Annotated in this window: 44 protein-coding genes and 1 pseudogene; 30 read left to right on the top strand and 15 right to left on the bottom strand. The window is 63.6% G+C overall.

Annotation, left to right across the window (positions count from 1 at the left end):
• The first annotated feature begins 722 nt into the window (after nucleotides 1–722).
• Nucleotides 723–3,005: a caspase family protein gene (locus RM190_RS21640; RefSeq protein ID WP_311761557.1), complete on the top strand. Its 2,283-nt coding sequence runs from the start codon at nucleotides 723–725 to the stop codon at nucleotides 3,003–3,005.
• A gap of 269 nt (nucleotides 3,006–3,274) precedes the next feature.
• Here the strand turns inward: RM190_RS21640 and RM190_RS21635 are convergent.
• Nucleotides 3,275–3,598: pseudogene (locus RM190_RS21635) on the bottom strand (ATP-binding protein); the annotation flags it as partial.
• A gap of 331 nt (nucleotides 3,599–3,929) precedes the next feature.
• Here RM190_RS21635 and RM190_RS21630 point away from each other — a divergent pair.
• The 9 genes from RM190_RS21630 (at nucleotide 3,930) to RM190_RS21590 (ending at nucleotide 13,779) form a co-directional block, all read left to right on the top strand.
• Complete coding sequence (locus tag RM190_RS21630) at nucleotides 3,930–4,982, top strand: AI-2E family transporter (RefSeq protein WP_311761556.1); 1,053 nt, start codon at nucleotides 3,930–3,932, stop codon at nucleotides 4,980–4,982.
• 183 nt (nucleotides 4,983–5,165) lie between these two features.
• A complete protein-coding gene (locus RM190_RS21625) occupies nucleotides 5,166–6,071 on the top strand; it encodes a dihydrodipicolinate synthase family protein (RefSeq protein WP_311761559.1) in 906 nt (301 codons plus the stop codon).
• 1 nt (nucleotide 6,072) lies between these two features.
• Nucleotides 6,073–7,578, top strand: coding sequence for an aldehyde dehydrogenase (locus RM190_RS21620; protein WP_311761555.1), 1,506 nt, complete (start codon nucleotides 6,073–6,075; stop codon nucleotides 7,576–7,578).
• A gap of 1 nt (nucleotide 7,579) precedes the next feature.
• The gene (locus tag RM190_RS21615) at nucleotides 7,580–8,926 is read left to right on the top strand and encodes an NAD(P)/FAD-dependent oxidoreductase (RefSeq protein ID WP_311761554.1); all 1,347 of its coding nucleotides are present in this window, start codon (nucleotides 7,580–7,582) and stop codon (nucleotides 8,924–8,926) included.
• Between the two features lie 28 nt (nucleotides 8,927–8,954).
• Nucleotides 8,955–9,896 carry a LysR substrate-binding domain-containing protein gene (locus tag RM190_RS21610; protein ID WP_311761553.1) on the top strand — a complete coding sequence of 314 codons (942 nt, stop codon included), beginning with the start codon at nucleotides 8,955–8,957 and terminating at the stop codon, nucleotides 9,894–9,896.
• Nucleotides 9,897–10,117: 221 nt separating this feature from the next.
• Nucleotides 10,118–10,969 (top strand): glycine betaine ABC transporter substrate-binding protein, encoded by an 852-nt coding sequence (locus tag RM190_RS21605; RefSeq protein ID WP_311761552.1) that lies wholly within the window; start codon nucleotides 10,118–10,120, stop codon nucleotides 10,967–10,969.
• Nucleotides 10,970–11,028: 59 nt separating this feature from the next.
• Complete coding sequence (locus RM190_RS21600; protein ID WP_311761551.1) at nucleotides 11,029–12,102, top strand: quaternary amine ABC transporter ATP-binding protein; 1,074 nt, start codon at nucleotides 11,029–11,031, stop codon at nucleotides 12,100–12,102.
• Nucleotides 12,103–12,112: 10 nt separating this feature from the next.
• The gene (locus tag RM190_RS21595) at nucleotides 12,113–12,940 is read left to right on the top strand and encodes an ABC transporter permease (protein ID WP_311761550.1); all 828 of its coding nucleotides are present in this window, start codon (nucleotides 12,113–12,115) and stop codon (nucleotides 12,938–12,940) included.
• Entirely contained in the window at nucleotides 12,940–13,779 is an 840-nt protein-coding gene (locus RM190_RS21590) for an ABC transporter permease (protein ID WP_311761549.1), read from the top strand. The genes RM190_RS21595 and RM190_RS21590 overlap by 1 nt, the downstream gene beginning before the upstream one ends.
• A gap of 510 nt (nucleotides 13,780–14,289) precedes the next feature.
• Here the strand turns inward: RM190_RS21590 and RM190_RS21585 are convergent.
• Nucleotides 14,290–14,427, bottom strand: a complete 138-nt coding sequence (locus RM190_RS21585; RefSeq protein ID WP_311761548.1) for a hypothetical protein — start codon at nucleotides 14,425–14,427, stop codon at nucleotides 14,290–14,292.
• A gap of 42 nt (nucleotides 14,428–14,469) precedes the next feature.
• Nucleotides 14,470–15,375: a LysR family transcriptional regulator gene (locus RM190_RS21580; protein ID WP_311761547.1), complete on the bottom strand. Its 906-nt coding sequence runs from the start codon at nucleotides 15,373–15,375 to the stop codon at nucleotides 14,470–14,472.
• Nucleotides 15,376–15,571: 196 nt separating this feature from the next.
• Between RM190_RS21580 and RM190_RS21575 the strand changes: the two genes are divergently transcribed.
• The 8 genes from RM190_RS21575 to RM190_RS21540 all read left to right on the top strand — a co-directional run bounded on the left by RM190_RS21575 (nucleotide 15,572) and on the right by RM190_RS21540 (nucleotide 23,245).
• Nucleotides 15,572–17,095: an ABC transporter substrate-binding protein gene (locus tag RM190_RS21575; RefSeq protein WP_311761546.1), complete on the top strand. Its 1,524-nt coding sequence runs from the start codon at nucleotides 15,572–15,574 to the stop codon at nucleotides 17,093–17,095.
• A gap of 81 nt (nucleotides 17,096–17,176) precedes the next feature.
• Nucleotides 17,177–18,094, top strand: coding sequence for an ABC transporter permease (locus tag RM190_RS21570; protein WP_142664996.1), 918 nt, complete (start codon nucleotides 17,177–17,179; stop codon nucleotides 18,092–18,094).
• Between the two features lies 1 nt (nucleotide 18,095).
• Entirely contained in the window at nucleotides 18,096–19,019 is a 924-nt protein-coding gene (locus RM190_RS21565; RefSeq protein WP_246098826.1) for an ABC transporter permease, read from the top strand.
• Nucleotides 19,016–20,650 (top strand): ABC transporter ATP-binding protein, encoded by a 1,635-nt coding sequence (locus RM190_RS21560; protein ID WP_311761545.1) that lies wholly within the window; start codon nucleotides 19,016–19,018, stop codon nucleotides 20,648–20,650. Before RM190_RS21565 ends, RM190_RS21560 begins: the two co-directional genes overlap by 4 nt.
• Complete coding sequence (locus tag RM190_RS21555; RefSeq protein WP_311761544.1) at nucleotides 20,647–21,405, top strand: 2-keto-4-pentenoate hydratase; 759 nt, start codon at nucleotides 20,647–20,649, stop codon at nucleotides 21,403–21,405. The genes RM190_RS21560 and RM190_RS21555 overlap by 4 nt, the downstream gene beginning before the upstream one ends.
• Nucleotides 21,406–21,440: 35 nt before the next feature.
• A complete protein-coding gene (locus RM190_RS21550) occupies nucleotides 21,441–22,139 on the top strand; it encodes an RraA family protein (protein WP_311761543.1) in 699 nt (232 codons plus the stop codon).
• Nucleotides 22,140–22,163: 24 nt separating this feature from the next.
• Complete coding sequence (locus RM190_RS21545; protein WP_311761542.1) at nucleotides 22,164–22,718, top strand: chromate transporter; 555 nt, start codon at nucleotides 22,164–22,166, stop codon at nucleotides 22,716–22,718.
• Nucleotides 22,715–23,245: a chromate transporter gene (locus RM190_RS21540; protein WP_142665002.1), complete on the top strand. Its 531-nt coding sequence runs from the start codon at nucleotides 22,715–22,717 to the stop codon at nucleotides 23,243–23,245. The genes RM190_RS21545 and RM190_RS21540 overlap by 4 nt, the downstream gene beginning before the upstream one ends.
• Here RM190_RS21540 and RM190_RS21535 read toward each other — a convergent pair whose 3' ends face one another.
• Genes RM190_RS21535 through RM190_RS21525 form a run of 3 tightly spaced genes read right to left on the bottom strand, consistent with a single transcriptional unit; the run spans nucleotide 23,246 to nucleotide 25,664 of the window.
• Nucleotides 23,246–24,172: a dihydrodipicolinate synthase family protein gene (locus RM190_RS21535; RefSeq protein WP_311761541.1), complete on the bottom strand. Its 927-nt coding sequence runs from the start codon at nucleotides 24,170–24,172 to the stop codon at nucleotides 23,246–23,248.
• Complete coding sequence (locus RM190_RS21530; RefSeq protein WP_311761540.1) at nucleotides 24,169–24,867, bottom strand: ribonuclease activity regulator RraA; 699 nt, start codon at nucleotides 24,865–24,867, stop codon at nucleotides 24,169–24,171. Before RM190_RS21530 ends, RM190_RS21535 begins: the two co-directional genes overlap by 4 nt.
• A gap of 11 nt (nucleotides 24,868–24,878) precedes the next feature.
• The gene (locus RM190_RS21525) at nucleotides 24,879–25,664 is read right to left on the bottom strand and encodes an SDR family oxidoreductase (RefSeq protein WP_311761539.1); all 786 of its coding nucleotides are present in this window, start codon (nucleotides 25,662–25,664) and stop codon (nucleotides 24,879–24,881) included.
• 92 nt (nucleotides 25,665–25,756) lie between these two features.
• On the opposite strand from RM190_RS21525, the gene RM190_RS21520 reads away from it, so the two are divergent.
• Nucleotides 25,757–26,635, top strand: a complete 879-nt coding sequence (locus RM190_RS21520) for a LysR family transcriptional regulator (RefSeq protein ID WP_311761538.1) — start codon at nucleotides 25,757–25,759, stop codon at nucleotides 26,633–26,635.
• A gap of 468 nt (nucleotides 26,636–27,103) precedes the next feature.
• On the opposite strand, the gene RM190_RS21515 is transcribed toward RM190_RS21520, so the two are convergent.
• On the bottom strand, nucleotides 27,104–28,270 hold the full coding sequence (locus tag RM190_RS21515; protein WP_311761537.1) for an ABC transporter substrate-binding protein: 1,167 nt from the start codon (nucleotides 28,268–28,270) through the stop codon (nucleotides 27,104–27,106).
• Nucleotides 28,263–29,291: a GntR family transcriptional regulator gene (locus tag RM190_RS21510; RefSeq protein ID WP_311761536.1), complete on the bottom strand. Its 1,029-nt coding sequence runs from the start codon at nucleotides 29,289–29,291 to the stop codon at nucleotides 28,263–28,265. Before RM190_RS21510 ends, RM190_RS21515 begins: the two co-directional genes overlap by 8 nt.
• A 245-nt stretch (nucleotides 29,292–29,536) precedes the next feature.
• Between RM190_RS21510 and RM190_RS21505 the strand changes: the two genes are divergently transcribed.
• The 8 genes from RM190_RS21505 to RM190_RS21470 all read left to right on the top strand — a co-directional run bounded on the left by RM190_RS21505 (nucleotide 29,537) and on the right by RM190_RS21470 (nucleotide 36,964).
• Nucleotides 29,537–30,835 (top strand): ABC transporter substrate-binding protein, encoded by a 1,299-nt coding sequence (locus RM190_RS21505; protein WP_311761535.1) that lies wholly within the window; start codon nucleotides 29,537–29,539, stop codon nucleotides 30,833–30,835.
• 71 nt (nucleotides 30,836–30,906) lie between these two features.
• Complete coding sequence (locus tag RM190_RS21500; RefSeq protein WP_390908823.1) at nucleotides 30,907–31,782, top strand: ABC transporter permease; 876 nt, start codon at nucleotides 30,907–30,909, stop codon at nucleotides 31,780–31,782.
• 10 nt (nucleotides 31,783–31,792) lie between these two features.
• On the top strand, nucleotides 31,793–32,635 hold the full coding sequence (locus RM190_RS21495) for an ABC transporter permease (protein ID WP_311761533.1): 843 nt from the start codon (nucleotides 31,793–31,795) through the stop codon (nucleotides 32,633–32,635).
• A complete protein-coding gene (locus RM190_RS21490) occupies nucleotides 32,636–33,751 on the top strand; it encodes an ABC transporter ATP-binding protein (RefSeq protein WP_311761532.1) in 1,116 nt (371 codons plus the stop codon). It abuts the gene before it with no gap.
• 1 nt (nucleotide 33,752) lies between these two features.
• Nucleotides 33,753–34,739, top strand: a complete 987-nt coding sequence (locus RM190_RS21485; protein WP_311761531.1) for an asparaginase — start codon at nucleotides 33,753–33,755, stop codon at nucleotides 34,737–34,739.
• A gap of 55 nt (nucleotides 34,740–34,794) precedes the next feature.
• On the top strand, nucleotides 34,795–35,697 hold the full coding sequence (locus RM190_RS21480; RefSeq protein ID WP_311761530.1) for a polysaccharide deacetylase family protein: 903 nt from the start codon (nucleotides 34,795–34,797) through the stop codon (nucleotides 35,695–35,697).
• Nucleotides 35,698–35,712: 15 nt separating this feature from the next.
• Entirely contained in the window at nucleotides 35,713–36,006 is a 294-nt protein-coding gene (locus RM190_RS21475; RefSeq protein WP_311761529.1) for a hypothetical protein, read from the top strand.
• Nucleotides 35,999–36,964, top strand: a complete 966-nt coding sequence (locus tag RM190_RS21470; RefSeq protein WP_311761528.1) for a CobW family GTP-binding protein — start codon at nucleotides 35,999–36,001, stop codon at nucleotides 36,962–36,964. The genes RM190_RS21475 and RM190_RS21470 overlap by 8 nt, the downstream gene beginning before the upstream one ends.
• A gap of 15 nt (nucleotides 36,965–36,979) precedes the next feature.
• Here RM190_RS21470 and hydA read toward each other — a convergent pair whose 3' ends face one another.
• The 7 genes from hydA to RM190_RS21435 all read right to left on the bottom strand — a co-directional run bounded on the left by hydA (nucleotide 36,980) and on the right by RM190_RS21435 (nucleotide 45,285).
• A complete protein-coding gene (hydA, locus tag RM190_RS21465) occupies nucleotides 36,980–38,413 on the bottom strand; it encodes a dihydropyrimidinase (protein WP_311761527.1) in 1,434 nt (477 codons plus the stop codon).
• A gap of 11 nt (nucleotides 38,414–38,424) precedes the next feature.
• A complete protein-coding gene (locus RM190_RS21460; RefSeq protein ID WP_311761526.1) occupies nucleotides 38,425–39,198 on the bottom strand; it encodes an SDR family NAD(P)-dependent oxidoreductase in 774 nt (257 codons plus the stop codon).
• Nucleotides 39,195–40,115, bottom strand: coding sequence for an NAD-dependent epimerase/dehydratase family protein (locus RM190_RS21455; protein ID WP_311761525.1), 921 nt, complete (start codon nucleotides 40,113–40,115; stop codon nucleotides 39,195–39,197). Before RM190_RS21455 ends, RM190_RS21460 begins: the two co-directional genes overlap by 4 nt.
• Before the next feature lie 16 nt (nucleotides 40,116–40,131).
• Nucleotides 40,132–41,745, bottom strand: a complete 1,614-nt coding sequence (locus RM190_RS21450) for an ABC transporter ATP-binding protein (RefSeq protein ID WP_311761524.1) — start codon at nucleotides 41,743–41,745, stop codon at nucleotides 40,132–40,134.
• Entirely contained in the window at nucleotides 41,745–42,590 is an 846-nt protein-coding gene (locus RM190_RS21445) for an ABC transporter permease (RefSeq protein WP_311761523.1), read from the bottom strand. The genes RM190_RS21450 and RM190_RS21445 overlap by 1 nt, the downstream gene beginning before the upstream one ends.
• 10 nt (nucleotides 42,591–42,600) lie before the next feature.
• A complete protein-coding gene (locus RM190_RS21440) occupies nucleotides 42,601–43,641 on the bottom strand; it encodes an ABC transporter permease (protein ID WP_311761522.1) in 1,041 nt (346 codons plus the stop codon).
• A gap of 66 nt (nucleotides 43,642–43,707) precedes the next feature.
• Complete coding sequence (locus RM190_RS21435; protein ID WP_311761558.1) at nucleotides 43,708–45,285, bottom strand: ABC transporter substrate-binding protein; 1,578 nt, start codon at nucleotides 45,283–45,285, stop codon at nucleotides 43,708–43,710.
• A 275-nt stretch (nucleotides 45,286–45,560) separates the two neighbouring features.
• Between RM190_RS21435 and RM190_RS21430 the strand changes: the two genes are divergently transcribed.
• From RM190_RS21430 to RM190_RS21420, 3 genes are all read left to right on the top strand, one after another.
• A complete protein-coding gene (locus RM190_RS21430) occupies nucleotides 45,561–46,295 on the top strand; it encodes a GntR family transcriptional regulator (protein ID WP_311761521.1) in 735 nt (244 codons plus the stop codon).
• Between the two features lie 835 nt (nucleotides 46,296–47,130).
• Nucleotides 47,131–48,531: a selenium-binding protein SBP56-related protein gene (locus RM190_RS21425; protein ID WP_311761520.1), complete on the top strand. Its 1,401-nt coding sequence runs from the start codon at nucleotides 47,131–47,133 to the stop codon at nucleotides 48,529–48,531.
• 1 nt (nucleotide 48,532) lies between these two features.
• Nucleotides 48,533–49,177 carry a hypothetical protein gene (locus tag RM190_RS21420; protein WP_311761519.1) on the top strand — a complete coding sequence of 215 codons (645 nt, stop codon included), beginning with the start codon at nucleotides 48,533–48,535 and terminating at the stop codon, nucleotides 49,175–49,177.
• The last annotated feature ends 669 nt before the right edge of the window (nucleotides 49,178–49,846 follow it).

Raw genomic sequence — 49,846 nt, 5'->3', positions numbered from 1 at the left:
CCGTCCCGAAAGGGGCGGCCTTTTTCATGCCCGGGCTTTGAAGGCAGCATACGGGACGTATGGGATATGGACGCGCGGCAAACCGGGCAAACCATGGCGCAGGTAACCCAACGGGCGAAACCACCTCGCCACTGGCATTCGCCACGCCCAAGCACTCACCGAACTTGCCAGTTTGGCCATTTCTTGATCGATGTGGCAGACCAGATGGACGGTCGGGGAAAGAGCCTTAGATCCCCAACTTCAGCGGTAGATTGCCCGGCAGACGCGGCATAGTCGAAAGCTGGTCCGGGATGTCTTGCCGCAGCGCGACAACCGGAAGCGCAGGATGTGGGCGACCCTTCGGCTTGGAATCATTGGTCGGTTTCGGCAAAATTTGCTATGCTATTCACCTGCAAATACTGGGTGGCAAAGATGCGTGTAAGTCTCGCCCTGTTTCTCGCGACGGCCACGATCATGCTCGTCTCCGGCTGCGACGAAGCCCCATCATCGCCTCAGTCAAACACTAATGTGGATAAGCAGCCCCCTCCGCGGCTCGCTGCTCCAACTGACCGGGAAGGCGGAAACTCAGAGGGCCGCTCTGGCTCGGGCGGCTCGGGTTCGGGCCATGGCGGCGGGGGCGGTAACAGCGGCGGCGGTAACAGCGGCGGTGGGAACGACGGCGGCGGCGATGACGGCGGCGGTGCCGATGGTGGCGACGACGGGGGTGGAGGCTGGAACGGCTGATGTCCGTTGGAATGGCCATGCGGCGCCTGCTGCTGTCAGCATTCCTGTCACTGGGCGTGGCAGGTCTTGCCTCGGCCGAAGGTGCAAAAATCGCGCTGGTGGTCGGAAATGCCGATTACCGCCACATCCCTTCGCTAGACAATACGCTGCGCGATGCACACGGGATCGCCGATATGCTCCGCGGCTTCGGCTTTACCGTGCAAGAGGGCTATGACCTTGACCGGCCCGGCTTTGAATCCTTTCTGCGCTTGGCGGTGCTGAATATTCCCGAAGGCTCGTCGGTCATGTTTTTCTATGCCGGCCATGGCATCCAGATTGGTCGCCGCAACTATCTGCTGCCTACCGATGTCGCTTTCAAAAGTGTCTATGACCTGCCGGTCGAATCTATCACCCTGGACCGCGTGATCGAGTTGCTGTCGGCACGCGGCGCCAGTCATGTGGCGATGATCGACGCTTGCCGGGAAAACCCCTTCCCGAACTTGCGTCTGGCTGCCAACCTGGACGCGGCATTGTTCGAGACCGGGACCGGCTTTGAGGTGTTTGCCACCCCGATCAATTCGCTGGTCGCCTTCTCCACCTCGCCGGGACAGGTCGCCTATGATGGCGAAAAGGGCGGCAATGGCCCTTATGCGCAGGCGATTCTGACGGCGGCCTCCGACCATGCTGGCGACAATATCCTGAACCTGCTGGCCGATGTGCGCCAGCGCGTCTACCAATCGACCAAAGGACGACAGGTTCCCTGGGAGAGTTCGACCCTGGTCCAGCCCTTCTTTCTGGCTGATGCCACCCCGCTGTCCCCGCCCGCGGTGGCCGACACCCTGCGCGAAACGGCGCCAGCGACGGAAACGACCGGGAAGATATCACTGGTTTTTGCCCGCGAATTGCGACTGGACGAGCAGTTGACCGAGATGAACGGCGGCCCCCTGACCGATCCGGTGCTGATTGAGCAGCCGCAACAGGGGCAACTTGAGCTGGCTGCGGGTATCGCGGTCTATCGCCCGCATCTGGTTGAAACCCGCATGACGGGCGATAGCGGCCATATGCTGCGCGATCGCTTCAGCATCCGCCCGGACCGCGATAGCCCGCGCATCCTGACCGTCGAGATGGAGTTGACGCCTGATCCCTGTGATGTCGAGGCCGGTGATGCGCTGGATCTGCAGGGCGTGGGCCTCTATCGGTTGCCGAACGAGATCGACGGCGAGGCAGCGCTGGTTGCCTGCCAGCAGGCGGTCCGGCAGAACCCCGGCGTGGCGCGCTTTGTCTATCAGTTGGGTCGCGCACAGCAGGCAAACGGGGACCTGCAAGGTGCCTATGCCAGCTTCAGCGCCGCAGCCGAGGCGGGGCATATTCGCGCCGACACCGCGGCCGCGTATCTTCTGCTGACCTCCCGCATCGACCGCAAGGTGATCTCCATCCCTTTCGACGAGGCCAAGGCGAACGCATTGCTGGAAAATGCCATCGCCCGAGGCGACCCTTTCGCCATGCACAGCCGTGGCCTGCGCCTGTTGCGAAACGGTCCTGACGAAGCCGACCGCCAGCGCGGCTTCGAACTTCTGGAACGCGCCGCAGAGCTTGGCCACACCTATTCGATGAATGAACTCGGCACCTTTTTTCTCGACCCCGACAATCCGCATTACCGGCCGGAACGCGGGTTGACCTATCTGCGCGCTTCGGCCGCGCGCAAGGATATCTACGGATACAACAACCTTGGGCTGGTGGCGCTGCGCGGCCATGACAAGGTCAAGCCGGATTTTACCACCGCGCGCGATTGGTTCGAACGCGCGGCTGAGGGCGGGCATCCCTTTGCTCCCGCCAATCTGGGTCGGATGATCATGCGCGGGCAATTGGGCAAGCCCGATCCAAAGGCCGCGATGCGCTGGTATGACATGGGCCTTTCGCGCGGTGATGGCTGGGCGGGCGTCAATGCGTCCAGCATCATCCTGAAAGGCGAGGCAAGCCCGCTTGGTCCGGCCGACGCAGCCTTGCGCGCGGCCAAGGCGCTGCACCTGCCTGCCCGCGATGCGGCGGAACAGGCCGGGCAGATGCTGGACAGGATCCGAGACGCCGATCTGAACCGCGCGACGCAGATGCTGCTGAACGAAATGGGCGAGCCGGTCGTGGTCGACGGTGCGGCAGGCCCGGCGACGCTGGCGGCGCTGGACCGATTGGGGCAGAGGTCTGGACTTGCTGTCAGCAGGCCCGATGAGGGGCCGCGTCAATGGCTGACACTGGCGGCGCGGGTGTGGCTGGCGCGCAACCCGCCGCGAGTTGATCTGTTCTGAAGCCAGCCTGGTCTATCTTCGATCCAAGGCTTGCGGCTGTGCCCGCTGCCCGCTGGCAGCACCGCGCCGCGCCGCGCTGGTTCGGAATGGAAAGGGCCACACCAATCAGCACTTCGTCGCCTCGTCGCAGCAATTTGCGTGCGACAGGTGTCCCGCTTCTGCAAAAGGCACACTGTCAATCGGCGCGCAAAACTGACCCCTTATCGGCGTCCAATATTGCCCCCTTGATGCGGTTTGCGCCGGAGCCTCAGTCGACCGAACCGCCCCGGTCATGCGCGGTTACTGAAGCGCCAGGACTCGTTGCCGGTCTCGATGATCTCGCAATGATGGGTCAGCCGATCAAGCAATGCCGCGGTCATCTTTGCATCGCCGAAGACAACCGGCCATTTCCCGAAGGCGAGGTTTGTGGTGACGATAACCGAGTTGCGCTCATAGTGGCGGCAGATGAGGTGGAACAGCAGTTGACCGCCTGACTGGGCGAAGGGCAGATAGCCCAGCTCGTCCAGGATGACGAAGTCGAGGCGTGTCAGGTAATCGGCCATGCGGCCCTGCTTGCCGCTATGCGTCCCGGTCTCCGGGCGGTTCACAAGGTCGTCTGCCGATGTCGTTCGGGGGGCAGGTGGGTGGCTTCCACTGCCTCCGCGACTGTTTCAAGGATGTCGGTATGGCTTTGCGCTTAGGTGGACACCGCCATTCCGGTGGCATCCGGCCGCGCGGCTCTGCTCAGCCACAGAGCATGGCCGGCGTCCCGCCGTGGATGCATGTCGGCAACGCCGGTCCTGAGATCAGTGAAACGAGCGCAGAACCGGGCGACAGGCGCATTCTGAAACGGATAGTCTGCAGAGAGCATAGCTTACTTGAGGCGGGCGTGCCGTAACGCTGCTCCTCCTGAGATTTCCATGAGGCTATTGGGGAGCCCCTACGGTGACCACGCAAGACGGTCTGGCGCGACTTTTCTACGGGGTGGGCCTTGCGCTCATGATCGGTTGGATTCTGGTCATCGGTCGAACAATCTTTCTCCCGATCTTCATGAGCATCATCGTCGCCTATGTGGTCCTCGGTCTCGCAGAACTGATAGGACGGGTGCCTGGGTTCGAAGGTATTCCAGCCTCGCTGCGCTACGCCTTTGCCATAGTGGTCAGTCTCGGCCTGATGGCGCTCATCGTCTGGCTGATCGTCCAGAATGCCACGCAGGTATCGACGCTCGTTCCCGTCTACCAGGATCAGTTGCTCGCCCTCGTTCAGCGCGGTGCGGTCGCCGTCGGTCTGGACGACGAGCCGAGTTGGCAGAGCCTGCGGCGAGACTTGGTGGGGCATATGAACCTGCACCGGGTGGTTCTCGGTTCGGTGGTTTCGGTGGCGTCAATCATCGGTACCTTCGCGGTGATCCTGATCTATGCGGCCTTTATCCTCTCGGAACAGAAATCCTTCTCGAACAAGATTGCCCGCCTTTCCGACCAGCCCGCCAAGGTGACGCAGATCCGAGAGTTGATCCGCGACGTCAACAGGCGGATCGGGACTTACCTGGTCATCAAGTCGCTCATCAACATCGCCCTCGGGGTGGCGAGCTATGTGATCATGCTGGTCCATGGCATCGAGTTTGCCGGCTTCTGGGCGATCCTGATCGGGTTACTCAACTACATCCCTTATTTCGGCGGAATTGTCGGTGTAGCCCTGCCCTGTTTTCTCGTCCTGCTCGAGCACGGGGAAATCTGGCCGGTCATCGCTTTCATCCTCATCATGTCCATACCGCAGGTCGCGCTTGGCAATTTCATTGAGCCTCGGCTCATGGGGAATTCGCTGAATGTCAGCCCGTTCGTGATCCTGGTAAGCCTCGCTGTCTGGACTTCGCTCTGGGGTATTGTCGGGGCCATCCTCGCGGTGCCGATCATGGCGATACTGGTGATCATCCTGAGCGAGATCGATGCGACCCGGCCAATTGCCGTCCTGTTGTCCAAGGATGGCAGCCTGAACTGACGATTTGTTCCGACCGGTCCTCCTCCGCCTCGCCAGAAATCGAATGATCCGGCGGCGGCGGCTTTTTCAACATAGTTTTTCTAATACATCACGCCAGAATATTCTCCTTTGCGACAAGTGTCCGGCGGGGCGTAGCAGATGGAGAACGAATTTCCGCAAGGGAGGCCCGGCATGACATCGACAATGGTGCTTGAAGGAATCTACACGCCGCTGATTACCCCGTTCCGCGCCGATGGATCTTTCGACCTCGACGGGTTGTCCGATCTGATCGAGCGGCTCATCGACGCCGGTGTACACGGGCTGATCTCGGGTGGTTCCACTGGTGAGAACTATGCCGAAACTGTCGAGGAACGCCTGGAACTGGCCCGGTTCATCACCGAACGCACGAATGGCCGACTGCCGGTAATCGTCGGGACGGGAGCGATGCGCACGCCCGATTCCATCGCGCTTGCCGAGGGCGCGCGCGAAATGGGCGCGGATGCGATCCTGCTCGGCACCCCGCCCTATTCGGTCCCTACCGAACAGGAGAACGCCCTGAACGCGCTGGCGATCGACCGCGCTGCGGGCCTGCCGATCATCCTTTACAATTATCCGGGCCGGATGGGCGTGGAGATGGGGCGCACCTTTCTTGACCGCGTCGGTCGGTCCAGAAACGTGATCGGCATCAAGGAAAGCTCGGGCGATATCAACCGGGTACACCTGCTGGCGCGCGACTATCCCCATATCCAGATGTCCTGCGGCATGGACGATCAGGCTTTGGAATTCTTTGCCTGGGGCGCGCGCAGCTGGATCTGTGCCGGATCGAACTTCCTGCCCGAGGAACACATCGCGCTCTACGAGGCCTGCGTCGTCCGGGGTGATTTCAGCAAGGGCCGCCGGATCATGTCGGCAATGCTCCCCCTGATGCGCGTGCTTGAGCAGGGCGGCAAGTTCATCCAGTGCGTCAAGCACGGGGTCGAGGTCTCGGGCCTGCGCGCAGGCCCGATGCGCCCACCGCTGAAGGGGCTGAACAAGGATGAGAAACGCGCGCTCGAACAGGTGATCGACACGCTGAAGACCACCGTCAAGGCAATCACGGAGGGAAACTGAGATGGCCGATCTTTTGACGAACGAGGAATACAAGGCCATCGCTGCGTCGTTGGACTTCCCGCGGAATGCCTTCATTGATGGCGGCTTCCGCCCCGCGATCTCGGGTGCAACCTTCGTCAGCTCGAACCCGGCGACCGGCGAGCGGCTGGCAGAGATCGCCGCCTGTGATGCCAGGGACGTGGACCTTGCCGTCGCCAAGGCACGCGAGGCCTTTGACGACGGGCGCTGGTCTCGCCTGCATCCGGCGGAACGCAAGGAAGTTCTGCTTCGCCTCGCCAAGCTGATGGAGCGCGATGCACGCGAGTTGGCGGTGATGGAAAGCCTGGATGCTGGCAAGACCATCTATGATTGCGAGACCGTGGACATACCCGAGACGATCCATGTGATCCGCTGGCATGCCGAGCTGATCGACAAGATCTATGATCAGGTTGCCCCCGCCTCGGATAATCACATCGCGATGATCCTGCGCGAGGCCATGGGCGTGGTCGGTCTGGTCCTGCCGTGGAACTTCCCGCTTCTGATGCTGGCCTGGAAAATCGGCCCGGCGCTGGCGGCGGGCTGCTCGGTGGTGGTGAAACCCGCCGCCGAGACCACTCTGACGGCGCTGCGGGTGGCCGAACTGGCCTGCGAGGCCGGATTGCCGCGCGGGGTGCTGAACATCGTCACCGGATCGGGCAGTGACGTGGGCGAACCGCTGGGCCGTCATCCTGATGTGGACATGGTCAGCTTTACCGGCTCGACCGCGACGGGCCGTCGCTTCCTGCATTACTCGGCGGACAGCAACCTGAAGGAGGTGGTGCTGGAATTGGGCGGCAAGAACCCCTGCATCGTGCTGGACGATGCCGAGGATCTGGACGCGGTGGCCGCCCATGTCGTCAATGGTGCCTTCTGGAACATGGGCCAGAACTGCTCGGCCGGATCGCGGCTGATCGTGCACAGGGACATTCAGGACGCATTGATGGCGCGCATCCAGGCCCATGCCCGCGAATGGATCGTGGGCGATCCCCTGGACCCCGAGGTCCGGGTGGGCGCGCTGGTCAGCCCCGCACATTTCGGCAAGGTCAGCGCCTATCTGGAAGCCGCGCGGTCCGAAAACATCCTGATGGGTGGCAACGTCATCCGCGAGGGTTTCATCGAACCGACCGTCGTGCAGACGACCCGCAGCTCAAAGCTTGCGGTCGAGGAGATCTTTGGCCCGATCCTGACCCTGATCCCGGTCTCAAGCTTCGAGGAGGCGATCGCGGTCGCCAATGACACCGACTATGGACTGGCGGCCTCGATCTTCACTGCCAACGGGAAACGCGCCCTGCGCGGTGCACGAATGCTGCGGGCGGGAACGGTGACGGTCAACAGCTTCGGCGAGGGCGACATCTCGACCCCCTTCGGTGGTTACAAGCAGTCCGGCTTCGGCGGGCGCGACAATGGCATCCACGCCCATGACCAGTATACCCAGCTCAAGACCATCTGGCTGGACCTGACCGATCACTCGGATACGGTGATCGACTGACATGACAGGGCATCGGGCCAGCCGCATCCCTGTCTTCAATGGCCCCGCCGGGTGGCGGGAAATTCTGCCGCCCGCTCCCGCTCGTCCGCGGCTGGAGGGCGAGACCGGCTGCGATATCGCGATCGTGGGAGCCGGCTTCGCCGGCCTCTCGGCCGCCCGCCGCCTGTTGCAGATCGATCCCGGCCTCGACATCCTGATCCTGGATGCGGCGCGGATTTCGGAAGGGGGCACGGGCCGGAATTCGGGCTTCATGATCGACCTGCCGCATGAACTGACTTCGGGCAACTATGCCGGTGCCGGAGACAGCCACGACCGGCAGTTGACCCGGCTGAACCGCCAGGCGATCGAGTTCGCCGCGCAGGCGGTCAGCGACTACTCTATTCCCGAGGGCTACTTCCAGCGCAGCGGCAAGATCAACGCCGCCGCGTCTGCGGCCGGGATCGCGGCCAATGTCAGCTATGCCGCCCATCTGCTCGAACTGGGCGAGTCGCATGAGATGCTGGACGCGCAGGCCATGCGAGAGGTGACCGGGACCGGCTACTACCACGGCGGCCTCTACACGCCCGGCACGGCAATGCTGCAACCCGCAGGCTATGTGCAGGGCCTTGCCGCCGGGCTGGAGCGCGAAGGCGCAAGGATCTGCGAGAACTCGCCGGTCCTCGGCATCGAAAGCGGCGCGCAAGGCTGGTGTCTCTCGACCGAACGGGGCCGGGTCCGGGCCGCTCGCGTCATCATGGCGAATAACGGCCATCTTGAAAGCTTCGGCTTCAAGCGCGGTCGGCTGATGCATGTCATGCTGAACGCCTGCATGACCGAGGAACTGCCCCCCGAGGCCATCCACATGCTTGGCGGGCATGTCTGCTGGGGTCTGACCCCCGCCGATCCGATGGGCACGACCGTGCGCCGGATCGGTCCCGCGCAGGGTGGTCATCGCATTGTCATCCGTCAGGGCGGCTATTACCGCCCGGGCATGCAAACCAGCGCACACGATCTGGCCCGACTGGTCAGCGCGATGCGGCAGAAATTCGACACCCGCTTTCCGATGCTGCGCGGGATCCGCTTCGAGCATTCCTGGTCTGGTCATCTGTGCCTGTCGCGCAACAACGTCTCGGTCATGCGAGAACTGGAGCCGGGGCTTTACGCTGCCTGCGTCGACAACGGCCTCGGGACGGCGCGGGGGACGCTGACCGGGATCGGCGCCGCCGAGCTGGCGACCGGGCGCGAGAGCGAGATCACGGCCTTTTTCACCGCCGAGGCCGAGCCGGCCCGCCTGCCGCCCCATCCGTTCGACACGATCGGCGCCAATGTCTATATGCGCTGGAAAGAATGGCAATCCCGGCTAGAATGAGACCCCGCCAACAAGGGACCAGCACGCCATGCCGCCGATCAAGCGTCGCTATCTTCCCTCGCTTGGATCGTTCGCGACATTCGAGGTCGCGGCCAAGCACCTGAGCTTCACGATGGCCGCGCGCGAGCTGAACGTGACACAGGGCGCGATCAGTCAGCAGATCCGCTTGCTGGAACGCGCGCTGGGGGTCGACCTTTTCATCCGCAAGCGCAACATTCTCGCGTTGACACCCGAGGGCATCAGCCTTGTTGCCGCAGTCAGCGCCGGGCTCGACACGATCAGCGCGGCCGTGTCGGTGATTACCGATGACGAAGGCCCCGAGACGATCACGATCTCGGCCACCGATGGCATGGCCAGTTTCTGGCTGAAGCCGCAGATCGACAGCTTTCGCAAAAGTCACCCACAGGTCGGATTCGTGATCCTTGCCTCGGATGCCGACGACACCCTGCGCAACTATTCCGAAGTCGATCTGTCCATTCTTTGCGGCAATGAACGCTGCGAGGTAGGAGAAGTCCTGCATTTCCTGTTCCCGGAAGTCGCCCAGCCGGTCTGCACGCCCGCCTTCCTGGCCGAGCACGGCCCCTTCGACGAGGTCGACAGCCTGAACCGTGTGAACCTTCTGCATCTGCATGACCGCCACTGGTCCGCCGATGCAATTGGCTGGCAACCGCTTGGCTGGACCGAGTGGTTCCGCGCGCAGGGTTCGGAATGGGCCAAGCTCGCGTCGAGCCTTTCGACCAACAAGGTCAATCTGCTGATGGCCGCCACCCTTGCCGGAGAGGGTGTCATGCTGGGCTGGCAGCACATGGTCCGCGCGGCGATCGAGGAGGGCAGCCTTGTCCTTGCCCATCCCGGGCAGTTGACCATCGGCCGTGGCAACTTCCTGAACTGCCGGCAGAAATCCCTGAACCGGCCGCATGTCGCCGCCTTCGTGAGCCACGTTCTCGCGTCGTTGAAGCAGCAGGACTGACGCCCGGCTGCGCTAGATTTTCTAATGCAAGACTGCTGAATATTCTCGTTTGCCGAGGCGAAGCCTCTTGCGGGATAGTTCAGTGAGCCGGGGGCAGGGGGCCCCGCAGAGGAACCGGAGAACCCCCATCACAATCAACCAATGGGTCCTGGCCCACACGCCGCAGCCTTTGCGGCGAGGGATGCTTGCGGCCATCCGGCCCGACCAACAGGAGAGAGAACATGCGCAGCTTAAAGCTCGCCTTCATGGCGGCGGCGGTCGCCCTCGGCCTTGCCGCACCGGTGTCGGCACAGGACAAGGTCATCCAGATCGGAACGATGGCCTGGGAGGACCTGACCCCGATCACCGGGATCACCAAGAAAGTGCTGGAGGACAAGGGCTATACCGTCAACGTCACCGAGTTCTCGGAATGGGGTATTGCCTATGCGGCCCTTACCAAGGGGGACGTGCAGATCATGGTTTCCCAGGTCGATTACGCCGCACAGGACTACTGGCAACGCAACAAGAACCGGCTGGAAAAGATCGCGCCGGTATCCTACGGCCTCTATCAAGGCATTGCCGTCCCGAAATATGTCCCGATCGATTCCATCGAGCAGATGAACGAGAACGCCGACAAGTTCGGCGGCAAGATCATCGGTATCGAGCCCGGCGCTGGCGTCATGCGCGAAGCGGCCGACGTGGTGTCTGGCTATGGCCTTGACCTGAAGCTGGTGGAGGGCAGCACCGCCGCGATGACCGCCGCGCTGAAGGCCGCGACCGATCGCAAGGAATGGGCCGCCGTCATCGTCTGGGAACCGTCCTGGATGGTCCAGAAATACGACACCAAGTTCCTTGCCGATCCAAAGGGGATCTTCGCTCCGCCGCAGGGCTATTATTGGATCGGCCAGAAGGGCTTTTCGGAAAGCAATCCCGAGGCGCGCGAGATCATCGCCGGTGTCTATGTCCCGCTTGCCGACATCACCGCGATCAATGCGGCCGTGAACGACGGCAAAACCATGGACAGCGCCGTCGCGGACTGGACCGCCGCCCATGCGGACCTGATGGAACGCTGGAGCAACATCAAATCCTACTGAAGGCTGTGCCGGACGGCCCCGGCGGGCCGTCCACCCCAACCAGAAAAGACAGGGTGGTTATGGAAAGCAACGAGATTCTGATCGACTGCCAGTCGGTCTGGAAGGTCTTCGGCGACCGCAGTGTCGACGCACTCCGCTCAATCGCGGATCGCGGGCTGAGCAAGCGCGAGGTTCTCCAGCAATTCAACTGTGTGATCGGCGTGTCCGACGCCTCGCTGCAGGTCCGGCGGGGCGAGATCTTCTGCATCATGGGCCTGTCGGGCAGCGGCAAGTCGACCTTGATCCGGCTGCTGAACCGGCTGATCACGCCCAGCCTCGGCAAGGTTCTGGTCAAGGGCCGTGACCTGGCCACACTCGATGCGCGCGCTCTGCGCGAAACCCGCGCTCGTCATATCGGCATGGTGTTCCAATCCGTGGCGCTATTGCCGCAGCGGACCGTGCTGGAAAACGCAGCCTTTGGACTGGAAGTGCAGGGCATCCCCCGCGACGAGCGCAACCGGGCGGCCGAGGCCGCGCTTGCCAAGGTCGGCCTGTCCGACTGGAAGGAGCGCTATCCCCGCGAATTGTCGGGGGGCATGCAGCAGCGCGTGGGCCTTGCCCGCGCCCTCACCGCCGATCCCGAGATCATCCTGATGGACGAGCCCTTCTCGGCGCTCGACCCGCTGATCCGGCGCCAGTTGCAGGATGAGTTCCGCCAGCTCACCAAGGAACTGGGGAAATCAGCGGTCTTCATCACCCATGATCTCGACGAGGCGATCCGGATCGGCGACCGCATCGCCATCATGAAGGACGGCGTCATTATTCAGGAGGGGACGGCCGAGCAGATCGTCATGAATCCCGCCGACCAGTATGTCGCGGATTTCGTGGCCGGAATCTCGCGGCTGCATCTGATCAAGGCGCATTCGGTTATGATGCCGGTCGATGGCTGGCACCGCACGGGACCGGCGCAACCACTGGACAGTCTGCCCCGCTGCTCGTCCGAGGCAGATATCGACGAACTGATCGGCAAGATCATCGGTGCGGGCAGCGACGCCGTGGCCATCGCCGACGGTGACAGCATCGTCGGGGTCGTGACCACGCGCCGGCTGCTGCTCGGCGTGCGGGGCGAGCCCGAAACCCTCGCGGCAGCCTGAGGGAGCGCGCATGGAAAGCTTTGTCACCGCCTTCGACACCACCGTCGACGACGCCCTTTTCTGGCTGTCCGATCACGCGGCCTTCGTCTTCGACGGCATCCGCGCGCTGCTTGAGGGTCTTTACGACGGCATCCTGTGGTTGCTGATGCTGCCCCCATTCTGGGTCGTCGCTGTCATTTCCGGGCTGATCGGCTGGCGCGTCCTCGGCACTGGCTTCGGTGTCGTGGGCGCGCTGGGGTTGATAGCCTGCGCCGCAATGGGTCTTTGGCCGGAAACCATGAGCACGCTTGCGCTGGTGGTGGCTGCGACGGCCATCGCGCTGGCGGTCGGCCTGCCACTCGGCGTCCTTGCCGGGCTGATACCACGGCTTGACGGCGCGCTGACCCCGGCGCTCGACCTGATCCAGACCTTGCCGCCCTATATCTATCTGCTTCCGGCCATCGCGCTGATGGGCTACGGCCCCGCGACCGCGCTGATTGCAACCGTCATCGTCGCCATGCCGCCTGCGATCCGCCTGACCTCCCTCGGGATCAGGCAGACCCGGACCGAGTTTCTTGAACTGGGCGATGCCGTCGGCGCCAGCCGCGCCCAGATGTTCTTCAAGATCCGCCTGCCCTTTGCCGTGCCGAGCATCATGGCAGGCATCAACCAGAGCCTGATGATGGCCTTCGGCATGGTGGTCATCGCGGGCTTCGTCGGCTCGGGAGGGCTGGGCGAAACGATTTACAGCGCGATCCGGACTCTCGATATTGCGACCTCGATCAACGCTTCGATCGCGATTGTGGTGCTGACCATGCTTCTGGACCGCATGACCCAAGCCGCAGCGAGGACCAAATGATGCAGTTCAATCCCGGAGCCGTCCTTGCCCCCGCCGTCGACTGGCTGAACGCCAATTTTCACGGGTTCTTCGCCCAGGTCACTTTGGTGATCGAGGCACTTCTTGGCGCGATCGAGGCCGCCCTGATGACCCTGCCCCCATTTGCGGTGATCGCCATTGTCGTCATCGCGGCCTTTGCCGCCGCCGGACTGCGGCTCGCCATCCTTGCCGCTTGCTGCCTCGGCTTCTGCTGGCTGACCGAGCTTTGGCAGGCCTCGATGCAGACCATCGCGCTCATGCTGGTCGCCGTCATCGTGGCTGTTGCCGTTGCAGTTCCCCTCGGCATCCTCGCTGCCCGCCGTCCGGCGATCGAGGCGACGCTTCGCCCGATCCTCGACGTCATGCAGACCGTGCCGCCCTGGGTCTATCTGATCCCGGCGGTGATGATCTTCAGTCTCGGGCGGGTTCCGGCGATCATCGCGACCATCGTCTACGGCATCCCGCCCATGCTGCGCCTGACAACGCTGGCCTTTCGCGGCGTTCCCCACGACCTGAGGGAGCTGGGTCAAGCGATAGGTGCCAGACCCCGGACCATCCTGTGGAAGATCGAATTTCCGGCGGCGAAGCCGACGATGCTCGTTGGGTTGAACCAGTGCATTCTGCTGTCGCTGGCCATGGTGGTGCTGGCCGGGCTGGTGGGCGCCGGAGGCCTCGGGGCAGAGGTGACGCGCGGTCTGACCAGGATGGAGATGGGCCTTGGTCTACGCGCGGGTCTTGCCATCGTTGCAGTGGCGATTCTGGTGGATCGGCTGTCGCGCAGCGCGCTGGACCGTGGCAGGGGCCCACATAAAAGCGCCTAGGTGCTCATCTGTACGTGTGCTTCTGTCGGCCGGTTGCCGATATCATGGCACGCCGCGACCGGATCAGCCCGGAAGCCATTCTCGCTCTGATCGCCGATGTGCGGCACCTGTGATTGTATTGTCGCTCGCATAGGCGAGCGGTCCGCGCCGCGGTTGAACGACTTTTGTCAGTTGTGCGCGTGGTGCCGCCGACAGGACGCGATGCAATTGCTGCTGCGGTTGCCTATGCGAAATGGGAGAAAGGCGCAGATCCCGCCGGACTGAATATGGGGGCTGTTTTGCTTGCGCGCTCGCCCGAACCTTGGGCGCACCTTTGGTGTATTTCGGGGACGACTTCGCGAAAAGGATATTGCAGCTGCCAAATGGTCTGGGCGGATCGATAATAGTTACATAACCTTGGTTATTCCGCATTCGCATACCGGCAGCGCATGTTCATCGGCCTCGGCGCAATTGCACGGGAGCTACCCTTTGACGCCCTTGCCGACATGCGGCCGGCAGCAGACGCCCTGCCTACGCTGTCAGACGGGTGACGCCCGCACGTCGCATCCGCAGGCCCCAACCTCCCATGTTGACCATCAGCCTGTGACGGCGCACCGCGCCCAAAAGAGCAGCCTCGCTGACCTCCCGCATCACGCTGCGTTTGAACATGGTCCAGGCCAAGCGTCTCACCAACTTTCGCAGACAAGACGCCTAGCGCAGCATTGATGTAAGCAGGGTCGACAGCAGCCCGTGCATGGCCCAGGCCAGTTCGGGGTCCATGTCCTCGCGCCATTCCAGCGCGACATGCCGCAGCAGGGGTGGATCGACCACCTCTCTGTAGCTGATCAGCCCCTTCTCGACCTCTTCGGAAATCGAGATCCAGGGCAGGAATGTCTTGCCCAAACCCGCGATCGTCGCCTGCTTGCGCGGGTTCGGCCCGTCGATCTCATGGATGACGATGGGCTTCTTGCCGACCTGCCCTGCCAGCCTCTCGACAAGGTTGCGGACCGGGCGCCCCTTGGCGGGCAGCATGAGTGGTGCGTCCAGCGCCTCGGCGAAGGTGATCGGCCCCGCCGTCGCGTCGCCGTCACCGGCGGCAAAGCACATGAGCAGGCTTTCGGCGGCGAGCCACTGACTTTCGGGAACCTTCTCGTCCGCGATGACGATGGCAAAGTCGATCTCGTGCTGGCGCAGCATCTCGCGCGCCTCGCGCGTGACCGTCTCGATGACGAAAAGCCCGCTCAGCGGCAGGGTCTCGGCGGTCAGCTTCAGCAGATGCGGCGTCAGCTTGGTGGCGAGCGAGGGCAGTGCCGAAATCCGCATGACGCGTGGGTCCGCGGCCCCGCGGCGGCGCAGTCCCGCCAATTCCATCTCGGCCCGTTCGACCTGCGCCAGAATGATGGTCGCGTGGTCGAAGAGAAGCTGGCCGCCCTCGGTCGGTTCGACCCCGTTTCGACCGCGAATGACGAGCGGCCCGCCGAAATCGGCCTCAAGCTCGCGCAGGTGATAGGAGAGTGCGGGCTGCGGCACCGACAGGCGGCGCGCCGCCTCGGACAGCGAGCCCGCCTCGATGATCGCGCGAAAATAGGTCAGTCGACGAAGGTTCAGCCATCCCATCCAACAACCATACAATAGTTTTATGGGATGAAAAGTAATCTGTATTGGCGCGGCGATATCCAAGCCTGCTAGCGTCATCCGAGGAGACGCGCATTCCTGAGGAGGAGGGCCGCGCGACAATTCCGAAAACTTGCAATCGTCTCGCAGCGGCAGGTTCAGCCTCGCCCGCCGGGGTTGACACATAGGGAGGAAAGAGATGTCGAAATTCAGGATGGCCAACCTGCTCTGCGGGGTCGCGATCGGCTCGGTGGTCGCGACGGGCGCCTTCGCACAGGATGACGCGAACGCCATCACCATCGTCACACCCTACGCTTTCGACAATATCGACGCCTGCAACTCGTCCTCCGAGGTCGGGCTGGTGGTGCGCGAGAATGTCGTCGAAGCGCTGACCCACCTCAACCCCGAGAGCGGCAAGCCTGAACCCCGCCTCGCCACCTCATGGGAGCAGGTCGAGCCGACGGTCTGGCGCATCAAGCTGCGCGAGGGAGTGACCTATTCCGATGACAGCGCCTTTGACGCCGATGCGGTCTCGCGGTCCATCGAACGCATGTTCAACCCCAAGCTCGACTGTCTCAACCGCGGCAAGCTTTTCGCCAATATTCGCCTGACTCCGAAGGTCGTCGACAGCCATACAATTGATATATCGACCGAGAAGCCTCAGCCCTTGATGCCGATCTTCATGAGCTTCCTGACCATCGAGTCGCCCAAGACCGATTTCGACGCGATGACCAGCACCCCGGTCGGAACCGGACCATTTGCCATTCCCCAGCGCAATGCAGGCGACGCGATCGTCCTTGTCCGTCAGGACAAATACTGGGGCGAGGCTCCGGCGGTCAGCAAGGCGACATATGTCCGTCGCGACGAAAGCGCGCTGCGCGCCGCGATGGTCGAGGTGGGAGAGGCCGATATCGGGCTCAACATCGCCATTCAGGACGCGACCAATCCCGAAACCGACCACGGCTATCTGAATGGCGAGACGACGCGCCTGCGCTTCAGCTTCGAAGGCCCGCTTGCCGATATCCGGGTGCGCAAGGCCATGAACCTTGCCATCGACCGCGAGGCGCTGCGCGACGGGCTCTTCAATCAGGACTACGCCATCGCGACCCAGATGTTCCTGCCACGCATCAATGGCTACAACCCGGACATGAAGCCCTGGCCCTATGATCCGGAACAGGCCAAGGCGCTCATCGACGAGGCGAAGAAGGACGGGGTCGATGTCGGCGCCGAAATCCCGCTGATCTCGCGCATCAACTTCTATGCCAACGGGCAGGAGACGATGGAGGCGATGATCGCCATGTGGCAGATGGTCGGCCTGAACGTGAAGCTGCAGCCGATGGAGCGCGCCCAGTGGCTGAAGCTCGTCAACAAGCCCTATGCCGAGCCGCGCCCGGCCATGCTGATCCAGGAACAGCATGATAACAATTCGGGTGACGCCACTTTCACCATGCACTTCCGCTATCACTCGACCGGGCAGCAATCGGAATTCGGCGACCCGGAACTCGACCACCTGATCGATGCGGCGGACGCGGCCTCGGGGGATGAGCGGGTGAAGCTCTTCCAGCAGGCCAATGCCTATTCCGCCGAGAATGTCGTGCCCGACGTCATGATGTTCCACATGGTCAACTACATGCGCATCTCGGACCGGCTGGAATTCAAGCCGGACGGCGTGACCAGCACGATGATGGAGCTGTCGCAGATCAAGTTCCGCGGAACCAACTGAGCCAAGGGCCGGGCGCGCGCCGCCCGGCCTTTTCGCCGACCACGGGCGCGGCCCGCGCCGATGATTTGGGAAGGAAGCCCCATGCGCTCCTATTTCCGCCAACGTACGATGCAAAGCGCGATCTCGCTCTTTGGCCTTGTCGTGCTGGTGTTCTTCCTCGCCCGGCTGACGGGCAATCCGACCGACCTGCTTCTGCCGGTGGACACACCGCTGGCCGTGCGCGAGGAATTCGCCGCGCGCCACGGCTTCGACCAGCCGATGCTGGTGCAGTTCGGGCGCTATCTCCTCGACCTGCTGCAATTCGACTTCGGCGAGTCGCTGCGCGATGGCCGCCCCGCGCTGCAGATGGTGCTGCAGGCCTTCCCGACCACGCTGCTGCTGTCGTTCTGGGCGATGCTGATCTCGCTCGTGATCGCGATCGTCACTGGTTCGATCGCCGCATGGCGGCCCGGCGGGGTCTTTGACCGCATCGCCAGCCTCATTTCGCTCGCCGGGGCCTCGATCCCGAATTTCTGGATCGCCATTGTAGGCGTGCTGGTCTTTTCGGTGTGGCTGCGTGCGCTGCCGACCTCGGGGACCGGGACGCCCTGGCACTGGATCATGCCGGTCACGGTGCTTTTCGTCAGGCCCTGCGGCGTCCTCACGCAGGTCGTGCGCTCGTCGATGATCGACGCGCTGGCCTCGCCCTATGTCAAGACGGCGCGGGCGCGCGGCGTGCGCAGCCGGGTGGTTATCTTTGGCCATGCGCTGCGAAACGCCATGCTGCCGGTGGTCACCGTCGCAGGCGATCAGGCCGCGGGCATGGTGAATGGTGCCGTGATCGCAGAGACGGTCTTCGGCTTTCCGGGCATCGGCAAGCTCATGATCGACTCGATCATGTTCCGCGACTTCGCCGTGATCCAGGCCGCCGTGATGGTCACGGCAGTCGCGATCTTTGTCCTGAACATCCTGATCGACCTTGCCTATGCGCTGCTCGATCCCCGTGTGAGGCATGGCTGAGATGTCCGATATGACCCATCCGACCGCAGCGGCGAAACCGCCCCGCGAACATGCGCTGGCCGAAGCCTTCCTGATGCTGTGGCGCGACAAGTTCGCCTTTCTGAGCGCGTGTTTCCTGCTGCTCGTGGTGATCGCGGCCCTGTTCGGCCCGTCGCTGCTGCCCGATCAGGCGCTGCAGATGAACCTGCGCGGCCGGAACGCGCCGCCGTTCGAGCTGGAACGCGGCTGGCTCTATATCCTTGGAGCCGACAATATGGGGCGCAGCCTGCTGGCCCGGCTTGTCATCGGCAGCCGCTACACGCTGATGATCGCGGGCAGCGCCGTGGTCCTTGCGCTGGTCGTGGGCACCATCCTTGGGCTGATCGCCGGCTATCGTCAGGGGCGCATCGCCACGATCATCCTGCGGGGCGCGGATATCCTGATGTCCTTCCCCTCGCTGCTGCTGGCGCTGATCGTGTTGTTTGTGCTTGCCCCCAGCGTCGGGAATGTGGTTCTCGTCCTCGCTCTCAGCCGCGTGCCGGTCTATCTGCGGACCTGCCGGGCCGAAGTGCTGGAAATCCGCGAGCGCCAGTTCGTCAAGGCCGCCAAGGTTCTGGGCGCGTCCCATGCCCGCATCGTCTTTCTGCACATCCTTCCCAATGTGGTGCCGACGCTGATGACGCTCGCCACGCTGGAATTCGCCGCGGTCATGCTGTCGGAAAGCTCGCTGTCGTTCCTTGGGCTGGGCGTGCAGGCGCCTGCGGTGACCTGGGGCCTGATGGTGGCGGATGGGCGCGGCTACCTCGCCTCGGCCTGGTGGCTTTCGTTCTGGCCGGGCGTCGCGATCTCGCTGACCGCGATTTCCGCGAACCTCATGGCCAACTGGATCCGCACCGCGACCGACCCCGCCCAACGCTGGCGGCTTGAGAAAAGGACACGCGCATGACCGGGCATCTTCTGGAAGTCGAGAATCTTTCCGTCCGCTTTCACTCGCGCGGCAAGATCGTCGATGCGGTCAAGTCGGTCAGCTGGCACCTCGACCGTGGGGAAACGCTGGCGATCCTCGGGGAATCCGGTTCGGGCAAGTCGGTCTCGGCCTCGGCGGTCATGGGACTGATCGATACGCCGCCGGGCGAGATCCTGTCGGGCAGCATCCGTTTCGACGGCCGCGGGATCCTGGGACTGTCGGCAAAGGACCAGCGCGAGTTGAACGGGCGGCGGATCGCGATGATCTTTCAGGACACGCTGGCCGCGCTGAACCCGGTCCATACCGTGGGCCATCAGATCAGCGAAAGCATGACCGCCCATGGCGTCCCGCCCGAGCGCGCACGGACAAGGGCCATCGAATTGCTGGCCCGCGTCGGCATCCCCGAACCCGAGCGGCGCTTTCACGAATATCCCCACCAGTTCTCGGGCGGGCAGCGCCAGCGCGTGATGATCGCGGCGGCGATCGCCATGGAGCCGGACGTACTGATCGCGGATGAGCCGACCTCGGCGCTTGATGTCACGGTTCAGGCGGGAATTCTGAAACTGCTGAAGGAGCTTCAGGCCGAGAACGGCATGGGCATCCTGATGATCACCCATGACCTTGGTGTCGTAGCCGAGATCGCGGATCGCGTCGTGGTGATGTCTCAGGGCGAGGTCGTCGAGCAGGGACCATTGGCCGAGGTGCTGGGCGCGCCGCGCCACGCCTATACGCGTCGCCTGCTCGACGCAGTTCCGGGCCGTCATGGCTACCCGGCTGCCCGCGACCTGTCGTCCGAGGCGCTGATCGAGATCCGCGGATTGTCGAAATATTACGGCGTCTCGGCCGGTGTCCTGAAGACGCCCACGGGGCGCGAGATCAAGGCGCTGGACGATGTCAGTCTGACGCTGAACAAGGGCGAGGTGCTGGGCGTCGTCGGCGAAAGCGGTTCGGGCAAGTCCACGCTCGTCAACACGCTGCTCGGGCTGGTCGATCCGACCAAGGGCGAGGTGCTTTACCGTGGCAAATCGATGCTGGGACCGGGCAACCGCGAGATTGCACGCAATGTGCAGGTGGTGTTTCAGGATCCGACCGCATCGCTGAACCCGCGCATGAAGGTCGGGCGCATCATCGCGGAACCCTGGGCCATCCATCGCGGTGTGCTGCCGCGCGCGGAATGGCCGCGCCGGGTGGCCGAACTGCTGGAGCAGGTGGGCCTGCGCCCCGAACATGCCGACCGCTATCCGCACCAGTTCTCGGGGGGGCAGCGCCAGCGCATCGCAATCGCGCGGGCTTTGGCCCTGAAGCCCGAGGTCATTATCTGCGACGAGGCGGTCTCGGCGCTCGATGTCTCGATTCAGGCGCAGGTGATCCAGTTGCTCAAGGACCTGCGCCGGGACCACGGTCTGTCCTATCTGTTCATCGCCCATGACCTGCCAGTGGTGCGCGATTTCGCCGACCGCACCATCGTCATGCAGGGCGGCCGCATCGTCGAATCCGGCGTCACTGCCGAGATCTTCGAGCACCCCCGGCACCCCTATACCCAGAAGCTGCTCGCCTCCCGCCCGGTCGAGGAACGGATGCGCGGCCATATCACGGAGCCTGCCGAATGACCCGCCTTGTTGCTGCCGAAAGGGCGGCGGAACTCTTGCTGCGCTCGCGCCTTGACGGCGCACTGCTGGCCGAATTGCCGCAGGATCTTGCCCCTGCCTCGCTGGCCGAGGCCTATGCGGTGCAGGACGCGACGCTGCGCCAGATCGGCCCCGCCGGGGGATGGAAGGTTGCCGCGAAGCCTGATGGAGAGCCGCGCTGCGCCGTCCTGCCCGCCTCGGCCTTCCACGCTTCGGGAGTGACGCTGAAGGTCCCGCCCGCAGGCTTCGAGGCCGAGGTCGAGACGGCCTTCGTCTTTGCCACCGGCCTGCCCGCCCGCACGCGCCCCTATCAGCGCGACGAGGTCGCGGCGGCCATCGGGTCGATGCATCTGGCGGTCGAGCTGATCTCGTCGCGCTTCATCGACCGCAAAAGCATCCCGCCGCTGTCGCCCATCGCCGATCTTCAGGGCAATGCCGCCGTCATCCTTGGCCCCGCCATCGCGGACTGGCGCGACATCGACCTTGCCGGGCTGGCGCTGACGATGCGGCTGGGGGAGGCGCAGATCGAGGGGCCACTGAAAAACCTTGGCCTGCCCCAGACGCTGGAGGTGCTGACATGGCTTGCCAATCACGCCCTGACGCGGGGCGGCGGCCTTGCGCGCGGGGATGTGGTCATCACCGGCGCGCGTCTTGGTCCCGCGCCCTTGGGCGATGCGGACAGCCTGAGCGCAGAATGCCCGCAGATGGGCCAGGTTACCGCGAATTTCAGCCGCTAGGCGGCAGTCCGAAACCACAAAGGGAGACGAATAGAATGCACGGGTTCCAAATCCACCGCCGCGACAGCGTGGCGCCCAAGGCTCTGGTCGAGCGCTTCCGCCAGATCCCCGTCGCCAATGTCAGCGACGTGATGTCGCGGATGACGGCAGGCGGTTCACGGCTGCGGCCGATGCATGACGGAACGCCGCTGGCCGGGACCGCGCTGACGGTCAAGACCCGGCCTGGCGACAACCTGATGATCCATCAGGCAATCGACATGGCAGGCCCGGGCGACGTCATCGTCGTCGATGCCGGGGGCGACCTGACCAACTCGCTGATGGGCGAGATGATGATGAACTATGCCGCCAGCCGCGGCATTGCCGGATTCGTCATCGACGGCGCGATCCGCGACGCGGCGGTGATCCGCGCCGGAAGCCTGCCGATCTATGCTGCGGGCGTCACCCATCGCGGCCCCTACAAGGACGGACCGGGCGAGATCAACTGCCCGATTGCCGTCGACGGCATGGTCATTGTTTCGGGCGACATCATCCTGGGCGATGATGACGGCGTTTTGTGCATCCCCCAGTCGCAGGCCGAGGCCATCCTGACCGCCGCCGAGGAGAAATGCGCCGCCGAGGAAAGGACCCGCCTTGCCATCGCGGAAGGCCGCCTGAACCGGGACTGGGTGATGGCCGCTTTGCACCGGCAGGGCTGCGCCTTTCCGCCCCCGGATGCGGACCGGCTGGCAAGCTGAGCGCAACCGGCGCATGTTCAGGGAATGAGGGACACCCGAACCGATCCCGCGCCGGTTCCCGCCGGCGCGCTTTTCCTGACCTGTCTCAAGGTCGGCTCGCTCAGTTTCGGGGGCGGCCTGACCGGCTGGCTGCATCGCGAATTCGTCCAGCGCCGGGGCTGGGTCAGCGATGACGATTTTTCCGCCACGCTGGCCATCGCGCAGGTTCTGCCCGGCGCGAATGTGGTCAATCTTGTCGTCTGTCTGGGCGAGGAATTGCGCGGCCCCCTTGGCGCGGCGGCCTGCGTCACGGGCTTTCTGCTGCCCCCGGTCCTGTCGGTCCTTGGCCTTGCCTTGCTGTTCGACCGGCTGGGCCAGTTCCCCGCGGTCGAGATCGCGATGCTGGGCATCGCCTGCGCCGCGCTGGGGATGCTGCTGCAGATCTGCTGGCTTGGCCTCAGGCGTGCAAAGGGATCCCCCCGGCGTCTTGCCGTGATCGCCGCGGTGGTGGTGGGAGTGACCGTGCTGAAGCTGCCCATGATCCTTGTCGTGCTGCTGGTCGCGCCGGTCAGCGTCTGGCTGGTCTGGAGGCGGGGATGACGGACCCACTGTGGCAGATCCTGTGGCATATGGTGCCGCTGTCGCTGGCCTCCTTCGGGGGTGGTCCGGCAATTATCGCCGGGCTGGATGTTATGGTGCGGCAGAACGGCTGGATCGCGCCGCAGGACTTCCTGCATCTTTTCGCGATCTCGCGCGCGGCGCCGGGACCGGGCACGACGCTGGCCACGCTGATCGGCTGGCGGCTGGCGGGCTGGACGGGCGCGACGCTGGCCTCGCTCGCGATCTACCTGCCCTCCTCGCTCGTCTGCTATCTGGTCTATCGCGCAACCAGCCGCCACAGGGACAGGAAATGGCACCGCGCGATGCGCGAGGGGCTTGCCCCGGTCGGAACCGGGCTTGTCATCTCGGGCAGCATCGCGCTGATCCAGATTTCGGGGAATGGCTGGGCGGGGCCGGCGATTTCGGTTGGGGCCTTCCTGATCTTTCAGGGCCTGCCCCGGATTCCCGCCGTGCTGGTCCTGATGGCGGGCGGGGCGGCAAGCCTGCTGCTTGCCGCCCTTTCCTAGTCAGATCGCCGCGCGGGGATCCTTGCGGGCCAGCCGGGCCAGCAGATAGTCGATCTCCTCGCGTACACGCGGGGTCAGGGCGGTGCCGGGCCTGCGCTGGATGTCGCAGGCAATCGCGCCGCGCCGCATCAGCAGGTATTTGCGCACGGCCAGCCCGACGCCCTGCTGCTGCTCCATGCGGATCAAGGGCAGATGCGCGTCGAACAGGTCATGGGCCGCATCGCGCTGCCCCTCGCGATGCAGCCGGTCCATCTCGACCAGCGCATCGGGAAAGGCATATCCCGTCATCGCCCCGTCCGAACCGCGCTCCGGCTCGAAATCCAGAAACATCCCGCCATTCGCCGTCAGGATCGAAAACGGCCGCATCCCGCCCGAGGCCTGCGCCGCCCGGATCGCCGAAAGCTTTTCAAGCTGCGGCCAATCCTCGGCCTTCAGCATCACGCAGGACGGGTGGTCGGCCATGATCCGCCCGATCATCGGCACCGACAGCACGACCGACAGCGTCAGCGGGTAATCCTGCAAGGCCCATGGCGTATCCTGTCCGATGGCATCAACCGCATTCCTGAAATGCGCCGCGATCTGCTCGTCCGAACGCAGGCCGGCATGGCCCGCGATCATCACCCCCGCAGCGCCCAGATCCATGACCTCGCGCGCGAGCCGGCCCATCGCGGCAAAGCTTGGGTTCGAGACGCCGACCACGACCGGCACCCGCGCCCGCGCGATGACGCGTGCGGCGATCTCGCGGCTTTCCTCGGGCTCAAGCTTGCCTGCCTCGCCCAGGATGCCAAGGATGGTGATGCCCGTGGCGCCCGCATCCTGATAGAAGTCGGTCAACCGGTCGAGGCTGTCCCAATCTACCGACATGTCCGGACGAAAGGGCGTCGCGGCGATCGGATAGACGCCCTTGGTTTCGATACCGAAGCTCATTTGCCCTCCCTGAATGCGGCGTAGCGGGCCTTGGTCTCGTCGTTCATCGGATAAAGGCCGGGCAGCGGCACCCCGCGATCGACCTCGGTCATGATCCAGGCCTCCTGCGCCTCCTGCTCGGGCGCCTCGGCCACGACGGCATCGAGGAGCGCCGCCGGGATCAGCACCGCGCCATCGTCATCCACGACCACGATATCGTCGGGAAAGACCGCGACCCCGCCGCAGGCGATGGGCTGCTGCCAGCCTACAAAGGTCAGCCCCGCGACCGAGGGCGGAGCTGCGATCCCGCTCGACCAGACCGGCAGACTGGTGCCATGCACCCCGGCCGCATCGCGCATCACGCCGTCCGTCACCAGACCGGCCACGCCGCGCTTGGCCATGCGCGCACACAGAATGTCGCCAAAGATCCCGGCATCAAGGACGCCCATCGCATCAGCGACGGCGATGCAGCCCTCGGGCATCGCCTCGATTGCCGCCCGGGTCGAGATGGGCGAGGCCCAGCTTGCGGGCGTCGCCAGATCCTCGCGCGCCGGGACGAAGCGCAGGGTGAAGGCCGGGCCGACCAGTCGCGGCTGGCCCTGGCGGAACGGCCTTGTTCCCCGCATCCAGACATTGCGCAGACCCTTTTTCAGCAACACCGTCGTCAGCGTCGCCGTCGACACCGCCTCGAGAACCTCTTTGACTTTCGGATCCATCCACTCCCCCTTCAGATGCTTTGGATCAGCCCGCCATCGACACGGATGACAGAGCCGGTGATATAGCTGGCGCGCTCCGAGGCCAGATAGGCCACCGTATCGCCGTATTCCCGTGGCTCGCCATAGCGGCCGAGCGGAATCGACGCGGTCGAGGCGGCCTCGACCTCGGCGGGCTCTTTCCCCTCCCTTTTCGCGCGCTGCTCGTCGAGAAAGGCGATGCGCTTGGTGGCGATGCGGCCGGGCAGCACGATATTGCTGGTGATGCCGGACCGCCCGACCTCGCCCGCCAGGGTCTTCGACCAGCCGACAAGGCTTGCCCGCAGCGCATTCGATAGCCCCAGATTGGCGATTGGCGCGACGACGCCGGACGAGGTCGAGGTGATGACACGCCCCCAGCCCGCGGCCTTCATCCCCGGCAGGACGGCATCGGTGATCGCGATGACCGACATGACCATGGCGCGGAAATGCCTCTCCCATTCCTCGGGAGACTGACCCGAGACAGGCGTGGGTGGTGGACCGCCGGTATTGTTCACGAGGATTTCGACCGGGCCGAATGTTGCCTCGATCCCCGCGAGATGCTGCGGGATCGATCTCAGGTCGGCCAGATCCCACGTCACCGCCTGCGCCGCTCCACCTGCGCGGGCGATGTCCTCTGCCGTCGCCTGTGCCGCCTCGGCCACGATATCCGCTGCGACCACCCTTGCGCCCTCGGCTGCAAGGCTGCGGGCGATGGCCCCGCCGAGCCCGCCCCCGGCGCCAAAGACCAGCGCGACCCGCCCCTTCAATCCTAAGTCCATTGCCGTCCTCCTCTGTCACCTCAGGGATACACGGCGACACAGGCAAGAAAAACATGGCCTATTCTGTCTTTAGACGATAGCTTTCCTATCTTATGGATACGCGGTTCATCGAGACTTTCCTTGCGGTTGTGGATCACGGCAGCATGGCCGAAGCCGCACGGCGGCTGGGCCTGACCCCGGCTGCAGTGGCGCAACGCATGCAGGCGCTGGAAACCGAGCTTGGCGCGAAGCTTCTGCGGCGGGTCGGGAAGCAGGTGCGCCCGACCGAGGCGGGTCACGCCATCCTTGAACCGGCGCGCAAGATGGTCGCGGATGCGCGGCTTATGCGGTCACGCGCCAATGCCGGGTTGACCGCTGGCGAGTTGCGGCTTGGCGCCATATCCACCGCCCTGACCGGGCTTTTGCCGCAAGCGCTGCTGCGCCTCAGGCACCGCTTTCCCGCGGTTGAGCTCTTTGTCCTGCCCGGCGCCTCGGCCGACCTTCATGCCGCGCTCGACGCGGGCAGGATCGATGCCGCGTTGCTGGTGCGCCCCCCTTTCGAGATCCCGAAAATGCGGGACTGGCATGTGGTCAGGCGCGAGCCGTTGATCCTGCTCGTCCCCGTCGATCTGGCCGACCGCGATCCGCTGGAACTGATCGCGACCCAGCCCTTCATCCGCTATGACCGCGCGAACTGGGGTGGACGGCTCGCGCAGGCCTGGCTTGAGGCGAACAACCTTCGGCCTCGCGAGTGGCTTGAACTGGACCAGCTCGAGGCGATCTCGGTCATGGTCAGCAATGGTCTGGGTATTTCGGTGCTGCCCGATTGGGCGCCCCCCTGGCCCGAAGGGGTCGCGGCGCGGCGCATCCCCCTGCCCGCTCCGGCCATGGAGCGCGAGATCGGCGTGCTCTGGAATCGCGACAGCCCCGGTGTCCGCCTTATTGATGCAGTGATAGGGGCCCTGTCTGAGACAGCATCATCTATAGGTTAGAGGTTGATGCGGACTGGCGCCGAATCCACGCGCCACGCGCAAATCAAGGCTGAGCCCGATCGCAAAGCAAAACGCTTGCTACCGGTTGCGGTAGATAGGTCCAACCGATCGCAAAGGAGTTGGGTCGACCGCGTCCGTCCCCTTCCGAACTCGGCACGGTTGCTTTCCGCCTAACCCAAATTGCCCGGAAATCCGCCTCGCCAGCTACCCTGAACAGCCGCCAGATCTCAATGCCACACCGAGAAAATGCCTCGGCTATCGCACTACCGCCGAAGTCTTCCGTGAGGCAACTTATGCCCGAAACAGGCCCCCTGCCCTAACTTCACCAGCGTCAGGGTCGCGTCTCAATCTGAAACCACGTTCGGTATCCTCACCTGTCCTTGCAGGACGATCAGATTCTTACTGGGTCGAGACACCTGTTCGTTAAGATCCCACCAAGGACGGCAGGCGGGGCAACGCTGGCCATGGTCAGGCCTGTAGAAACTCATGCCAGCGCCGAACCAGGTAATTGTGTTCCGGCATGATCGTGCTCCAGACAGTGACATTGGAAAGACGCTGCCGATAATCGCCCCCGGCGCGGCGCTCTCCCTTTTTCACAACGATCGTCCCGGTCATGTCCGGCAGATCGACCGCCGCCGGAAGGCCGCCATACCAATAGTCCCATTCCTGATCCGCCAGCGTATCGGACAGGCGGGAGGGCACCGAGATGTAATATCCCTGTCGCGCCATGATTGCGCCTGGCTCGCCCTCCAGCCACCAATTCAGATACCGATAGGCCATCTCAAGCCGCTTGCCTTCAACAGCGGCCGAAACGCACATGCCGGAATGCCAGCCCCGATAGCCTTCGACCGGGGCGGCATAGGTCAACTCGCGACCCTGCCCGCGCATTCCATAATAGGCGGGCGACCAAAGCGACGAGACGACACAGCCCGAAGTAGACAGAAGTCGGATCGAATCCTCGGCCGAACTCCAGAAACGGCTGAAATGCCCGCTGCGCTTTCGCGCCATGAGATGCCCAAACATCTCGTCGATCTCTTCGATGGTCAGGTCGCCGGGATCGTCTACCTGCATCAGTCCCGCCGCCTGAATGGCCATAGCCAGTTCGACCGCGCTTGCCGCAGGGTCCAGGCTCAGCGCACAGCGGCCATGCCAGCGCCCGTCAAGAAGCCAAGCCCAGCTTTCCGCCTCGTCCCGCTGCCGTCGCGCAGCGAGTTCCGGCGTATAGGCAAAGCTGTCCACGTTATAGGAGGTCGGCAGCATCGAGATGAGCGGCGTGGCAGAAACGGGCGTGGCAGAGAGCGAACGATCGCCCTGCACATAAAGGACATCCGCGGGACGCGTTCCGAAACCCTTTCCGGCACCGGCAAATACATCCGATGCGCGGACATGATGCCAATGCGTAATCCGGCTGGTGTCGATCGGCTGTATCGACCCCGCCGTCCAGAGCAGGTCGACCGAATGAAACCACTGGTCATAGACGTCATAGCTTTCCGGAGACAGCACGCCGCGGCTTTGGCAGGACAACCCGTCAAGCACCTCGAACTCGATCGGGAAATCCAGATCCGCATGGGCCCGGCGACGCAGCGCCTCGGTCAGCGTGGCTGACGTGCCGATGACCTTCAGCGCCTCAGCCATCATGTCCCCGGTAAACCGGCGTCATATAGGGCGTCATGCCAGGCGCTTCGAGCAGCGACAGGACGCGCAGCCGGGCAAGGGCCAGCGCCTCGATCCGGCACAGGTGGTCGCGCAGCACGGCCTGCGCCTGTCGGACTTGCCCCCGCTGCAAGTGCCGCAGGATTTCGGCATATTCCTTCAGCGCCTGCAGGTCGTCGATGATCGGAAAATGCCGTCTGAACAGACGCGGGACCAGAAGAGACAGCTGATTGCGGCGGATGGAGCCCAGCAGCCGGGAATTGCGCACGCCCGTGAACATGTCCACGAACATCGCCTCATCCAGCCGGTCGAGAACCGCGGCGCCACAGGCGGGGAAGCTGTCGATCACCGCCTCGATCTTCGCCAGAAGTGGGCCAAGGTCTCCGTGGCTGCGATCGGCCGCGACCAGCGCAAGCGCCTCGGGTTCAAGAAGGCGGCGCATCTGCAACGTGTCTCTCAGGTCGCGGGCCGTCATCTGCCCGACGATCCAATGGGACTTGCGGTTCTTTTCGATCAGGCGCCGGTCCATCAGGCGCCAGAGCACCTCGCGCGCGACGGTGCGGCTAACGTTGTAGTAGTCGCCCAGCTCGGCTTCCTGAATGCGGAAGGTTCCGAAAGGCATGCAGCCTGTGACCACATCGGCCACCTGCGAAAAGATCCGCTCCCATGAGGCGGTGCGCTCGATGCCGTGGGTTTCAGAGGTCAGGATTTCCTGCAAGCGCCGGGAGGACAGGCGCAGGGGGGCGCCGGATCGCCCCGCAACATAGCCCTGACCCGAGGCCGGAGTGACAAGCCCCTCCGCCGCCAGCATGGCCAGCGCCCGGCGCACGGGCGCCCTGCTCATCCCGAGTTGACTGGAAATCGGCGCCTCTTTCAGCACTGCCCCTTCGGGAAGCTGGCCTGCCAGGATCTTGGCCGCAAGCAGGTCGCGGACCGAGTCATAGAGGAATGCGTTGCCCGCATCCCTTTCCCGCTCCTCCCGCCCGTCGCTGTCCGAAGCCATGTCGAAATTCGTCCAATGCCCAGAATTCGCGCAAGCTCCGAGGCAAGTCGCACAAGCTTTCCCGGAAACCCCGCATTGGCTTCATTCTATACATTCCTGGGCCTCGGATGGAAATGTGCATTGCATCCTAAAGACAGTTTGCTACCGTATTTTCATCGCCGCCGAGTCTGAGAAGGTCGTAAAAACTGGCCCGGACCCGGCATCAACCGTGGCACGGGCCATGGGAATCCACAGGGAGAGGTGGAATGACTCAATCTAACGGAAAGGATTGCGCGGGGCTCACGCGTCGCGGGTTTCTGAAGACCTCGGCTGCGACGGCCGGCGTGACGGTCGGCTCGGGGATCATCGGCGCTCCGATGATCTGGGCGCAGAACATCAAGGACGTGACCCTGAACCAGGTCGGGCCGTCCTATTCGGTCATTGCCGATATCGCCGAAAAGGCCAGCGCCGATCTGGGCTTCAAGATCGTGCCGCAAACCGCCGACAGCACGGCCCTGATGGCCAAGGTTGTCAGCCAGCCCGAGACCATCGACATCGCCGACCTTGAATTCTGGGCGATGCAGAAGGTGTGGCGTTCGGGCAAGCTGCAGCCGGTAGAAGTGGCCAAGATCGCGAACTGGTCCAAGATGACGCCGCTGATGAAGGACGGCAAGAATTTCGACGGCTCCGAGCTTTCGCGCCAGGGCACCATGCCGTTCGAGGTGATGTTCACCGGTGGCCCCGGCGATACCAGCTTTGCCGGGGAAGCGACCGACTACGCCACCACCATGCCCACTATCTTCAATGCCGACACGGTGGGTATCCGCTCGGACCTGATCGGGCGGCCGGTTGAAAGCTGGGCCGAACTGTTCAACCCCGAGTTCAAGGGAAAGACCGCGCTGGTGAACATCCCGCAGATCGGGATCATGGATGCGGCCATGGCGATCGAGGCGATGGGCGAGCTGACCTATGGCGACAAGGGCAACATGACCCGTGAGGAGATCGATCACACCATTACCCGGTTGATCGAGCTGAAGAAGGCTGGCCAGTTCCGCGCCTTCTGGAGCACCTTCGACGAATCCGTGAACCTGATGGCCGGAGGCGAGGTGGTAATCCAGTCGATGTGGTCGCCCGCCGTCACCGCCGTCAAGTCACGGGGCATCGGATGCGTCTATCAGGGGCTGAAGGAAGGCTATCGTGGCTGGGGCCTCGGGATGGGTCTGATGGGCCATCTGGAAGGGCTGAAGCTGGAAGCCGCCTATGAATACATGAACTGGTATCTGACAGGCTGGCAGGGTGCGTTCATCGCGCGGCAGGGCTATTATTCCTCAGTTCCCGAGACTGCCAAGGCCAATCTGACCCCGAATGAAATCGGCTATTGGTACGAGGGCAAGCCCGCGACCGAGGACATCCTGGACCCCTATGGGGCGGTGATGGACAAGGCCGGCGCCGTACGCGACGGCGGCTCGTTCGAGGATCGCATGGGCAATGTCGCCTGCTGGAACACGGTGATGGACGAAGAACGCTATATGGTCCAGCGCTGGAACGAGTTCATTTCGGCCTGATCGCGCGGGGCAGGCCCACCGCCTGTCCCGGCATTTCCTTCGGAACGGCATCCGCCCGGAGAATTCCTGACATGTCCGCAAGATCGCCCGGCAGCGGGTCGCAGTTGACCCCGTATCTACAGGTCGCCCCGCTTGCCCTTCTCATTCTGGCGCTGGTCGGCATCCCGATCGGCACCGTCTTCATGCTGAGTTTCTGGGAGTCGGACGGGATATCGGTCTATCCCGCCTTCACCTGGCAGAATTACCATGACGTGCTGACTGCCAGCGTCACGCTGTCCCTGTTCGCCAACACGTTGAAATACGCGGCGATCGTGCTGGTGGCGACGGTGCTGATCGGCTTTACCTGCTCGTATTTCCTTGTCTTTTACGTGCGCAATCTGAAATGGCAGATCGGGCTTTTCCTGCTCTGCACGATTCCGTTCTGGACCTCGAACGTGATCCGCATGGTCAGCTGGATCCCCTTTCTGGGCCGCGAGGGGCTGTTCAACCAGATGCTGATGCAGGCCGGCTTGATCAGCCAGCCGCTGGACATCCTGCTCTATTCCGATTTCGCGGTGGTCCTGACCTATATCCACCTGTTCACGCTGTTCATGATCGTTCCGATCTTCAACAGCATGGCCAAGATCAATCCCAACCTGATCGAGGCTGCGCGTGACGCCGGCGCCAATCCCTTCCAGATCCTGACCGGCATCATCATTCCGCTGTCGAAAACCGGAATCGCGCTTGGCTCCATCTTTGTCGTCACGCTGGTGATGGGCGATTTCTTCGTCGTCCGGGTCATGAGCGGGGGGCAAAGCGCCTCGGTCGTATCGGCCATGAAGAACGAGATCGACCAGCTTTTCTATCCGCAGGCCTCGGCGATGGCGGTGTTGCTGGTCTTGGTGGTCGTCTTGATGATCTCGGCCATCCTGCGGGTGGTGGATATCCGCGCCGAGCTTGCAAGATAGGGGGGCGGTCATGTCGCAAAGCACACCCACGCGCCGGGGCGCAGACTTCTATATCCTCGCCGCCTTCTTCGGCCTTTTCGTGCTGTTCCTCTATGGACCGATGCTGATGATCTTCATCCTCAGCTTTCAGGGGCCGACGGGCGGGCTGACCTTTCCGATGCGAGGCGTATCTACCCACTGGTTCCACGACCTGTGGACGTCGAGCCGCTATGGCGACCTTAGTGGGGCCTTCCGCCGCTCGCTGATCCTTGGCGTCATGGCGATGCTGATCACGGCGACGGTGTGCCTGTTTGCGGCACTGGGCTTTCGCCGCAGGTTCTGGGGCGCGGGCCCGATCTTCTATCTGTCGATCATCAGCCTGATTGTTCCCGGCATCCTGCTGGGGCTGGGCATCAGCCAGCTTTTTCAGATTCTCGGCCTTCGGCTGAGCTGGTGGCTTTCGGGGCTGGGCGCGCATCTCAGCTGGACGCTGCCCTTCGGGCTTCTGATCATGTTCGCCGTGCTGAACCGCTTTGACAGCTCGTGGGAGGAGGCCGCCCGCGATGCCGGCGCGCGCCCCTGGCAGGTCTTGCGGCTTGTCACCGTGCCGATCCTGTTCCCCGGCCTGATCGCGGTCGCCCTGTTCGGCTTCACGCTCTCCTATGACGAGATGCCGCGCTCGCTTCTGACCGTCGGGGGCAAGAACACGCTTCCCATCGAGATTTCGAACATGACAACCAATGTCACGACGCCAGCGCTTTACGCGATCGGGACCGTGACCTCAGCCGTCAGCTTTCTGGTGATCGCGCTCGCCTTCGCGGGGATTGCCGTCATCCAGAGGCAGCGGTCGCGCGCCAAGCGGGGAAAGAACTGAATGACCGAACAAAGTCGCATCGACATCCGCAATGTCACCAAGCTTTACGGGCGGGCAAAGGCTGTCAACAACGTCGACCTGACCATTGATGGCGGGGCCTATTGCTGCATGATCGGCCCATCGGGTTGCGGAAAGACTACACTCCTCAGGATGATCGCCGGGCATGAGACGCCGACCTCCGGCACCATTTCGATCGGCGGGACCGATGTGACGACAACCCGCACCGGAAACCGTGGAACGGCGCTGATGTTTCAGAACTACGCGCTGTTTCCGCATCTGTCGCTGACCGACAACGTGGCCTTCAGCCTGCGCGTAAAAGGGGTTCGCGCCGATGAGCGTCGGCGGGCAGCACGCGAAATGCTGGAGCGGGTGCAGCTCCTGCATCTGGCGGACCGGGTGCCGTCCGAGCTGTCTGGCGGCCAGCAACAGCGGGTCGCGCTGGCCCGCGCATTGATCAACAAGCCCAAGGTTCTGCTTCTGGATGAGCCGCTATCGGCACTGGACGAATTCCTGCGGTTGAAGATGCGGGTCGAATTGAAGCGATTGCAGAACGATCTGGGCATCACCTTCATTCACGTCACCCATACCCAGCCCGAGGCGATCGCCCTGGCGGATCAGGTGGTGGTGATGGATCACGGGTTGATTGAGCAGGCAGCCAATCCGCGCGAGATCTACAATCGCCCGCACAGCCCTTATGTCGCGCGATTCATGGGCGGCCAGAACGTGCTCGCCGGCCGGGTCGAAAGCACCGATGGTGTCACGGCGGTCGTGGCTGGGCAGAATGGGCTGACTTACGATCTTTCGGTCGGTCCAGAAGTCCGGAGCGGGCAGGAAATGCGATTCTCGGTTCGGAGGGACCGTATCGGGACGACGACCGGGGCCGTCCCGCGCAACGGCCTTTCAGGGACGGTCACGAATATCGAGTATCAGGGCACTTTCGTGAAGATCGCCCTCGATACCGGGCTCGACGAGGAATTCATCATCTACATGGACGATGACGTCTATTTCGCCCATCCCCGCGATGTGGGCGAGGTCGTTCATGCCGAATGGAACCCGGCGCTGAACCATCACCTGCCCGGCGCGAACAACTCGGCGGGCACGCCGCACGAGGATTAGGATGAAGCCCGCGGTCCAGATCATCGCCCTTGGCGGCACGATCGCCTGCACGCCCGATACCGGCGTCTCCGGCGTGGCGCCGGGCCTGACCGGCGCCGATCTGGTGGCGGCGGTCCCGCAGCTTGCCGGTCTGGCCGAGGTCTCGGCGCGCAATCTTTCGAACCTGCCCTCGACCGAGATCGGCGTTCCGCTGGTGATCGAACTGGCCAGCACGATACGCGCGCATGAGGCAAAGGGCGTCGCCGGCGTCGTGGTGACGCAGGGCACCGATACGATCGAGGAAACGGCGTTCCTGCTGAACCTGTTGCACCGGGGTCCGGTCCCCGTCGTGGTCACGGGCGCCATGCGCAACCCCTCACTTCCGGGTGCCGACGGGGCGGCGAACCTGTTCAATGCCGTCGCCTGCGCGGTGGACCCGCAATGCCGGGATCTGGGGGTGATGGTCGCCTTCGACGACATGATCCATTCGGCCGCCTGGGTGCAGAAACGCGACACCTCGTCAACGGGCGCCTTCTGGTCGCCGGCCCCGCTGGGCTGGATGACCGAGGGGCGGCCTGCCCTTTATGCGAGGCCCCGGCGAAGTGCGGCCTTCGACCTCCCCCGCGACGCGGCCTTGCCCTTCGTCCCGATCCTGAAGCCGGGCCTTTCCGACCCGCCGCTGCTGGTCGAGGCCTGCCTTGCCGCCGGCGCAAGGGGCATAGTTCTGGATCTTGCGGGCGGAGGGCATGTGCATTCCGCATGGCTCGATCCCCTGACAAGGGCCGCGCGGGATATTCCCGTCGTCTTTTCCAGTCGCACCCGCGGCGGCCGCGTGCTGTCAAAAACCTATGGCCAGATCGGGGGCGAGATAGATCTGCTGGCCCGCGGACTGCATGGAAGCGGCGATCTGGACGCGCTGAAGGCACGGCTGGTCCTGATGCTTGCCCTGATGACCGGCGCGTTCGAACGCTTCCACGAATTTAGCGATCTGGGGTGGCGGCAGGACTGATATCCGGCGTCGTTCCTGCCGGAAGACCCATGAAAAACTCAACTGGGAGACCATGATGGCAAAGAAGATATACTGCGCGTTCGGCACCGACATCGACTCGGTCGCGGGCTGGATAGGCTCCTATGGGGGCGGTGACAGCCCCTCCGATATCCAGCGGGGCATCTTTGCGACCGAGGTGGGCATCCCGCGTCTTTTGCGCCTGTTCAAGAAATACGACCTGCGCACCAGCTTCTTCATTCCCGGCCATTCGCTGGAAACCTTTCCGGACCAGATGCGGATGATCGTCGATGCCGGCCACGAAGTCGGCGCGCATGGCTATCTGCATGAGAACCCGATCGCGATGACCCCCCAGCAGGAGGAGGACGTTCTGGTCAAGTCCATCGAGCTGATCGAGGGCCTGACCGGACGCGCGCCGCGTGGCTATGTCGCGCCTTGGTGGGAGATGTCGAACTCGACCGCCGCGCTGCTTCAGAAATACGATTTCAGCTATGACCACTCGCAGGGCTATCGCGACTTCCAGCCGTTCTATGCCCGCGTCGGCGATCAATGGAATGTCATCGACTATACCAAGCAGGCCAAGGACTGGATGCATCCGCTGAAGCACGGCAAGGAGATCGATCTGGTCGACATTGCGGCCAACTGGTATGTGGACGACCTGCCGCCGATGATGTTCATGAAGAAGTCGCCGAACAGCCACGGCTTCGTCAATCCGCGCGATATCGAGGAGCTGTGGCGCGACCAGTTCGACTGGGTCTATCGCGAGATGGACTATGCCGTCTTCGCCTTCACCATCCACCCCGATGTTTCCGGTCGCCCGCAGGTGCTTTTGATGCTGGAGCGCCTGATTGAATACATCAATGGCCATGATGGCGTCGAATGGGCAACCTTCGAGGAGATCGCCGACGACTTCCGCCAGCGCTATCCCTTTGCCTCGGCCAACCGGCCCGAGGTGATCTGAACGAAAGGACGCGTCATGTGCAGTGCTTGCGGCTTTCCCGCCGCGCCCGGTCACTGGACGGATGCGGGCGCGCAGACGCCCGGAGACAGGCTGCGCCTGCGCTTTGCCAGGCTGGAGGCGATCAACCGCCTTCTCGCCGCCTATGGGCTGAAGGCCTGGGATGATGGCGTGACCCCCGGCCTTCAACTTTTCGCGCCGGGTGGGCAGCGCGAGCTGGTCCCGGATCTGGCATCGCTTTGGGAAGCGGCCGAGCGGATGGCGGGCCAGCCCGTCGATCCGCTCTCGGACCGTGCACTTGCCGGTGGCTGAGGCCACGCGGTCGGATGGCCGCCTGCCCGTGATCATCCTTGGCGGTTTTCTCGGGGCCGGGAAAAGCACCTGGCTGCGCCACCAGCTGCATGAAGGCCGCTTCGCCGGGTATCATCTCCTTGTGAATGAGGCTGCCGAAACCCCGGTCGACAACCTGCTGCTGAGTGGTGCCCGCAAGATCAGCGTGCTGGCCGGGGGCTGTGCCTGTTGTGCCGGGCTGCCGGATCTGCTGGCGACCCTGCGCGCACTATGTGACGCCGCAAGTGGCAAGGAGGCGGGGCGCATAGCGGGCATCCTGTTGGAAACCAGCGGCCTTGCCGATCCGGGTCGTATCGCGGCAGCGATGGCGGAGGATCCGGTTCTCTCGCGCCGCCTCGTCCTCGATCAGACGCTGGTTCTGGTCGACAGCCTGCACGGGGTGCAGCAATTGACCGCCGAGGATCTGGCACGTGCCCAGATCGAGGCCGCGGACGAGTTGATCCTGACCAAGCCCGCCGCGGCCGATCCAGTGACGCTGGCCCGGCTTGCCCTGTCCCTGAGCGTGCTCAATCCCGGCGCGATGCTTTCCGCCGCTGAACAGGGTGTGGCCGTGCCGCTGCCAGAGCCTGTCCCCGGACTTGCCCCCCTCGATCTGCCCGCCCTCGGTCGATCCGAACCGATCCTGCCCTACCGTCTTGATGTCGGCCGCGATGGCGGATGGGTGGCACTCTCGACCTGGCTATCGGCCCTGCTTCACGCGCGGGGCGATGACATCGTGCGGATCAAGGGCGTCGTACGGACACCCGCCGGTCGTCTCTTGCTGCAATCCGTGCGGCGGGTGGTCCAGTCGCCCGAGATCCTTCCCGACGACGATGAGGCCCTTGCCGGACCCGCGCCAGAGGAGGGCGTCATCGTCCTGATCGGTCGCGGCATGGACGCCGAAAGGCTGGCCCTGTCATGGCGGCGATTTGGCACATGACAGGACCATAGCCCCCTAGTTCATCGGCGCGCCCGCACCGCGGCTGGCCATGGGCGAGAGCGCGCGGGGCAGGAACTTGCCGCCTTCCTTCGCCCCGAGGATCTCGCCCTCCCGCATCACCACCTCGCCCCGCAGGATCGTTGCATGTGGCCAGCCCGTGACCTCGAACCCTTCCCACGGCGTATAGTCCGAGCCGTGATGCATCAGCGACTGACTGATCGTCACCTTTCGCGCGGGGTCCCACAGCACGATGTCGGCGTCATAGCCCGCAGCGATCGCCCCCTTCGAGGTCAGCCCATAGATCCGCGCATGATTGGTCGAGGTCAGGGCAACGAACTCGTTTTCGGTGATCCGGCCTTTGGCCACGCCCTCCGACCACAGGATCGGCATACGCACCGCGACCCCCGGTATGCCGTTCGGAACCCATTTGAAGGCCGTTCGCGCCTTGGGGTTTTTCTTGCCCATCTCGCCCTCGAAATAGAACGGGCAATGGTCCGAGGAAAATGTCTGGAACACCCCTGTCTGAATCCCGTTCCAGATCGCCTCCCAGCTTTTGTGATCGCGAGGCGGTGGTGAGCAGACATATTTGCTGCCGGTCTCGTCCATGTTCAGACCCTTGAGGTCATCCGCCGTCAGCGAGACATACTGGGTGCAGGTCTCGCCCATGATCTTCAGCCCGCGATTGCGCGCCCATCTGATCTGCTCCATCGCCTCGCCGCCCGAGACATGGACAATCATGATCGGAACGCCCGTCAGTTCCGCATGGCTGATGGCACGGTGGGCAGCCTCGCGCTCGACCGACTGGGGACGGGACACGGCATGGTAATAGGGCGCGACCTTTCCGGCCTTCTCAAGCTTTTCGGTCATGAAGCGGATGGCGTCATAGCCTTCGCAATGGACCATGACCAGGGCGCCATACTCGCCCGCGGCATCGAACACCTCGAGCAATTCGCGATCGTTCAGCACCATGTCCTCATAGGTCATGAAGACCTTGAGCGAGGTATAGCCCGCCGCCACGAGCGCAGGGAGTTCCTGCCCCAGCACGGCGGGGGTCGGATCGGTCAGGATCAGGTGAAAGCCATAGTCGCAATAGGACTGACCCTCGGCCTCCTTGTGGTAATCCTCGACCGCCTTGCGCAGGGACATGCCGCGCGATTGCAGCGCAAAGGGAAGAACGGTGGTGTTGCCGCCCGCGATGGCGGAACGGGTGCCGCTCTCAAAACCGTCGGCCATCGCCGGCCCGCCAAAGGCGGGTTGGGCCAAATGCACATGGCTGTCTATACCGCCGGGCATGACCCGAAGCCCGGTGGCATCTATCTCTTGCTTGCCCTTCGCCAGTTCCAGCCCGACCGCGATGATCTTGCCGTTGCGAATGCCGACATCCGCCCGCGCCGTGTCTGCGGCGGTGACCACGGTGCCGCCACGGATGACCAAGTCGTATTCCTGCATGATGTCCCTCCTCACACCATCACGTCGCCGCCATTGGGCGACAGCGTTTGCCCGCAATAGAACGCCCCGCCCTTTTCCGAGGCAAGCAGCAGCGCGGTCGGCGCGATCTCGTCCGGCTGGCCGAAACGCTCGACCGGCAACTGACCCTTCTTCATCGCGAGCCATGCATCGCTGTGGCCCATCAGCAGCGGGGTTTCGACCGGGCCGGGAGCGATGCTATTCACCATGACATTATGCGCCGCCCCCTCGTAGGAAAGCGCGCGGGTCAGCCCCACGACACCCGCCTTGGCGGCGACATAGGCGGCAAGGCCCGGCGCGCCCTTATATGCCAGCTGCGAGGCGATGTTGACGATCCGACCGTAGCGCCGCTGCAGCATTCCGGGAAAATAGGCGCGGGTGACCAGAAAGACCCCGCGCAGGTTCACGCCCAGCATCCGGTCCCATTCGGCAACCGAAACCTCGCCAAAGGGCTTGTCCTTGCCGCCGATGCCCGCGCAATTGACCAAAATGTCGGGCTCGCCGATCGCATCCCTGGTCCATTCGGCCAATGCCGAGACCTGCGCCTCATCGGCGACGTCGCATTCCATCGCGGCAAGCCTGAGCGACCGGGCATTGAACTGTTGCTCCAGCGCCTGCGCCCCGGATGCATCGCCAAAATGGCAGATCGCCACGTTGGCCCCCGCATCCGCGAACAGGCTGGCGATGGCCGCCCCGATGCCCCGACTGCCCCCGGTGATCAGGGCGTTACGCCCCTTCAAGGAGAATGGTGTCGCGATAGCGTTCATTTCGTGCCTTCCTGAAGTCGAAGCCAGTCCAGATAGTTGCGTATGCCTTGTTCCAGGGTCATCCGGGGGCGATAGCCCAGATCGCGCTTGGCCGCGGAAATGTCGAAGCGTTCCTGGCGCATGTCGCCCGGATCATCGCCCGGGGCGACCTCGATCCTCGCCTCGGGGATGACCCGCTTCACCGTCTCGGCGACCTCTGCCAGCGTCAGCCACGACCCTCCGGTGATGTTATAGGCCTGTTGCGGCAGCGCCTCCCGGTCAAGGGCTGCGATCATCGCGTCGCATGCGTCGTCGATATGCAAATACTGGCGCGGGAAATCGCGCCCATAGGGGAAATGCGTCGTCCGCCCGGCCATGACATCGACCAGCATCTGCCGGATCAAGCAGGCCGTGCTGCGGCGCGGGCCATAGACCCAGCCGATGCGCAGGTTCACCGTGTCCACGCCGAATTGCAGCTTATAGGCGTTCATCACATGCTCGGCAGCGGCCTTCGACGCTCCGTACATCGTGTCCGGGACCATGACCGTATCCTCAGAAACGGGGGCCGGGGGCGTCACGCCATAGGCGGTCGCGGTCGAGGCGAAAACCACCCGTACGCCTCCGATGATCCGGGCAAGCTCACCTATATTCGCGGCGCCGCCAATATTGACCTGCACCATTTGGATCGGATGGTCGGGCGACACCATCGGCCCCGAAAACGCCCCGCAATGGACGATCTTTCCGATGTCATGCGCCCTTGCGATGGCATGAAGGCCGTGGATGTCGGTCACGTCGCATTCGCGGACCTCGCGCCCGTCGACCTCTGTCGCCACGCGGTCGACGGCAATGACCCTGGTTCCGCGATCTTCGAGCTTGGTCCGCACCGCATTGCCGATCAGGCCGGCGGCGCCGGTGACCAGAACATGTCTCTCGCTCATTGGGGTTCCTTCACGGTCAGGCCGCATAGCGTTCGATCGGCAGTTCCGCGCCGAGAAGCATACGGGTGTAATCATGCTGCGGGTTGGCAAAGATGCGTTCAGTCTCCCCAATCTCGACGATCTTGCCGTGGCGCATCACCGCCACGTTATGTGCCAGCGAGCGGACCGAGTTCAGGTCGTGGGTAATGAACAGCGTCGCGAGATGCATCTCGCGCTGCAACTCGCGCACCAGGTCAATGATCTGCGCGCGCACCCGGATGTCGAGCGCCGTCGTAGGTTCGTCAAAAACCACGAAATCCGGGCGGGTCGCCAAGGCCCGCGCCATCCCAACCCGCTTCTGCTCGCCCGCGGTCAACTCATGGGGATAGACCTCGGCCAGACGCGCGGGCAGGCGGACAAGGTCAAGCATCTCCTGCACCCGCGCTTTCCGCGCGACCGGGCTGGCCATCGTCGGGTCAAGCGCAAGCGGCTCAGCGATCAGCCGTGCCACCGTCCAACGCGGGTTCAGCGCGACATAAGGCTCCTGAAACACCATCTGGATATTGCGCCGCAGCGGGCGGAAATCCCGGTCCGGCAAGGTCAGGATATCGCGCCCGTCAAACTGCACCCTGCCGCTGTCCGAGCCGAGCAACCTGACAAGGCACTGGCCCACGGTTGTCTTTCCCGAGCCGCTTTCGCCCACCAGCGCCAGTGTCTCGCCGCGTGGTACGGTAAATGAGACGTCATCCACCGCTTTGACCACATGCCCCGACGGGGTCGGGAAATGCTTGACCAGATTGACCACCTCCAGCAGCGAGGCCGCCTTGGCCGGCTGCGCGCGCCCCGATCGCACCATCTGTGCCGGGCGCGCCCGTGCCGAGGCCAGCAGTTCCGCGCCATAGTCCGTCGCGGGGCGATTGAGGAAACCGGCCGTCGCGCCTTCCTCGACAATGCGGCCCTCGCGCATGATCGCCACCCGGTCGCAATAGCGTGCGACGATGCCAAGGTCATGCGTGATGATGATCGCACCCATTCCGGCCTCGCGGCAGCGCGCGACCAGCAGATCGAGCACCTGGACCTGAATGGTGGCATCCAGCCCCAGCGTCGCGTCGTCGGCAAGGATTACCCGAGGCTCGGCGATCAGGGCCATGGCGATGATCACCCGCTGGGCCATGCCGCCGGAAAGCTGATGCGGATAGGCCTGCGCGCGTTTCTCGGGATCGACGATACCCACCTTGGCGAAAAGCGAGACCGCCGCGTCATGGGCTGCTCCGGCACTCAGTCCCTTATGGGCGCGCAGCACGTCCGCCACCTGCTCGCCCACCGGGCGGACCGGGTCCAGAAGCGACTTGGCATCCGTCCCGATCAGGGCCACGCCCCCACCGCGCAACTGCCGCAGTTCGCCTGCGGACATCTGTCGCAACTCACGACCGCCGATCTGCACGGTCCCCCCGCTGATGCGCCCCTTGCCGGGCAGGAGGTCGATCAGCGCGCGGGCGAGAACCGATTTCCCGGCGCCGGTCTCGCCCACGATGCCCAGAACCTCGTCGGGGCGAAGCTGCAGGCTGACACCGTGCAGCACGGTCTTGTCCCCGAAGGCAACCGACAGATCGCGGGTTTCAAGCAATGGTTTCCTGTCCTGCATTTCCATCAGGCTCTCTCCCTGCGGGGATCAACATAGTCGCGCAGGGCATCCGCCATCAGGGCGAAGCTCAGCACGGAAAAGACGATGGCAAGTCCGGGGAACAGCGCGACCCACCAGACGCCGAGTATCATCTGCTGCGATCCGACCGAGACCATAAGCCCCCATTCCGGCAGCGGCATCCGAACTCCTGCCCCAATGAAGGACAGGCCCGCGGTCAGCAGGATCGCCATCCCGATCGAGATCGAGATCTGGACGATTGCCGGCGTCAGCGCATTGGGCAGGATATGGCGGAACATGATCTGGCTGTCCGTCGCGCCCGAGCAGCGCGCCGCGGCGATGAAGGGCCGGTCACGCAACGACAGCGCTTCGGCCCGGATCAGGCGGGCAAAGATCGGGACGAAAAGCACCGCAAGCACGATGGCGACGTTCCAGATCTCCTGCCCCATCACCGATACCAGCGCCATGCCCAGGACAAAGACCGGGAAGGACTGGATGAAGTCGAATACGCGCATGACGAAGGTGCTGGCCCAGCCGCGGTAATATCCGACGACAAGGCCCACGGGTACGCCGATGACAAAGGCCACCGCGACCGCGACGATAGAGATGAGCAGGTTGACGCGCGTCGCATAGATGATGCGCGAATAGATATCCATGCCGGACACATCTGTGCCCAGCCAATGCGCGCCCGACGGCGGCTGAAGCGAGGCCAGCGGGTCTGCCTCGGTCGGGGCATGGGTGGCCAGAAGCGGCGCGAAGATGATCGCGACCACCTGAAGGAGAAGCAGCGCAAGCCCGAAGGCGGCTCCCGGCCGGCTGAGGATGAAGGTAATGAAGTTCCTGATCTGCGACATGGCTGCTCCCTCAGACCTGAATCCGCGGGTCGGCCAGTTCGTAGAGAATGTCCACGATCAGATAGACCACCAGGATGAAGACGGCCGCAACCAGCACGAAGCCCTGCAGCGCGGGATAGTCGGAATAGGTCACGGCCTGCACCGCGTATTGGCCAAGGCCGCCCCATGAGAAGATCGTCTCGACCAGGACCGCGGCGCCCAGCAAAAAGCCGATGAGAAAGCCGACAAGCGTGATGACCGGCGGCAGGCTGTTGCGCAGCGCGTTTCGGACGATGCGGGTTTGGCTCAGCCCGCTGGCCCGCTGGTGCCGGATGAAGTCCGACCGCCAGATGTCGGCAAAGGTGGTCTTGGTCATCTTCATCAGCGCCCCCGCATTCACGATGGTCAGCGTGAGGACCGGTAGAAGCAGGCGTCCCGCTGCCGATTTCAGCGCCGCGAAATCCCCTGCGATCACGGCGTCGAACGTATAGAAGCCGGTCACAGCGGGCGGTGGCGAGACCATCGGGTCGATCCTGCCAAAGGGCGCGGCGGCGATTCCGAGGGTGCTGAACAGAAAGAAGATCAGCAAAAGCCCGACCCAGAAATCTGGAATCGCTCCGGCGGCCATGCCATAGAAGCGGCTGATGTAATCGGCGATCCCACCGGGACGGACGACCGCCAGGACTGCGACGGCGACCGCAATCAGGATGGTCAGGATCATCGCATAGAAGATCAGCTCAAGCGTCGCCGGCGCCCGCTCCATCAGGTCGACGGCCACCGGGTTAGAAGTAAACAGCGAAACCCCCAGATCGCCCTGCAGGACGCCACCCAGGTAATGCACGAATTGCTGCCAGAGGCTTCCGTCGAGCCCCAGTTGCTCGCGCAGGTTGGCGATGCTTTCCGGGGTCGCCATGTTGCCCAGCATCAACAATGCCGGGTCGCCGGGCAGCAGCCGGACCAGCATGAAGGTCACGAAGATAACGCCCAGCATCTGCGGCATCACCATCGGAAGCCGCGTCAGGACGATGCGCAGCGTACGCGGCAGACGCCGCCAGGTCGTCGAAAAGCTCATGTCGGTCATTCCATCAGGGAAGGATGCCCGCCGGATGGCCCGGCGGGCGACATCTCGGTTCAGAGATCATTCCTTGTAGAAGTCGAACCACGCATTGCCGTTGGGCGTGTACCAGGAAAAGCCCTTGACGTTCTGGCGCGTCGCAAGCTGGTAGCCGGGGTTGAACAGGAAGACCCAGGGCGCGTTTTCCATGGTGATCTGCTGCACGCGCTTCATGTCCGAGAGCCGCTTCTCCTCTTCGGTCGAGGTCAGCGCGCTGTTGATCAGCTCGTTCACCTCGTCGCTGTGGAAGCGTGAATAGTCGATCAGCGAATTGCTGTTCAGCCACAGGTTCGCCACATAGGCTGCATCGGGAACGATCGCCATGTCGCGGAAGAAATACATCGGGATCTGGCCCTTCGTATAGCGCTCGACCAGAGTCGATGCCGGCAGCTTGGACAGGGTAACGTCCACGCCCGCCTTGGCGAAGGCGGTCTTCAGGATGACCGCAAGCTCTTCCTCAAGCTGGTCGCCCGTCCGATAGCCAAGCTCGGTCTGGAAGCCGTCCGGCAACCCTGCCTCGGCCAGCAGGGCCTTGGCCTTTTCCACATCATTCCCGAAATCGTAGTATTCTTCGGTAAAGGCCGGATAAATCTCTGAAATCGGGCTTTTTGTCGGGCGGGCGGTGTCGAAATAGACGGCCTTCGCGATCTCATCCCGCGGCACAAGGTAGTTCAGCGCACGGCGAACCTTGGGATTGTCGAAGGGTGGGGTTTCATTCTGCATCTCGACCCGGTGGACGAAGTTCCCGAACACCTTGTTGATTGTCACGCCCGGCATCTGCCCCAGCATCGAGAGTTCGCGCGGCGACAGGTATTCGGCCACGTCGACCGCCCCGGCCTGCAATGCCGCAAGGCGGTTGGCACTGGTCGGCATCTCGCGGAAGATGACCTTCTTCAGCTTCGGCGCGCCGCGGTAATAGTCCGCGTTGGCCTCATAGATGATTTCCTGCCCCGGTGCGTATTTGGTCACCTTGTAAGGTCCGAAGGATGCCGAGTTGGTGGCAAGCCAGCGCTGTCCCCAGGGATCCGCGTCGGTCAGGTGCTCCTTCATCGTGTCCGAGTCGAGAATGCCCAGATCGCTGTTGATCCACAGCTTTTCCAGCAAAGGCGACGCGTTCGGGATGCTGACCTTGACGGTCATGTCATCGATCTTTTCAAAGGCCGTGTCGAAATCCTCAATCTTGAGGATCTGGGTCATGTACCAGTGGAAGTTCGACTTCAGGTTCCAGCCGCGCTCGAACGACCACATGACGTCATCGGCATCCAGCGGATGCCCCGCGCCGCTGACCACGCCGGACCGCAGGTGGAAGGTGATCGACTTGAAATCGGGTGCCACCTCCCAGGATTCGGCCAATGCGCCGGCGACCTTCGAGAAATCCTCATAGGAGATGCCGTCCTCGCCCTTCTTCATCTCATAGGTCAGCAACCGCTCGTTCACGTTGCGGCGCAATTCGTGGACGGCCTCGGTCGGCGGATATTCCTGATCGAGGGATTCCGGGGTGCGGGGGCCGGCGACGATCAGGATTTCCTGCGCGTTTTGCGCCCAGCCCGGCTGAGCGGCGAGGGGTGCGGCGAGGACCAGCGCCCCCAGAGCGGTCTGCATCAGCAAGCGCCGGCTGGGGAAAAGAAGCGTCTTGAGTTCCAAGTCAATGTCTCCCTGCGTTGAAGCTGGTGACCTGTTCCGTCTTCGCGAAACTTGGGGCTCGCAGCTGGTTTACTTGATTGGATACAATGAAAAGGACAATGTTGGACTGTGTCAATTGAAATTGCCGGGGCGACATGCGATATCGGCTGAAAGCATGTAGATCGCGCGGAGCAGACATGAATGCTCAGGTTTTAGGCTGACATTGAACCGCACGGGGGCATTTCAGAAAGCTCATGAACAGCAAGGAAAATTCGGCGGACGGCCCTTCTCAGAAGCGCCGTCACGGCTATACCGAGCAGGAGATCACGCGCCGCCTGATCGAGGCGATATTCGAACAGCGCTTGCCGCCGGGGGAAAGGATCACCGAGGCGAAGCTTGCCGAAATCTTCGGTGTCAGCCGGACCGTCGTGCGTGCCTCGATGGGCAAGCTTTCGGAGATCGGAGTCTTCAAGAAGACGCCGAACCTTGGCTATACGATCGCGGCCCCCTCGCGCGCGGAAGCCAGAATGATGCTGGACGTGCGGAAGATGATCGAACCGGGAATGGTCCATTCGATCGCGCTGACCCGCTCGGCCGAGGATCTGGAGCGCCTGAACCATCACATCGCGACCGAGGAAGCAGCGCGAAATGCCGGAGACCGCTCAACCCTCGTCCGTCTGACCGGAGAGTTTCACCTAAAGCTGGCCGAGATCAGCGGGAACGTCTATCTGGTCCACATCCTGACGCAACTGCAGGTACTGACCTGTCTTGCGATCCTGGTTCACGCGGAATCCGAGACGGGATGCCCGCGGGACGAGCACAGCAGCATCGTTCGCGCGATAGCCGTTGGCGACGGAGAGAAAGCCGCCGCCAAAATGGCGCATCACCTTTCACATATCGCGGATGAGTTGCAGCTCGACAGGCCCCGGCCTGAACCCAGTTTGGAAAGTGCACTTCAATGGCTGGGCGGGTTGGGCCGGGCAAGTTAGCCTGTGCTTTAGCCAGGCTCCTGCCCGGCCCGACGACCTGCACCGGCTATTGAGCCTGCCGACGGCGGGGCTGCGGGACATCCTGTGAGTCCGCGACCCGCACCAGAACGGCAAATACGTCAAAACCAATTCCTATGCCGCCCGGCGGCCAAAGGTCCGCTGGGACATTATTTCCCTACTAGATCGGGGCTTCGACCAGAGCCAGCAGTGCGTGACGCATGCCACATTTTCTGAGAACAAGCGCCTGAGCGAAGTGCATCTCTATATTGGGGCCAGCAGTCACAGTCGCAAACGCGCTATGCAAGAGCCGTCAGACATGGGCAGTCCCGACGACCTGATAGATGCAGTGGCTGGAAGGCCGATCCGCAGCGCGCGCAGACCGGGCTTTGCCGCCCCGGACCGCTGGTCATGTGCCGCCTTGTGCTCGCCCTCGGGCGACAGGTGAAGGAATGCCGCAGACGCGATGACGGCAATGATGCTTCCTAGCTTGGCAAGTAGAGCGGCGCCGATGCGCGCGATCATCCGCGGCGTGCCGCTCATCGCGAGGATGGCACCCGCCGCAAGGCATAGGAGCACAATGCCGATGCGCGGGCAGGTTTGCGCCCGGTGACGACACCAATCTAGGTATTTCTTACATTCTACCCTACCGCGCTCACGAGGTCGGCAAATCGGTTCGCTGGCCCCATGCCGACCAAGGGACGACGGGCCGGGGAAACGAATCGTTGCCGCAGTTTCGGGGCGGGTTCAGCCTTCACATCAGCGGTGCGATCACGTTGTCGCCCCACCGCAGCTTCTATCCTGGTCCGCATCAAGGGCATCATGAAAGGAGAAGTGCATGTCGATCCGTCCCGATCCCACATTCCACGCGACGCCCCGGCTGGCCATGGAGGCCGAGCCCGAGAAACTGGCTTATACACTTCTGCTCAGCCCGGATTTCTCGCAGCCCGATGCTTTGGCAGTGGTCGATCTCGATCCGAAATCGCCGAAATTCGGGCAGGTCATCAGCACCCTGGTGATGTCTGAAAAGGGCGACGAGTTCCATCATTTCGGCTGGAACGCCTGCTCATCCTCGCTGTCTCCGCTGACGGGACATGCCTTTCTGGAAAGACGCTACCTGATCATTCCCGGGCTGCGCTCGTCCCGCATTTATATCGTCGATACCAAGCCCGATCCGCGCCACCCCAAGATCCACCGCGTCATCGAGCCAGACGAGGTCTTTCGCAAGACCGGCTATTCCCGCCCCCATACCATCCATTGTGGACCCGAAGGGATCTATGTCTCGACCCTTGGAGGGGCTGGCCCGGACGGAACCGACGGCCCGCCCGGCATCTTCATCATGGATTGCCAGACCTTCGACGTCATCGGCCGCTGGGAGATCGAACGAGGTCCGCAAGACAAGCATTACGATTTCTGGTGGAACCTTCCGCGCGATTACATGGTCTCCAGCGAATGGGCACTGCCGCCGCAGTTTGAAAACGGCATCGTCCCCGAGCAGCTTTTGGCCAACAAATACGGGCATCGACTGCATTTCTGGGATCTGCGGGCACGCAAACATGTGCAGGTGATCGATCTGGGCGAAAACCACCAGATGGCGCTGGAGGTACGCCCCGCGCATGATCCGGCCAAGCAATATGGCTTTGTCGGCGTAGTGGTGGACACGACCAACCTGGAAGGCTCGATCTGGACCTGGTGGCGCGAGGGCGCCGAGTTTCATTGTCGCAAGACCGCGACGATCCCGCCGGAAGCCGCCGATCCAAAGGATCTGCCGCCGCTGCTGCAAGGCTTCAAGGCGGTCCCGCCGCTGATCACCGATATCGACCTGTCGCTCGATGACCGCTTTCTTTACGTCTCGTGCTGGGGCACGGGCGAGATGCGGCAATATGATGTCAGCGATCCGATGCAGCCGAAACTGACAGGCTCGGTCCATGTCGGAGGGATCACGCGCAAGACCCCGCATCCCAACGGCAAGCCCTATGCCGGAGGCCCCCAGATGGTCGAGATCAGCCGTGACGGCAAGCGCGTCTATTGGACGAATTCGCTTTATTCGACATGGGACGAGCAGTTCTATCCCGGCGGCGTGCCCTCGGCGATGGTCAAGGCCGATGTCGGGGCGATGGGCGGCTTGACCCTTGACGCCGGTTTCTGGCCCGAGTTCCCCGCCGGCTATCGGGCGCATCAGATCCGGCTGGAAGGGGGGGATTGCTCGACCGAATCCTTCTGCTACCCCTCGGTCTGACGTGGAGGGCTGGGGGCAGGCCGGGCTGTGGCTGTCGGTGCTGTTGAGCGGAGCCTATCACGGGGCAAACCCCGGCATGGGCTGGCCCCTGGCGGTGTCGGCGGGGCTGATGGGGCGCGGGCGGCGCGACCTGCTGTCGGGCATGGGGCAACTGGCGGTCGGGCATCTGGCCTCGGTCCTGGCGATATTGCTGCCCTTTGCGCTGGCCCTGTGGCTGGTCGCCTATCAGGACAAGATCCGGATCGCCGCGAGCCTGCTGGTAATCCTGTTCGGCTGCTATCGGCTGGTCGAGCGCCGCCACCCGCGCGGGCTGGCACGGATCAGGCCCGGGCAATTGGTGCTGTGGTCCTTTGCGATCGCGCTGGTCCACGGGGCCGGGCTGATGATCCTGCCGATCTATCTGGGCCTGTGCCGCACGGATGGCCATCATGCCGCGGCATTGGCTCAGCTTGCGCCGGGGAACATCGGGACGGCGATCGCGGTCGCGGTCGTGCATACGGTGGCGATGGTCGCCGTCGGGGGCGGTATCGCGCTGGCGGTTCACGGCTGGCTGGGGTTGGGTTTCGTCTCGCGCAGCTGGTTCAATCTTGAGACTTTCTGGGCGCTCAGCCTGATCACGATTGGTCTTCTGGGGCTGGTTTCGTGAAAAGGGGCGTATCTGACCGCAATTCGTCGGACCGGTCATGGGCTTGTTCCTCCGAATGCGTATGCCCATAGGGTCGTCCACACGACCACCGAGCACCCTGCCCTGCTTGGCAAAGTTAAGTCATTGATACCAACATGTTATATCGAAGTGACGCGTGAAAAACCTCTGACGGTTACTTCAGCTTCGCCGGCAGGTTCGTGCTCGGGGCAGAACTACCTGCGTGTGACGACATCGACGACTCCTCGGCCCGAGATTTCCGCAGTGTCGTCTTGAAATTGATACGCCCTGATCCACGCCGTGCGTCCGGATAAAGACATCCGGTCCGGCGACACCTTCACGCCGATGTCTCGAAAGCGAATAGTGCCAAACTCCTTTCGCGCTCGTTGACCTTTAGCCTGCGGTTGATCGGGGCACGGGCAGCGCAGCTCGTGAGGTCATGAGCCTTCTCCCTTCAAGACCCGCTCAGCGTATCAGTTTCCGACGGGGCGGTCGTCCAGCTCAAGCAGTCCACTCGAAACACACACGTATCTGTGGACTGCAATGGACCGGACGGAGCGAAGCCCCTTTCTGTCGCGGAACGAGAAAGCCTGTATCTGCCCGCCCCCCCGATCACATGTTCGGGTAGTTTGGCCCGTCACCGCCCTGCGGGGTGGTCCAGACGATGTTCTG

This window comes from Paracoccus broussonetiae, from assembly GCF_031854425.1.
Classification (GTDB): domain Bacteria; phylum Pseudomonadota; class Alphaproteobacteria; order Rhodobacterales; family Rhodobacteraceae; genus Paracoccus; species Paracoccus broussonetiae.
This window is presented reverse-complemented; position numbering and strand designations above follow the sequence as displayed.

Bases quoted from the DNA above. Each gene is read 5' to 3' on its own strand.
- RM190_RS21585 (WP_311761548.1), bottom strand. From the start codon at position 14,427: ATGTTCAAACGCAGCGTGATGCGGGAGGTCAGCGAGGCTGCTCTTTTG.
- RM190_RS21505 (WP_311761535.1), top strand. From the start codon at position 29,537: ATGACTCAATCTAACGGAAAGGATTGCGCGGGGCTCACGCGTCGCGGG.
- RM190_RS21455 (WP_311761525.1), bottom strand. From the start codon at position 40,115: ATGAGCGAGAGACATGTTCTGGTCACCGGCGCCGCCGGCCTGATCGGC.
- RM190_RS21430 (WP_311761521.1), top strand. From the start codon at position 45,561: ATGAACAGCAAGGAAAATTCGGCGGACGGCCCTTCTCAGAAGCGCCGT.
- RM190_RS21545 (WP_311761542.1), top strand. From the start codon at position 22,164: ATGAGGGACACCCGAACCGATCCCGCGCCGGTTCCCGCCGGCGCGCTT.
- RM190_RS21440 (WP_311761522.1), bottom strand. From the start codon at position 43,641: ATGAGCTTTTCGACGACCTGGCGGCGTCTGCCGCGTACGCTGCGCATC.
- RM190_RS21450 (WP_311761524.1), bottom strand. From the start codon at position 41,745: ATGGAAATGCAGGACAGGAAACCATTGCTTGAAACCCGCGATCTGTCG.
- RM190_RS21510 (WP_311761536.1), bottom strand. From the start codon at position 29,291: ATGGCTTCGGACAGCGACGGGCGGGAGGAGCGGGAAAGGGATGCGGGC.
- RM190_RS21565 (WP_246098826.1), top strand. From the start codon at position 18,096: ATGTCCGATATGACCCATCCGACCGCAGCGGCGAAACCGCCCCGCGAA.
- RM190_RS21615 (WP_311761554.1), top strand. From the start codon at position 7,580: ATGACAGGGCATCGGGCCAGCCGCATCCCTGTCTTCAATGGCCCCGCC.
- RM190_RS21475 (WP_311761529.1), top strand. From the start codon at position 35,713: ATGTGCAGTGCTTGCGGCTTTCCCGCCGCGCCCGGTCACTGGACGGAT.
- RM190_RS21535 (WP_311761541.1), bottom strand. From the start codon at position 24,172: ATGAGCTTCGGTATCGAAACCAAGGGCGTCTATCCGATCGCCGCGACG.
- RM190_RS21480 (WP_311761530.1), top strand. From the start codon at position 34,795: ATGGCAAAGAAGATATACTGCGCGTTCGGCACCGACATCGACTCGGTC.
- RM190_RS21540 (WP_142665002.1), top strand. From the start codon at position 22,715: ATGACGGACCCACTGTGGCAGATCCTGTGGCATATGGTGCCGCTGTCG.
- RM190_RS21605 (WP_311761552.1), top strand. From the start codon at position 10,118: ATGCGCAGCTTAAAGCTCGCCTTCATGGCGGCGGCGGTCGCCCTCGGC.
- RM190_RS21560 (WP_311761545.1), top strand. From the start codon at position 19,016: ATGACCGGGCATCTTCTGGAAGTCGAGAATCTTTCCGTCCGCTTTCAC.
- RM190_RS21485 (WP_311761531.1), top strand. From the start codon at position 33,753: ATGAAGCCCGCGGTCCAGATCATCGCCCTTGGCGGCACGATCGCCTGC.
- RM190_RS21595 (WP_311761550.1), top strand. From the start codon at position 12,113: ATGGAAAGCTTTGTCACCGCCTTCGACACCACCGTCGACGACGCCCTT.
- RM190_RS21550 (WP_311761543.1), top strand. From the start codon at position 21,441: ATGCACGGGTTCCAAATCCACCGCCGCGACAGCGTGGCGCCCAAGGCT.
- RM190_RS21515 (WP_311761537.1), bottom strand. From the start codon at position 28,270: ATGGCTGAGGCGCTGAAGGTCATCGGCACGTCAGCCACGCTGACCGAG.
- RM190_RS21500 (WP_390908823.1), top strand. From the start codon at position 30,907: ATGTCCGCAAGATCGCCCGGCAGCGGGTCGCAGTTGACCCCGTATCTA.
- RM190_RS21445 (WP_311761523.1), bottom strand. From the start codon at position 42,590: ATGTCGCAGATCAGGAACTTCATTACCTTCATCCTCAGCCGGCCGGGA.
- RM190_RS21435 (WP_311761558.1), bottom strand. From the start codon at position 45,285: ATGCAGACCGCTCTGGGGGCGCTGGTCCTCGCCGCACCCCTCGCCGCT.
- RM190_RS21590 (WP_311761549.1), top strand. From the start codon at position 12,940: ATGCAGTTCAATCCCGGAGCCGTCCTTGCCCCCGCCGTCGACTGGCTG.
- RM190_RS21520 (WP_311761538.1), top strand. From the start codon at position 25,757: ATGGATACGCGGTTCATCGAGACTTTCCTTGCGGTTGTGGATCACGGC.
- RM190_RS21610 (WP_311761553.1), top strand. From the start codon at position 8,955: ATGCCGCCGATCAAGCGTCGCTATCTTCCCTCGCTTGGATCGTTCGCG.
- RM190_RS21620 (WP_311761555.1), top strand. From the start codon at position 6,073: ATGGCCGATCTTTTGACGAACGAGGAATACAAGGCCATCGCTGCGTCG.
- RM190_RS21530 (WP_311761540.1), bottom strand. From the start codon at position 24,867: ATGGATCCGAAAGTCAAAGAGGTTCTCGAGGCGGTGTCGACGGCGACG.
- RM190_RS21460 (WP_311761526.1), bottom strand. From the start codon at position 39,198: ATGAACGCTATCGCGACACCATTCTCCTTGAAGGGGCGTAACGCCCTG.
- RM190_RS21425 (WP_311761520.1), top strand. From the start codon at position 47,131: ATGTCGATCCGTCCCGATCCCACATTCCACGCGACGCCCCGGCTGGCC.
- RM190_RS21570 (WP_142664996.1), top strand. From the start codon at position 17,177: ATGCGCTCCTATTTCCGCCAACGTACGATGCAAAGCGCGATCTCGCTC.
- RM190_RS21640 (WP_311761557.1), top strand. From the start codon at position 723: ATGTCCGTTGGAATGGCCATGCGGCGCCTGCTGCTGTCAGCATTCCTG.
- RM190_RS21625 (WP_311761559.1), top strand. From the start codon at position 5,166: ATGGTGCTTGAAGGAATCTACACGCCGCTGATTACCCCGTTCCGCGCC.
- hydA (WP_311761527.1), bottom strand. From the start codon at position 38,413: ATGCAGGAATACGACTTGGTCATCCGTGGCGGCACCGTGGTCACCGCC.
- RM190_RS21555 (WP_311761544.1), top strand. From the start codon at position 20,647: ATGACCCGCCTTGTTGCTGCCGAAAGGGCGGCGGAACTCTTGCTGCGC.
- RM190_RS21495 (WP_311761533.1), top strand. From the start codon at position 31,793: ATGTCGCAAAGCACACCCACGCGCCGGGGCGCAGACTTCTATATCCTC.
- RM190_RS21525 (WP_311761539.1), bottom strand. From the start codon at position 25,664: ATGGACTTAGGATTGAAGGGGCGGGTCGCGCTGGTCTTTGGCGCCGGG.
- RM190_RS21580 (WP_311761547.1), bottom strand. From the start codon at position 15,375: ATGGGATGGCTGAACCTTCGTCGACTGACCTATTTTCGCGCGATCATC.
- RM190_RS21575 (WP_311761546.1), top strand. From the start codon at position 15,572: ATGTCGAAATTCAGGATGGCCAACCTGCTCTGCGGGGTCGCGATCGGC.
- RM190_RS21600 (WP_311761551.1), top strand. From the start codon at position 11,029: ATGGAAAGCAACGAGATTCTGATCGACTGCCAGTCGGTCTGGAAGGTC.
- RM190_RS21490 (WP_311761532.1), top strand. From the start codon at position 32,636: ATGACCGAACAAAGTCGCATCGACATCCGCAATGTCACCAAGCTTTAC.